The sequence below is a fragment of the Paenibacillus qinlingensis genome, from assembly GCF_013204845.1.
Lineage (GTDB): Bacteria > Bacillota > Bacilli > Paenibacillales > NBRC-103111 > Paenibacillus_E > Paenibacillus_E qinlingensis.
In genome coordinates this window covers 1-56289 of record NZ_JABMKY010000039.1, presented here as the reverse complement: position 1 = coordinate 56289, position 56289 = coordinate 1, and the positions used below count along the sequence as shown (strand labels likewise).

The following is a 56289-nucleotide window of genomic DNA, read 5'->3' as shown; positions in this document are numbered from 1 at the left end:
TGGCAAGAGATCTGACTGCGTATGCCAAAGAAGGGCATTTGGACCCCGTTATTGGCCGTAGTAAAGAGATTGAGCGCGTGATTCAAGTATTGAGTCGTAGAACGAAGAACAATCCTGTACTCATCGGTGAACCTGGGGTTGGTAAAACAGCGATTGCGGAAGGCCTTGCACAGAAGATCATTAACAATGAAATTCCGGAAACGTTGAAAGATAAACGTGTTATGACACTTGATATGGGTTCTGTTGTTGCTGGAACGAAGTATCGCGGTGAATTTGAAGATCGCCTCAAAAAAATAATGGACGAAATTCGTCAAGCTGGTAATATCGTATTGTTCATTGATGAGCTTCACACCTTGATTGGCGCTGGCGGAGCAGAAGGAGCAATTGATGCTTCTAATATCCTCAAACCGGCACTTGCTAGGGGAGAGCTTCAATGTATTGGTGCTACAACGCTTGATGAGTATCGCAAATACATTGAGAAAGATGCTGCACTGGAGCGTCGTTTCCAACCGATTACGGTAGACCAACCATCACCTGAAGAAGCCGTTCAAATTTTGTATGGTTTGCGTGATCGCTATGAAGCACATCACCGTGTGAAAATTACAGATGCTGCGATTCAAGAAGCTGTAAAGCTGTCGGATCGTTACATCACGGATCGTTTCCTACCAGATAAAGCGATCGACTTGATCGATGAAGCGAGCTCCAAAGTAAGATTGCGTTCTTACACGACTCCACCATCTTTGAAGCAGCTTGAAAGCAAGCTTGAAAACATCCGTAAAGAAAAGGACGCTGCGGTTCAAAGCCAAGAGTTCGAGAAAGCAGCAGGCCTTCGTGATACGGAGCAAAAGCTTCGCGAAGAGCTAGACTCCACGAAGAATGAGTGGAAAGAGAAACAAGGTCGTCTGGATACAGAAGTAACACCAGATGATATCGCACAAATCGTAGCGAGCTGGACGGGAATCCCGGTTAGCAAGCTTGCTGAAGAAGAAACAGATCGCTTGCTCAAGATGGAAGATATCCTTCACGAGCGTGTCATCGGTCAAGAAGAAGCAGTCAAAGCTGTGAGTCGTGCGATTCGCCGCGCAAGAGCAGGTCTGAAAGATCCGAAGCGTCCTATGGGCTCCTTCATTTTCTTAGGACCAACGGGTGTTGGTAAAACCGAGCTTGCACGTGCATTAGCGGAATCCCTCTTCGGAGATGACAACGCCGTTGTTCGTATCGATATGTCCGAGTATATGGAGAAGCATTCAACTTCCCGTTTAGTAGGGGCGCCTCCAGGGTATGTGGGCTATGAGGAAGGTGGCCAGCTGACTGAGAAAGTTCGCCGTAAGCCATATTCCGTTGTCCTGCTCGATGAAATCGAGAAAGCACATCCTGAAGTGTTCAACATCCTGTTGCAAGTTTTGGAGGATGGTCGTTTAACGGATTCCAAAGGTCGTACCGTTGATTTCCGTAATACACTAATCATTATGACTTCCAACGTTGGCGCGGACATGATTAAGAAAAACTCCTCGCTTGGCTTCACTGCTGCACTGGATGCTGGAAGAGACTATACGAATATGAAAGATAAAGTTATGGGCGAGTTGAAGAAAAGCTTCCGTCCAGAGTTCCTTAACCGGATTGACGAGATCATCGTATTCCACTCTTTGGATGAAGCACACATTGCACAAATCGTTAGCTTGATGGCTGATGATCTACGCAAACGTCTAAAAGAGCAGGAAGTAGATTTCTTGCTAACAGATAAAGCGAAGATGTTCCTGGCCAAAGAAGGATTCGATCCAACTTATGGTGCGCGTCCATTACGCAGAGCGATTCAGAAGCATATCGAAGATCGCTTGTCGGAAGAATTGCTGAGAGGCAATATTTCCAAAGGCGATTCACTCACAATTGATGAGAATGAAGGCGAACTGGTTGTCCTGAAGGGCGAAGGGGTCTCATTAACGAAATAAGAGAAAGTGAAGAAGCATTTCACTTCATCCGAAGAGGGTGGAGTGAGATGCTTTTTATTTAAGTCGGCAGTAATTCTAGATAACCATTCCCGACCTAAATGGAAGGTGTCGTCGTTTATTTTCCTTCAGCACTTTCATGAGAAACATAAAAATGGTAAACTTTATGGTAAGGATAGCCAAAAAAGATATCCCCATGTTAAGGAGCAACTTCTTCTATGAGTAAACAAAAAACCAAATTTAGCTGTCAAGAATGCGGCTATGATTCACCAAAATGGATGGGTAAATGTCCAGGTTGTCAGTCTTGGAATACGATGGTGGAAGAAATTGAAACAGTCGTTCGTACGCAGGGTATGACATCTTCGATTCCCAAAACGAAAGAAAAAGCGATCCCCATCATACATATAGAAAGCAGCTCTGAACCGAGAGTTGTCACAAGCAACAAAGAATTAAATCGGGTCCTAGGCGGAGGTATAGTCCCTGGATCACTTATCCTCGTTGGTGGAGATCCTGGTATCGGGAAATCAACCCTGCTTCTGCAAACGTCCTTCGAACTCACACAAGCCCAGCAAAAAGTCCTTTATATATCAGGAGAAGAATCCATTAAGCAGACCAAGCTTCGCGCTGATCGCTTAAATGCGTCATCTCCGCTGCTATACGTATTATGTGAGACGAACCTCGAACTTATCGAGGAAGCTATACAAGAAACGAATCCTGACTTTCTCGTCATTGACTCGATTCAAACGGTATTTCACCCAGCGATTACTTCGGCGCCTGGAACCGTATCGCAAGTTCGAGAATGCACAGGCCATTTTATGAGAATAGCTAAGGGTAAGGGAATTGCAACGGTCCTTGTCGGGCATGTGACGAAGGAAGGGGCAATAGCGGGGCCTAGAATGCTAGAGCATATGGTCGATTGTGTTCTCTACTTTGAAGGGGAGCGGCACCATTCCTATCGTGTGTTAAGAGCGGTAAAGAACCGTTTTGGCTCAACAAATGAAATTGGTATCTTTGAAATGCAAGAGGTTGGTCTCGTAGAAGTTAACAACCCATCGGAGTTGTTTCTATCGGAAAGGCCACTTGGTGTGGCTGGCTCTGCCGTTGTTGCTAGTATGGAGGGGACGCGTCCTGTCTTGGTCGAGATTCAAGCACTCGTCTCCTCGACGAATTTCCCCTCTCCAAGAAGGATGGCGACAGGTGTTGATCACAATCGTCTTTCCTTAATCATCGCAGTATTAGAGAAACGCATGGGCATGTTCTTGCAAAATCAAGATGCTTATCTCAACGTGGCAGGTGGGATCAAGCTGGATGAACCAGCGGTGGATCTGGCGATCGCGATTAGTATCGCATCCAGTTTCCGAGATCAACCGACACAGCCATTTGATGTAGTGTTCGGTGAAATCGGTTTAACAGGAGAAGTTCGCGGCGTATCTCGGATTGATCAACGTGTGAAGGAAGCAGAGAAGCTTGGTTTCCGTAGAGTGATTATGCCAGAGAAAAGTTTGAAGGGGTGGACACATCCGAAAGGCATGGAGATTATTGGGGTAAACACGGTGGCTGAGGCATTGAAAGCGGCGCTGGGTTAGCGTGAGTTATGCAAGCTATAAGCCTTCAGGAGGAAAATGATGAGTAAAGAAGAGATGAAACGCGATGTGATGAGCCAATTGCTCCAACTGGTAGCACCTGGTACGCCATTTCGTGATGGTTTGGAGAATGTCTTACGCGCCAAAACAGGTGGACTGATCGTTGTAGGTTTCAGTTCTGAGGTAACTGAAATCGTGGATGGCGGGTTCTCCATCAATTGCGATTTCTCGCCTAACTATTTGTATGAGCTTGCCAAAATGGACGGTGCGATTATCCTCAGTGAGGACATCAAGCGCATCCTTTATGCGAACACTCAATTGATTCCGGATTCCTCCATTTCCTCGTCTGAAACGGGGATTAGACATCGAACAGCAGAGCGTGTGGCGAAACAAACGAATAAATTAGTTGTTTCGATTTCACAGCGGCGGAATGTCATTACATTGTATCAAGGTAATTTAAGGTATGCGCTGAAGGATATCGGCGTTATCCTGACCAAAGCGAATCAAGCGATCCAAACGTTGGAACGTTACAAAGTTGTTTTGGATCAGTCTTTAACGAATCTGAGTGCATCGGAGTTTGAGGAACTAGTTACCTTGCATGATATTACCAATGTCATTGCCAGATTTGAGATGGTTTTACGCATTAAAGCGGAAATAAATCGATATATTAATGAACTTGGCAATGAGGGACGCTTAATTAGCATGCAATTAGAAGAACTTGTTGGGAATGCGGAACTTGAGGCGCGTTTGCTCGTAAAAGATTATGTACGAGAATTATCTGAAGAAAGAGTCAAGGAGATGCAGGCAGGTTTGAAGCGTCTGTCATCGGATGAATTGCTAGAGCCCCAGCAAATTATTCGCTTGCTAGGGTATTCTCATACCAATTCGATTGCTGAAGAGCCAGTTTCCCCACGTGGCTTCCGCATTTTAGGCAAAATTCCGCGGTTACCATCTATCATTATTGGTAATCTTGTGGAGAAATTTGGCTACTTGCCACACATGATGATGGCGACGATCGAGGAATTGGATGAAGTTGACGGAATCGGAGAAGTGAGGGCCCGCGCCATTAAGGAAGGTCTCAAAAGAATTCAGGAACAAGTGTTCATTGACAGACATATTTAAAGTGGATACAATCATAAAGTATCATTGTTAAGGTTTCATGTAGTCAAGTTTAGGGTATAGTAAATCCAGAGGTGGACAAAAACATATGTTAACAAAATCAATTCCCAGTCTTTTTACAGTAGGGAACTTATTCCTAGGCGTACTATCGATTATCCTAGCCTTCAGTGGAGAACATGGCATCGCTGCCGTTCTTGTCATTGTCGCTATGCTATTGGATGGACTCGATGGACGTGTTGCGAGAGCGTTGAACGCTCAAAGTGAGTTTGGTAAAGAATTAGACTCCTTATCCGATGTGATCTCTTTCGGTGTCGCTCCTGCTTTCATCATGTATGTAGTTGCATTTAATGATCCAACCGTCATTAGTCCAGCTTTTGCTTGGATTGTTACAGCGATCTTCCCGATCTGTGGAGCGCTGCGGTTAGCTAGATTCAATGTTGTTGCCGGTACGCCTGGCTATTTCATCGGTTTACCGATTCCAGCAGCAGGCGGTGTTCTTTGTACGTTAGCTCTTTTCGTGAACGATATCAACGTCTATGTGCTTCTCGTAAGTACAGTTCTATTGTCATACTTAATGGTCAGCACAGTGAAATATCCGAATTTCAAAAAAGCGGGTATTCCTAAAGCAGCGATTTGGATTACGCCAATTATCGTTGCAGCAGCGATTCTGATTGCAATTAAATGGCCAGAATCCATTTCTAAAATGATTTTCGTACCGCTTTTGATGTACGCTCTTTACGGCCTAAAAAAAAACGTTGATGGATACTTCATTCGTCTCCGTAATCTTCGCAGAAAGAACAAAAGACGTGGCGTTGACGACACGAATTCAGTGAAATCTGACGTTTAAGCACCTTGTTCGAAAATAAAAAGCATTTATTTTCTCCTGACCTTCAGGAAGAAAATAAATGCTTTTTTTGTTTTCATCATCATGACATGTTGAATAGGCCCAGTGTTGTACATTTCTTTGATTCATTCTCAACGACTTGCTCCAAATTAATATCAAGAATGTTACTTAGCGCAGACATGTAGAATAGATTCCTACCCAGTTCGCTACTAACGACCTCAATGCATTGTTCACATAAGTGTCCAGATACATGGGTGCCTAGAACATCCTTAGCCTCATCCAAGGTCATCTCTGGATGATACTCTTGCTTAGCTGCATGAACTTGGATACATCCACATTCAGTAATGGATTTTACCACGGAACGGTTGGCAGCTGCGCCTGACTGTTGAAATTTGGATAAGACATCAAGCAGACTGCGGTGACGGAGTAACAATTCGGACACTTGATCTTGAAACTGCTTTAAAGTCAAGGAGCTCATTCCATCCACCTCTGGTACGTTGGTAACTTCCATTTCATTATAATGGATGCCCTCTAATATTTCAATTTTCCGACTAAAGAAGTGATTAACGTTGCATAAATTGGAACATAATTGTAATAAGGGTCAAAAAAAGTTGATGCAGGAGGTGAATCTGTGATGAAGAAATGGGTACAAATCATTTTAGCTATCATGGGTGGCAGTTTAGGTTATAGGTGGAGCGATTCGTTCCAACAAACAACGGATGTGACAAGTCAAGCAGGACAAGTATTTTGGATTAATAGTTTATGTGCAGTAGGGATGTTTTTGATTTCAGCGTGGGTAGCTAACATTGGTATGAACTTGCTGATGAGAGGTGAGCGCAATGTCACGGATATTCCCGTATCGGATTTGTTATCAGGTACATTAGGGCTCGTGATTGGGCTATTGGTTTCAGTCATGTTATTTCCCGTGCTTGAGCAAGCCAAATGGGCAGGGCCATTCTTACCTTTCCTTGTATCCGCTGTATTGGGCGTTATGGGCTTCCGTATCGGTTACAGCAAGCGGGAAGAGCTTGTGCAGGTTATTGCGAAGAGCAGATCTGGAGGTCCTGAGAAGCAGACACATCGTCCGTACGAGGAACATAAGATTTTGGATACGAGTGTCATCATCGATGGCCGGATCGCAGATATTTGCAAAACCGGATTTATCGAGGGTACCCTGGTAATTCCGGAGTTCGTCTTGGAAGAGTTGCAGCATATTGCAGACTCATCAGATTTACTGAAGCGAAACCGTGGACGTCGTGGACTGGACATTTTGAACAAAATCCAAAAAGAACTTGAAGTGAAGGTTCTGATTTATGAAGGTGATTTCGAAGAAATCGCTGAGGTGGACAGCAAGCTGGTTCGCTTAGCCAAAGTGCTTCAAGGGAAAGTGATTACGAACGATTTTAACCTTAATAAAGTATGTGAACTTCAGGGTGTATCGGTGCTCAATATCAACGATCTTGCGAATGCGGTGAAGCCAGTTGTCCTACCGGGAGAAGAAATTATTGTTCAAGTCATTAAAGACGGCAAGGAACATGGACAAGGTGTAGCTTATCTCGATGATGGGACGATGATCGTTGTTGAAGGTGGACGTGATTTCATCGGTATGACGCTGGAAGTGATGGTAACGAGTGTGCTTCAGACATCGGCGGGGCGGATGATTTTTGCGAAACCAAAACTATTGGAAAAAGCACAGTAAAACCAGTATGATAAGGAGATGTAACATAGCTCTTTCAAGTTGACTTGGGCCTATGATTACGAAGAAAGCTTTCGTTTGGAAGCGCCAAGTTGGAGGACTTATGGGGAAGCTAGGAGTTATCGTCGTAGCAGCGGGCAAAGGTTCGCGCATGGGTACAGCAGAAAGCAAACAATACCTGCAACTGGGACAGAAGCCAATTCTGGTACATACCTTGCAATTATTTCAAAACATACATGAAGTGGATGAAATTATTCTCGTTGTGGGTGCAGATGATGTGAATCGCTGTAACGGCTATGTCACGAGCTACGCACTTACGAAGGTGACATGTGTGCTGGCGGGTGGCGCGGAGAGGCAAGATTCCGTTAGACAAGGGCTCCAGGCTTTACAAGAGGGTACGCAATGGGTGCTTGTGCATGACGGTGTTCGCCCTTTTGTGAAAAAAGAACATATGTTCGATTGTCTGACCAAGGCACAAGAAATAGGAGCAGCGGTCGTAGCCGTTCCCGTCAAAGATACAATTAAAGTTGTGGATGCAGCAGATAAGCGCATTCAATCGACACCGGATAGACGAAGCTTGTGGGCCATCCAAACGCCGCAGGCTTTTCGTCTTTCTCTCTTACAGGAGGCGCATGAGAAGGCTCAGCTGGATCAGTTCATGGGGACAGATGACGCGAGTTTAGTGGAGCGTTTAGGCGCGGCGGTACACGTGGTAGAAGGGGACTATTATAATATTAAAATTACGACCCCGGAAGATTTACCTTGGGCAGAGTGGATTTTACATAACGTAAGGGGAGAGGAACGCACATGATTCGTGTAGGAAATGGATTTGATGTTCATCAATTGGTAGAAGGACGTAAGTGCATCATTGGAGGCGTAACGATTCCTTATGAAAAAGGGTTGCTGGGGCACTCCGATGCGGACGTCCTGTTGCACGCGATTAGTGACGCGATCTTAGGCGCACTAGGTCTTGGCGATATCGGGAAGCATTTCCCGGATACGGCTGCTGAGTACAAAGATGCGGATAGCTTAGTCTTGTTGAAGCGGGTATGGCAATTAGCGAAGGAGAAGGGCTATAAATTAGGGAATGCAGATTCCACGATTATCGCTCAGAAACCGAAGATGCTGCCGTATATCCCGCAAATGGTTGAAATTATTGCCGCTGCTTTGGAGGCAGAGGTGGATCAAGTCAATGTTAAAGCGACGACGACAGAATGGCTTGGATTTACGGGCCGTGGTGAGGGAATTGCTGCACAATCGGTTGTTTGTTTAATTCGCGATGTGATAAAATAGCAGATATTCATGCATGGAAGAAGAAAAGGGGATACAACGATGAGTCAGCCTTTACGCGTGCGTTATGCACCTAGTCCGACTGGACATTTACATATCGGCGGTGCCCGTACCGCGCTGTTTGATTATCTATTAGCTCGTAAGAACGGTGGCGCATTTGTTGTGCGCTTTGAAGATACAGATCAAACCCGTCACAAGGAGTCTGGTATCGAAGACCAGTTGAATGGTCTGAGATGGCTTGGACTAGAATGGGATGAAAGTGTGGATATCGGCGGCCCTTACGGTCCTTACCGTCAGATGGAGAGACTTGATATCTACAAGACATACCTAGATAAACTGTTGGGGAGCGGTCACGCCTACGGTTGCTATTGCTCGGAAGCTGATTTAGAGCAAGAGCGCGCTGAACAAGAAGCTAGCGGTGAAATGGGCGGCTATTCAGGCAAATGCCGGAACTTGACGCCTGAGCAAATCGCTGCGTACGAAGCGGAAGGCCGTGTGCCTTCAACGCGTTTCCGTGTGCCAGCTGATCGCATCATTGCCATCGAAGACAAAGTTCGCGAACATGTGGAATTCGATTCCAATGGAATTGGCGATTTCATTATCGCGCGTCCAGATGGGATCCCTACCTACAACTTTGCCGTCATTGTGGATGATCATTTGATGAAAATCAACTTGGTTATTCGTGGGGAAGAACATCTATCCAATACGCCAAGACAAGTTCTGATGTACGAAGCCCTGGATATGCCGATTCCCGAGTTCGCGCATTTATCCTTGATTTTAAATACGGATCGTAAAAAGATGAGTAAACGGGATGAGTCGATCATTCAGTTTATCGAACAGTACAAAGAGCTTGGTTACCTGCCAGAAGCGGTGCTGAACTTTATTGCGCTGCTTGGTTGGTCACCTGGTGGAGAAGAAGAGATGTTCACGAAGGAAGAATTGATTGCCCAGTTTGACCTAGATCGCGTATCGAAGAGTCCTGCTGTGTTTGACATGGATAAATTGAATTGGATGAATAACGCTTATATCAAAAAGGAGCCACTCTCCCGTATCGTTGACCTTTGCGTTCCGCATCTACGCAAAGCGGGCTACATTCAAGGCGACTTGGACGCAGCTGCGCAACAATGGGTAGAAGCACTTGTTGGCCTTAATCAAGATCGCATGCGCTTCGCGGCTGAGATTGTAGAATTGTCGAGCCTCTTCTACAAAGAAGAACTGGTCATCGACGAAGAAGCATCGGCTGTATTGAAAGAAGAACATGTCCCTGTCGTGTTGACGAGCTTCTTAGCTCAAGTTCAGCAAGCAGAAGCTTTCACGGTTGAAGGGATGCCGGCGTTGCTTAAAGCGGTACAGAAGGAAACTGGCTTCAAAGGGAAGCAGCTGTTCATGTCTGTTCGCTCCGCATTGACAGGTCAAGTCCATGGGCCGGATCTGAATGTCTCCCTTTTCCTGCTTGGGAAAGAAAAAGTTGTTTCACGCCTTCAGAGCTTATTGTAAAGCGAGGTTCTTTTCGCTATACTTAACGTAAATAGAATACGAAATGCTATGATCAGGAGAGTATGGTTCCGTGAGGATTTGTCAGAGAGGATAATCAAGGCCGTGAGGCTTTGGCTGTGAGTTATCCAATCCTTGTAATCAGAAATGCACCTGGGAGCAGCCGCGCCGAATACTCACCCAGAGTAGGGTAGGCGCAGCCGGAACACCCACGTTAAGGGTTTGAGTTGGGAGACTTCCGAGTCACCAAGCAGAGTGGAACCGCGATAACCACGCCTCTGCAGCCTTAGGGCTGCAGGGGCTTTTTTTATTTTTACCAACATCATTCTAGGCAAGAAGGTGAGTATATGTGGTCAACGATCAAATCTGATATATCCGCCGTATTCGATAACGACCCCGCAGCGCGCAGTTGGTTTGAGGTTGTTTTTACGTATTCGGGACTTCATGCGATTTGGTCGCATCGGATTGGACATTGGTTTTATACAAGAAAGATGTATACGCTAGCACGTATCGTTTCTCAAATAAGCCGATTCATGACAGGCATCGAAATCCATCCAGGAGCAACAATTGGCAGAAGGTTATTTATTGACCATGGGATGGGTGTTGTCATCGGGGAAACCTGCGAGATCGGGGATGATGTGATCTTGTACCAAGGTGTAACTTTAGGTGGAACCGGAAAAGAGAAAGGTAAGAGACACCCAACAATTGGTAATAATGTAGTTATTGGTTCCGGTGCCAAAATTCTCGGGTCGTTCCTCGTTGGTGAGAACTCGCGTATTGGCTCTAATGCAGTCGTGATTCAGGAGGTTCCTAGCAATAGCACAGTCGTTACGATTCCTGCTAAGCTTGTGAAGCGAGACGGTGTCCGTGTGAATAGATTAGATCATGGTAATTTGCCAGATCCGATCGTCGATATTTTCCAAGAATTACAGAATCAAATTAATGACTTGAAATTCCAATTGGAAGAAGAACGGAAACAGAATGGAGAATTGAGGAGAACATGACACTCAAAGTATATAATACCTTAACGCGCAAGAAGGAAGAGTTTGTTCCGATTGAACCAGGCAAAGTGAAGATGTACGTATGTGGTCCAACCGTATACAACTATATTCATATTGGCAACGGACGTCCTGTTATATTTTTCGACGTGGTTCGTCGTTATTTGGAATCGCAGCAGTATGAAGTCAACTATATTACGAACTTTACTGATGTGGATGATAAAATGATTCGCAAAGCCGAGGAGATGGCGGTCTCCGTCCCTGAACTTGCTGAAACCTTTATCGCAGCTTTTTTGGAGGATATCTCCACGCTGGGTGTTCATGAGGCGACATTGAATCCACGGGTAACGGAGAATATTCAAGAAATCATCGATTTCATTGCTGCACTGGTAGAGAAGGATTTCGCATACGAAGCTCGTGGTGATGTGTATTATAGAACGCTGAAATTCACGGATTACGGCAAACTCTCTAAGCAAAATTTGGAAGAGCTACAGCATGGAATTCGTGTTGAGGTGGATGAGCGTAAAGAGAATCCTCAGGACTTTGTTCTATGGAAAGCGGCGAAACCAGGTGAGATTTATTGGGATAGCCCTTGGGGCCAAGGCCGCCCAGGATGGCATATTGAGTGCTCTGCAATGGTGCGCAAATATTTGGGTGAAACGATTGATATTCATGGAGGCGGGCAAGATTTAACGTTCCCTCATCATGAATGTGAGATTGCTCAAACCGAGGCGGTAACCGGTCATCCAATGGCCAATTATTGGTTACACAATGCTTTTTTAAATATTGATAATGAGAAAATGTCGAAATCACTCGGAAATGGTATTTTAATTCGAGATCTCGTTAAACAAATTAAACCGCAAGTATTCCGTTTCTTCATGTTATCCGCTCACTATCGGAATCCGCTTAATTTCAGTGATGAGAGTTTAAAGCAAGCAGCGAATGCGTTGGAGCGGATTCAAAATGCTTATGATAATATGAAGCACCGATTAGCTACGGCATCTGCAACTGGCGAAGTTGATTCGGGAATTGCAGATAAACTGCAGGCGATTTCGAAACAATTTGTGGATAAAATGAATGATGATTTCAATACGCCGGATGCGATTACCGCGGTATTCGATCTCGTTGCGGAAGCGAACTTGTACTTGCAAGAGGAGCGGGTACATGCGGAAGCACTGAAACTCTTCATGGAGCAGCTAGAAGTATTCGATGCAACGCTTGGCATTCTTTCACAACAGGGGGATGAATTGCTGGATGAAGAGATCGAGCAGTTGATTGTTGAACGTACGGAATCACGGAAATCCAAGAACTGGGCGCGCGCGGATGAAATTCGTGATTTGCTAACGGAGAAAGGGATATTCCTTGAAGATACACCGCAAGGCATACGCTGGCGCCGCAAATGACCGAAATAAATCTGGATGCTGCTAACTTGTTTTCCTTCCCACCATCGAAAAGTCCGCATTTATTAAATCCATTAGTGCTGGCATATATTGGGGATGCGGTGTATGAAGTCTACATCCGACAATATGTCATCTCCGGGGCGAATCATCGGCCTAATCATTTGCATAAGGCGTCAACAGGTTTTGTGTCTGCTAAAGCGCAGTCCAAATTATTGACGGCTTTGATGCCCACACTAACGGAAGAAGAAGTGGACATCGTGAAGCGGGGGCGTAATGCCAAGTCAGGAACAACAGCCAAAAACGCGGATGTGCTGGAATACCGGCACAGCACCGCGTTTGAGTGCTTAATCGGATATTTATATTACAAGCAATCCTTTGAACGATTGAAAGAGATTTTAGATTTCGCAATCACGTTTAATGATAAACAGAAATAGACAAGCATGTGCACGTACTTTTAGGAGGAATTAGGATGGATGAAGATATTATCGGTGGGAAGCACTCCGTATTGGAGGCGCTTCGTGCCGGACGGACAATTAATAAAATATGGATTGCCGAGGGTGCTCAGAAGCAATTCGCAGGGCCGATTGTGGCAGAAGCCAAAAATCTAGGGATTATTGTACAATTTACGGACAAGCGTAAGCTGGACCAAATGGCAGAGGGGCTCCAACATCAAGGTGTTGTTGCACAAGTTGCTGCATATGCCTACGTGGAGGTTGAAGATATCTTAGCCAAGGCGAAAGCGCTAGGGCAAGAACCCTTCATTTTAATACTCGATGAAATTGAAGATCCGCATAACCTGGGGTCCATTCTGCGTACAGCCGATTGTACGGGGGTTCATGGTGTGATTATACCGAAACGCCGCTCTGTAGGGCTAACTGCAACAGTTTCCAAAACTTCGGCAGGCGCAGTTGAGTATGTGCCGGTGGCACGTGTGACGAATATTTCGCAAACGATTGAGCAATTAAAAGAACAAGGTGTGTGGGTTGCAGGTACGGATGTTACTGCAGCTCAAGATGTATACAAAGCCAACTTTACGATTCCGATTGCTTTGGTTATTGGAAACGAGGGTAAAGGTGTGGGTCGACTCATTAAAGAAAGATGCGACTTCTTAGTCAAGCTGCCAATGGCCGGGCATGTTAATTCGTTGAATGCCTCTGTTGCCGCGGGTGTATTGATGTATGAAGTGGTAAGACAGCGCAATAAGAGCTAAATGGGATGGAACAGATCCTAATTGTAGATGGCTACAACATTATCGGCGCCTGGCCTGAGTTAAGTAAATTAAAGGATACCGATCTTGAAGGTGCACGTGACGGTCTGATCCATATGCTTGCGGAATTTCAATCTTTTTCAGGTATGAAAGTCTATCTGGTCTTCGATGCCTACATGGTACCTGGGCTAGGCAAGAAATATGTGCAGAATAAACTGGCGGTGCTCTATACCAAGGAGAAAGAAACCGCAGATGAAAGAATCGAGCGATTGGTTACGAATCTGATGGGAAGGCGTAAGGAAATATTCGTGGCGACCTCGGATATGATTGAGCAGCATGTCATATTTGGCAAGGGAGCGCTTCGCATGCCCGCGAAAGAGTTGCTTGTGAAAATTAAACAGAACCGTAAAGATGTTCGTGAACGCATAGTAACAGAGACGACAACCAAACGGAATCCGTTCGGAGGCAAGCTGAGTGACGAGATGAAAGCGAAGTTAGAACGATGGCGAAGAGGGGAGTAAATCCTCCAAATGCTAGAAATGGTGGGGTTCCCCGTTGACGGTGTGAGATTTCATCATGTATACTTAACCTAACTTTTATAGTGAAATCTGGGTAGTCTTGCAGGCCGGAGGGATTGTTGGTGAGTGTCGACCTCAAAGAACTGAGAATGTATGATTATGACCTCAAGCCAGATGAAGACATTGTCGAAGCAGTCCGTGAAGGCAGTAGCGAAGCTTTGGAATATCTTATCAACAAATATAAGAATTTCGTACGTGCTAAAGCGCGTTCTTATTTTTTGATAGGTGCAGACCGAGAAGATATTGTGCAGGAAGGCATGATAGGTTTATATAAATCTATCCGCGACTTCCGAGGAGACAAGCTTGCTTCATTCAAAGCCTTTGCTGAACTGTGTATCACGCGGCAGATCATCACGGCGATTAAGACAGCAACTCGTCAAAAGCATATACCTCTTAATTCCTACGTGTCACTGGATAAGCCCATCTATGATGAAGATTCTGATCGTACACTGCTCGATGTTATTAGCGGCTCCCGGGTAACAGATCCCGAGGAATTGGTTATTAATCAAGAAGAGTTTACGGGACTTGAAGATAAAATGGGAGAAATTTTAAGTGACTTAGAGCGTAGAGTGCTGATGCTCTATCTCGATGGCAGATCCTATCAAGAAATTGCTGTGGATCTCGATCGCCATGTGAAGTCAATTGACAATGCTCTCCAACGTGTTAAGCGCAAGCTTGAGCGGTATTTGGAAGTCAGAGATTTATAGAAATGCCCGTGCCGCATGAGCTGTACGGGTGTTTTTCTTTCTAAGTATGTTTAGTAACCCTCGGGAGAGCCTATACTGGTGATACTCTTGCATTTGTGAGACTTCTACCTTGACACTCGGGGGACAGTTGTGATAAAGTGTTTCAGGTAGCCCTAAAAGTCGCTTTCTTTTTGATGCGCTTAGAAGGGCTTTAATTAGAAAGTGTCTGTAGGAGGTGTACATCATGCGGGTCATCATCACATTAGCGTGCACAAATTGCAAACAAAGAAACTATGCATCCACTAAAAATAAGCGCAACAATCCCGACCGTATTGAGTTGAAGAAATATTGCAAATTTTGCAATGAACATACTGCTCATCGCGAGACTAGGTAGTTCTTTGGAGGTGTAGTTTGTGGCGTTCTTGGCTAGAATGAGACAAAGCTTCGGATCCACTTTTTCCTTCTTCACCGACAGTTGGTCAGAACTCAAAAAGGTCAAGTGGCCAAGTCGCAAAGAGATGACTACTTATACGCTTGTCGTTATAGGTACAGTAACTTTTGTTGCTATTTATTTTTTTGTGCTGGATCTAGGAATTTCTGAGTTGCTGCGCCTTGTTTTTAAATAAACAGGACTATAGGTGAATTTATTCATGGAAAAAAGATGGTACGTCGTACATACCTATTCAGGGTATGAGAACAAAGTGAAAGCCAACTTAGAGAAGCGCGTTGAGTCTATGGAAATGACGGACAAGATCTTCCGTGTGCTTGTGCCTATGGAAGAAGAACTGGTAAACAAAGACGGCAAGAAAAAAGTCGTTATGCGTAAAGTTTATCCAGGGTATGTTCTCGTGGAAATGATTCAAACGGACGACTCTTGGTACGTAGTACGTAATACGCCAGGAGTGACTGGATTTGTAGGTTCTACAGGATCCGGCTCTAAACCAACTGCATTGTTACCTGAGGAAGTTGAATCGATTCTGAAGCATATGGGAATGGAAGAACCGAAGGAAGTAATTGACTTCGAACTGAAAGAAACCGTACGCGTCAAGGTGGGTCCATTTGCAAACTTTGTCGGCTCTGTCGAAGAGATTATTGCCGATAAGGGTAAACTGAAGGTACATGTCAACATGTTCGGAAGAGAAACACCGCTTGAGCTCGATTTCGACCAAGTAGAGAAACTCTAAGAACGTGACAACCAAAAGGCTCTACCAGGTCTATTCCTTGGGATAGACCTACGTTAGTGGGATCGCATTAGTTTCCTGAATAGCGAGGCTTTGATTCGTCGAAGACTCCTATATTACTGCAAGGAGGTGTCTATCATGGCAAAAAAGGTTATTAAAATCGTGAAGCTTCAAGTTCAAGCTGCGAAAGCAAATCCAGCACCACCGATCGGTCCAGCATTGGGTCAAGCAGGTGTGAACATCATGGCTTTCTGTAAAGAGTTTAACGCTCGTACTGCTGATCAAGTTGGTCTAATCATTCCAGTTGAAATCACAGTTTTCGAAGACCGTTCCTTTACATTCATCACTAAAACGCCTCCGGCTGCAGTTCTTCTTCGCGTCGTTGCTGGTATCGAAAAAGGATCAGGTGAACCGAACAAGAAGAAAGTTGCAACTGTGAAACGCGCTAAAGTTCGCGAAATCGCTGAACAAAAAATGCCTGACCTAAATGCTGCATCCGTTGAGGCTGCAATGCGTATGGTTGAAGGTACTGCTCGCAGCATGGGAATCGTCATCGAAGATTAATTCCGCAAGGAATGCGACTGCGTAGGCTCGATGCCTACAGAAGTGTTTTCTACGAAAACATGGAAGTCGCTCGGTGGGAGGATTATCCGCTAATACCACTAAGGAGGATAAATATTATGCCTAAACACGGTAAAAAATACCGCGAAGTAGCTCAGCTTGTTAATGCTGAAACTTTGTATGATCCGTCAGAAGCAATCGAGCTTGTTAAGAAAACAGCTCCTGCTAAATTCGATGAAACTGTAGATGTTGCAGTTCGTCTGGGTGTAGACCCAAGAAAACAAGATCAGGCTGTTCGTGGTGTTGTCGTACTTCCACACGGTACTGGTAAAACAAAACGCGTTCTCGTATTTGCAAAAGGCGAGAAAGCAAAAGAGGCTGAAGCAGCTGGTGCAGATTTTGTTGGTGATGCAGATATGATCAACAAAATTCAACAAGGTTGGTTCGAGTTCGATGTTTGCGTAGCTACTCCGGACATGATGAGCGAAGTTGGTAAACTGGGTCGTATCCTCGGGGGTAAAGGTTTAATGCCAAACCCTAAAGCAGGAACAGTTACTTTCGACGTTACTAAAGCTGTTCAAGAGATCAAAGCTGGTAAAATCGAATACCGTCTTGATAAAGCAGGCCAAATCCATGCTCCACTTGGTAAAGTATCTTTCGATGCAGACAAGTTGAACGAAAACTTCAAAGCATTAGTTGATGCACTTGTTCGTGCGAAACCAGCAGCGGCTAAAGGTGTTTACCTTAAGAACATTGCTGTATCCTCGACAATGGGTCCAAGCGTACGTGTGAACCTGTCATCCTTCAGATAAGTAAAAGCTACCAGTTGACTTCGGTTGCTGGGCGTGATACTCTATCAAAGGTCCTAAAAATGAATATGCAAACCGTAGACAGTAGGTGCTGAACAGCTTAATTTCCTACCGAGGTGTTATGATATATATAACGATTTCTTTGTACATCAGGGAAAAAGTGAACACATCATGCCTTCGTAGCGTCTACGAAGGCATTTCTTATTCATAGATAAGAAATGCTAATGCTCCTACTGTTTGCGATCTTGAAAGATAAATGCATAAGAAGTGAGGTGTACTATGGCAAACGCGAAAATTCTTGCAGAGAAAGAACAAGCAGTGGCCGAAGTGACTGAGAAGTTTAAAGCTAGTGCTTCTACAATCATAGCGGACTACCGCGGTTTGAACGTAGCTCAAGTAACACAGCTACGCAAAAGCTTGCGCGAAGCTGGTATTGAATTCGTAGTTCTCAAGAACTCGTTGGCTAGACGCGCATCGGCTAACGCTGAACTAAGCGCATTGGATGAGTTTCTAACTGGTCCAACTGCTATTGCTTTCAGCAAAGACGATCTAGTTGCTCCAGCGAAAATTTTGACTGAATTTGCGAAAAAGAATGATAAATTGAGCGTAAAAGGTGGCGTGGTTGAAGGCCGCGTAGTTGGATACGATCAAATTAAAGCACTTGCAGAACTTCCATCCAGAGATGGTCTTCTCTCCATGTTGCTTAGCGTTCTTCAAGCTCCAGTTCGTAACTTTGCACTTGCTGTTAAAGCAGTTGCTGAGAAAAAAGAAGCTGAAGGTCAAGCTTAATTTTAACGCACTCCCTGTTTTACAAACAAAAAAACTAATTTATTAATGATAATGGAGGTTTAACCATGAGCACAAATGCAACTATCCTAGAAGCAATCAAAGGCATGACAATCTTGGAATTGAACGACCTGGTTAAAGCAATTGAAGAAGAGTTTGGCGTAACAGCAGCAGCTCCAGTAGCAGCAGGCGGCGGCGCAGCAGTAGCAGTTGAAGAAGCTCAAACTGAGTTTGACGTTATCTTGACAAGCGCTGGCGCATCCAAAATCAACGTAATCAAAGTAGTTCGCGAAATCACAGGTCTTGGCCTGAAAGAAGCGAAAGACCTTGTTGACGGAGCTCCAAAAGCAGTTAAAGAAAAAGTTAGCCAAGAAGAAGCAGACGCTGTTAAAGCTAAGCTTACTGAAGCTGGCGCTTCCGTAGAAGTTAAGTAATTTCTTTTTCTTAGGAAACCTCTTGAAGCTTGACTTCAAGAGGTTTTTTTCAACATTTAAGTATGTATAGTTTCACAGGATATGAACGGCGGTGTTGCCGTTTGTTGTGCCTAAGTTTGTACCCTTAGGAAAGCCTTAGAAACGCACGTGGTTATTTGTTTTTCCTATAGGTAGAAAAGGAGGGAATTCAAACGTGTCAGAGCATTACTACACACAAAAGCCGACCGTTAAAAGTGATGTCCATACAACGCAGGAAATACTTCGAGGTAAGACATTTACTTTTCTAACGGATGCGGGTGTGTTTTCGAAAAAAGGTGTCGATTATGGAAGTAAGCATTTAATAGAAACGTTGGAACTATCGGAAAATGATAGTGTTCTCGATGTGGGTTGTGGCTACGGGCCGATGGGTCTAAGTGCAGCAGTGATGTGTCCGAAAGGACATGTGACAATGGTCGACATCAATGAAAGAGCAGTCGAACTATCGCTGGAGAATGCGCGAAGAAATGGGATTACCAATGTCACCGTTATACAGAGCGATCTGTTGGAACAGGTGAAAGATAAGCAGTTTGATGCGGTTCTGACCAATCCGCCGATTCGTGCGGGGAAAGAAACGGTTCATCGAATTTTTGTGGATGCATACGATTGTTTGAAAGATGGAGGCTCCCTATGGGTTGTCATCCAGAAGAAGCAAGGAGCTCCGTCGGCAGTGAAGAAACTGGAAACCATATATAGTGAAGTGGTGGAGGTTTCGAAAGACAAAGGCTACCGCATTCTTAAGGCGACGAAGTAAGTCTCCGGCGAATATTCGTGGGAATTTGTTTGACTTGACATTTCAAATGTGATATTATTAAAAAATGTCAGTATTAAGATGGGACACATGTCTTTAGTTAGTAAAAATGTCAAGTCTTTTTTTCAGCCTTTATGCATGGAATTTATACCCATAACGTATAATGTTTGAATTTTGGGAAATTCTAACAGGATGGGAAGAAAATCTTGATACAGTTATTGAATACAGAAAAAAACCTTCATCCATACAGTCGCTTAATTCGGACGGGCTCCAATAACGGAGGCGTCCTGAGTGTACGTCGGTCGAAGTTTTTCTTCTTTCTTTTTATTTATTGAGTAGAGTTGAGGGGTGAATGAAAGTTGGCGGGACATCTTGTTCAATTTGGACGACGTAAACGCAGGACTTATGCACGAATTAATGAGGTTCTGGGCATTCCAAACCTGATTGAAATCCAGCAAAAATCGTATGAGTGGTTTTTGGAAGAGGGACTTCGTGAGATGTTTCAGGATATCTCCCCGATTCAGGATTTTACAGGGAACCTAGTACTGGAGTTCATTGACTATAGCTTAGGCGATCCTAAGTATTCCGTTGATGAGTCCAAAGAACGCGACGTAACGTATGCGGCGCCGTTAAGAGTCAAAGTCCGTTTGATTAATAAGGAAACCGGTGAGGTCAAGGAACAAGAAGTGTTCATGGGAGATTTCCCTATTATGACTGATACGGGAACGTTCATTATTAACGGTGCGGAGCGTGTAATCGTCTCCCAGCTCGTTCGTTCTCCCAGTGTTTATTATAGCACGAAAGTGGATAAAAACGGCAAAAAAACTTACACAGCTACAGTGATTCCTAACCGTGGAGCATGGCTGGAACTTGAGACAGATGCGAAAGATATTATCTATGTTCGTATTGATCGCACGCGTAAAATTCCAGTTACCGTATTGCTTCGTTCATTAGGGTTTGGTACAGATGCTGAGATTCTAGATCTGCTAGGCGATAACGAATATATTCGTAACACGCTAGATAAAGATAACACGGATTCTACGGAAAAAGCGTTAATCGAAATCTATGAGCGTCTTCGTCCAGGTGAGCCGCCTACGCTTGATAATGCAAGAAGCTTGATCGTTGCTCGTTTCTTTGATCCGAAGCGTTACGATTTGGCAAACGTAGGTCGCTATAAAATCAACAAAAAATTACACATCAAAAACCGTTTGTTCAATCAACGCTTGGCTGAAACTTTGGTGGATTCCGAAACGGGAGAAATCATTGCTGAAGCTGGACAATTATTGGATCGTCGTGTGCTAGATGAAATCCTTCCTTTTATCGAAAAAGGTGCAGGATATAAAGAGTTTACGATTCCTAAAGGTGTAACTGGCGCGGATACCATCCCTGTTCAGTGCATTAATGTTTACTCACCAACAGAAGAAGGTAAGGTAGTTAAGGTTATTTCTAACGGTGTTATTGATAAAGCTGTTAAAAACATCACGCCTGCCGATATCATCTCATCCATTAACTACTTTATTAACTTACTTCATGGTATTGGGAATACGGATGATATTGACCATCTTGGTAACCGTCGACTTCGTTCTGTAGGTGAATTGCTTCAAAATCAATTCCGTATCGGTCTATCCCGTATGGAACGTGTTGTTCGTGAGCGTATGTCGATTCAAGACGCTAACGTGATCACGCCTCAAGCGTTGATTAATATTCGTCCTGTTATCGCGTCGATCAAAGAGTTCTTCGGTAGCTCACAGCTATCTCAATTTATGGACCAAACGAATCCACTTGCTGAATTGACGCATAAGAGACGTCTGTCTGCACTAGGACCCGGCGGTTTGACGAGAGAGCGCGCAGGGATGGAAGTTCGTGACGTGCATCACTCTCACTATGGCCGTATGTGTCCAATTGAGACGCCTGAGGGACCGAACATTGGTTTGATCAACTCCTTGTCTACGTTTGCTCGTATTAATGAGTATGGCTTTATTGAAGCTCCGTACCGTTGGGTAGATCCGAAGACAGGTTTGGTTACTGATCAAATCGCTTACCTAACAGCAGATGAAGAAGATAACTACGTAATCGCGCAAGCGAATGCGAAATTGACGGAAGAAAATAAATTCGTCGAAGATGCGATTATCGTTCGTTACAAAGATGACAACTTAACACTTCCGGTTGAACGTGTCGATTACATGGACGTTTCCCCGAAACAGGTTGTTTCTGTCGCAACAGCGTTAATTCCGTTCCTTGAAAACGATGACTCCAACCGTGCGTTAATGGGTTCCAACATGCAGCGTCAAGCGGTTCCACTTCTTATCCCTAAAGCTCCGCTTGTAGGTACAGGAATGGAGCACAAGGTTGCTAAGGACTCAGGAGTATGTATTGTCTCCAAATTTGATGGAATTATTGAGAAAGCTGCTGCGAATGAAATTTGGTTGCGTCGCCAAGAAATGGTTGATGGCAAACTAGTTAGTGGCAACATCGTGAAATATAAGCTTCACAAATTTATGCGTTCTAACCAAGGTACGTGCATTAATCAACGTCCGATTGTTAAAAAAGGTCAATTGATTAAAGCCGGAGATATTCTTGCTGATGGACCATCAACTGAACAAGGTGAATTGGCACTTGGACGTAACGTAGTCGTAGCTTTCATGACTTGGGAAGGTTACAACTATGAGGATGCGATTTTGCTTAGCCAAAAGCTTGTTAAAGAAGATGTGTATACCTCCATTCATATTGAGGAATACGAGTCTGAAGCTCGTGATACGAAGCTTGGACCTGAAGAAATTACTCGCGACATCCCGAACGTAGGGGAAGACGCACTTAAGAATCTTGATGAGCGCGGAATCATCCGTGTCGGTGCCGAAATCGGCGCTGGCGATATCCTTGTTGGTAAAGTAACACCGAAGGGTGTAACTGAGTTAACGGCGGAAGAAAGATTGCTACACGCGATCTTCGGTGAGAAGGCTCGTGAGGTTCGTGACACGTCCCTACGCGTACCGCATGGTACAGATGGTATCGTTGTTGATGTGAAAGTATTTACGCGTGAGAATGGCGATGAGCTGCCTCCTGGTGTAAACCAACTCGTTCGTGTCTATATTGCTCAAAAACGGAAAATTTCCGAAGGCGACAAAATGGCAGGACGTCATGGTAACAAAGGGGTAGTAGCACGCATTCTCCCTGAAGAAGATATGCCTTTCCTTCCAGATGGTACGCCGGTTGAAGTCGTTTTGAATCCACTAGGGGTTCCTTCCCGGATGAACATCGGTCAAGTACTTGAAGTTCACTTAGGTATGGCTTCCAAGTACTTAGGTATCCATGCAGCAACGCCGGTATTCGATGGAGCGCGTGAGTATGACGTATTTGATGCCATGGAAGAAGCAGGTATGCAACGTAGCGGTAAAACGATTCTGTATGATGGTCGTACAGGAGAGTCCTTCGAACGCGAAGTAACTGTTGGCGTTATGTACATGATCAAACTTGCACACATGGTTGACGATAAAATCCATGCCCGTTCCACAGGACCTTACTCCCTTGTTACTCAGCAGCCGCTGGGTGGTAAAGCACAGTTCGGTGGACAACGTTTCGGGGAGATGGAGGTATGGGCACTCGAGGCTTACGGAGCTGCTTATACATTGCAAGAGATTCTTACCGTTAAGTCAGATGACGTTGTGGGCCGTGTGAAAACGTACGAATCCATTGTCAAAGGCGAGAATGTTCCAGAACCAGGCGTTCCGGAATCTTTCAAAGTTTTGATCAAAGAGCTTCAGAGTTTAGGTATGGATGTTAAAATCCTATCTGGCGACGAAGAAGAGATCGAAATGCGTGAAGCTGATGACGACGACGAAGTGACAAGCGATAAATTAAACCTAAACATCGAGGGCTCTGAGCTTGGAGTCAACGAATAGTAACATAGCTTTAGAACGAGAACGATTCACTGTAAAGTGGGTTTAAATTTCTTAAAGGAGGGTTGCTCCTTGATGGACGTTAACAACTTCGAGTTTATGAAAATCGGCTTGGCATCACCCGATAAAATTCGCTCTTGGTCCCGTGGGGAAGTAAAGAAGCCGGAAACGATTAACTACAGAACCTTAAAACCTGAGAAAGAAGGTCTTTTCTGTGAAAAGATCTTCGGACCTACGAAAGATTGGGAATGTCATTGCGGTAAGTACAAACGCGTTCGCTATAAAGGCGTTGTTTGTGACCGTTGTGGCGTTGAAGTAACCCGTCAAAAAGTACGTCGTGAACGCATGGGGCACATTGAACTTGCTGCTCCTGTTTCACACATTTGGTACTTCAAAGGGATTCCTAGCCGTATGGGTCTTGCGCTGGATATGTCTCCAAGATCTTTGGAAGAGATTATCTACTTCGCATCCTACGTAGTAACGGATCCAGGTGATACACCACTTGAGAAGAAGCAACTCTTGTCTGAAAAAGAATACCGTAGCTATCGCGAGAAGTACGGCTATGCTTTCCAAGCAGGCATGGGTGCAGAAGCTGTCAAAAAGCTTCTTATCGATATCGATATCGAGCGTGAAGTAGATACACTCAAAGAAGAGCTCAAAACTGCACAAGGTCAACGTCGTAACCGTGCGATTAAGCGTTTGGAAGTTATGGAAGCATTCCGTAACTCCAAAAACTTGCCTGGTTGGATGGTATTGGATGTACTTCCAGTAATCCCTCCAGAGCTTCGTCCGATGGTACAGCTTGACGGCGGTCGTTTTGCGACATCCGATTTGAATGATCTCTATCGCCGTGTTATTAACCGTAACAATCGTTTGAAAAGATTGCTCGACCTAGGGGCACCGGATATCATTGTTCAAAATGAGAAACGGATGCTTCAAGAAGCGGTTGATGCATTGATCGATAACGGTCGTCGCGGCCGTCCGGTAACAGGTCCGGGTAACCGTCCTTTGAAATCCCTCAGCCATATGCTGAAAGGTAAACAAGGTCGTTTCCGTCAAAACTTGCTCGGTAAACGTGTTGACTACTCTGGTCGTTCCGTTATCGTAGTAGGACCTAACCTGAAGATGTACCAATGTGGTCTTCCGAAGGAAATGGCACTTGAATTGTTCAAGCCTTTCGTTATGAAAGAGCTTGTAAATAAAGGTTTGGCTCATAACATCAAGAGTGCGAAACGTAAAGTTGAGCGCGTAAGTCCTGATGTTTGGGATGTTCTTGAAGAAGTCATTAAGGAGCACCCGGTTCTTCTGAACCGTGCACCTACGTTGCATAGATTGGGTATTCAAGCTTTTGAACCGATTCTGGTTGAAGGCCGCGCTATTAAACTTCACCCGCTTGTTTGTACAGCTTACAACGCTGACTTCGACGGTGACCAAATGGCCGTTCACGTTCCATTGTCCTCAGAAGCACAAGCTGAAGCTCGTTTGCTGATGTTAGCATCGGGTAATATTTTGAATCCGAAAGATGGTAAGCCGGTTGTTACACCTTCACAGGATATGGTTCTGGGAAGTTTCTACTTAACAACGGATAACAAATTCGCTAAAGGTGCTGGTTCTATCATTAGAACCGTTCATGAAGCAGTTTCTTCCTACCAATCGGGCAAAATGGCACTACACGCTCGTGTTGCGATCCCTGCTAGAGCATTGAACAAAACAAGTTTCACAGAGAAGCAACAAAACGCTATGTTGATCACTACAATCGGTAAAATCATTATGAACGAAATCTATCCAGCTGATTTCCCGTTCATCAATGAGCCGACCAAAACGAACCTTTTGAATGGTATTCCAGATGCTCACTTCGTATTTGAAAAAGGTGCAGATCTAAGAGCTATCATGTTGGAACGTGATGAGAACAAAGCGGTAGGTAAAGAGTATTTAGGTTCAATTATTGCCGAGTGTTTCCGTAAGTACCACACTACGCAAACATCGATGATTCTTGATAAAATTAAAGAGCTTGGATTCACGTATTCAACGAAAGCTGGTATTACTGTAGCCGTTTCTGACGTTGTCGTTCCTACTGAAAAAGTAGCCATTCTTAAAGAATGTGAAGAGAAAGTACGCGTAGTTACAAACCAATACCGTCGTGGTTTGATTACGGATGAAGAGCGTTACGACCGCGTTATTGCGATCTGGAGTAAAGCGAAGGATGAAATCACTGAGATTTTGATGAAATCCCTAGATAAATACAACTCTATTTCCATGATGGTTGAATCCAAGGCACGGGGTAACAAATCACAGATTACTCAGCTTGGCGGTATGCGTGGTTTGATGGCGAATCCATCCGGTAAAATTATGGAGTTGCCGATTAAATCGAACTTCCGTGAAGGTCTGACAATCTTAGAATACTTTATTTCCACGCACGGAGCGCGTAAAGGTCTTGCCGATACAGCACTTCGTACAGCGGATTCCGGTTACTTGACTCGTCGTCTCGTTGACGTAGCACAAGATGTTATCGTTCGTGAAGATGATTGTGGAACTGATAAAGGCTTTATGGTTAGCAAAATTCAAGACGGTAAAGAGGTTATTGAGGATCTTTACGATCGTATTGAAGGGCGCTACGCATATGAAACGCTTCGTCATCCACAAACAGGTGAAGTGATCGTACAACGTAATGAGCTTATCGAATCTGGTATTGCGGATCGTATTATTGAAGCAGGTATCGAGAAACTTCAAATTCGTTCTGTACTTAGCTGCCGCACCAATCATGGTGTTTGTAAGAAATGTTATGGTCGTAACTTGGCTACTGGTCAATTCGTTGAGGTTGGTGAGGCAGTTGGTATTATTGCCGCGCAATCCATCGGTGAGCCAGGAACACAGTTGACGATGCGTACGTTCCATACCGGTGGTGTTGCCGGAGACGATATTACACAAGGTTTACCGCGTATTCAAGAGCTCTTCGAAGCACGTAACCCGAAAGGTCAAGCGATCATTTCCGAAATCGACGGTGTCGTTAAGGAGATTCGTGAAGCTAAGGATCGTCGTGAAATTGAAGTTCAAGGTGAAGCGGAATCCAAAGTATATGCAGTTCCTTACGGATCTCGTGTACGTGTTTCGTTGAATCAACAAGTTGAAGCTGGTGATGAGCTGACAGACGGATCTATCGATCCGAAAGAAATGCTTCGCATCAAAGGTATTCGCGGCGTTCAGAACTATATTCTTCAAGAAGTACAACGTGTATATCGTAACCAAGGGGTAGAAATTAACGATAAACATATTGAAGTTATGGTTCGTCAAATGTTACGTAAAATCCGCATCGTTGACGCGGGTGATACAACGCTTCTACCTGGTTCATTTGTTGATATTCATGAGTATGAAGCAGCTAATAAAGTTGCTTTGTTCGCTGGCACAGAGCCTGCGGTTGCTCGTCCAATCTTGCTCGGTATCACCAAAGCTTCCCTTGAAACGGATTCCTTCTTATCTGCGGCTTCTTTCCAAGAGACTACACGTGTCTTGACGGATGCAGCAATTAAGGGGAAAGTCGACCAATTGTTAGGTTTGAAAGAGAATGTTATCATCGGTAAACTGATTCCTGCAGGAACAGGTATGCCGAGATACCGTAACATTCGAATCACGAACCCGAATGAGGTTATCGTTCTAGATGAAGATTTGGAAAAAGAAACAGTAGCTGTTGATTAATTAAATATAGAGAAAGAGGTAGCCACTTGATTAGGGGTGTGCTATCTCTTTTTTATTTAATGAAAAGCTCGTCTGCTTAATAGAAATACTTGAACTAACCCTTGACACTACCCATTCAAAATGATAATATATCGAAGTGTGCCTAAGTCGATATTCTTTCCTTTCTTTGAAGGGGGTGCCTAATGTCTTATGAAATAGTCAAACAGGCGAAGAATAGATGTGTAGGCACGAAGAAGGTTACAAAAACAGTCGAGCAAGGTAAGGCGATAGAAGTTTTTGTTTCTAAAGATGCAGATCCGCGATTGACGATAAATCTGGTAGCTCTCTGTTCGCAGATGGGTGTGCCTGTAACCTACGTAGATTCTATGAAGATGCTAGGTAAAGCATGTGGAATTGAAGTTGGAGCTGCGGTAGCAGCTGTTGTAAATGAATAAGTGCTAAAGGTGTTTTTGTTAGTGGGAGAAGCTTACATAAGTTTTTGTGACTTTGACAGCTCTTCATAACAAAGACTTTCTCTTTGCTCATTTATGACTCGCCTGGATCTGTGGGCTTGCAAGAAGCACATCATGTTATGAATGTAGGGAGGAGGTGGCGATATGCCAACAATTAACCAACTAGTACGTAAAGGTCGTCAAGCGAAGGTGGATAAGTCCAAATCACCAGCTTTACAAAAAGGTTTTAACGCTTTGAAAAGAGAAGCAACGGATTTGAGCGCTCCTCAAAAACGTGGTGTCTGCACGCGTGTAGGTACTATGACTCCTAAGAAGCCTAACTCCGCACTTCGTAAATACGCACGTGTTCGTTTAACGAACCGCGTAGAGGTGACAGCTTATATCCCAGGTATCGGTCACAACCTGCAAGAACACAGTGTTGTATTGATCCGTGGTGGTAGAATTAAAGATCTTCCAGGGGTACGTTATCACATCGTTCGTGGAGCTCTAGATACTTCCGGTGTTAACAACCGTAAGCAATCCCGTTCCAAATACGGTACGAAACGTCCGAAAGTTAAAAAATAAGAGATAATAATCAGGGATGATTCTTATAAGAAAGGGGGATAACTATGCCTCGTAAAGGTCCAGTTACTCGCAGAGACGTATTGCCAGATCCTATTTATAATAGCAAACTAGTTACTCGTCTTATCAACCGTATTATGGTTGATGGAAAAAGAGGGGTAGCACAAACGATTCTATACAACGCTTTTAACCTCGTGAAAGATCGTACAGGTAAAGAGCCGATGGAAGTGTTTGAAGCTGCTATCAAAAACATTATGCCAGTACTAGAAGTTAAAGCTCGCCGTGTTGGTGGAGCAAACTATCAAGTGCCTATCGAAGTTAGACCTGACCGTCGTTCGACATTAGGTTTGCGTTGGTTGGTTAACTATTCCCGTCTTCGCGGTGAGAAGACGATGGAAGAAAGATTGGCTTATGAAATTATCGATGCTAGCAATAGCACAGGGTCTTCAGTTAAGAAACGTGAAGATACACACAAAATGGCTGAAGCTAACAAAGCTTTCGCTCACTACCGTTGGTAGAATTCTAATATAATTAACAGAAAGGAGACATAACGACCTATGGCTAGAGAGTTCTCCTTAAAAAACACACGTAATATCGGGATCATGGCTCATATCGATGCTGGTAAAACGACAACAACAGAGCGTATCTTGTACTACACTGGTAAAGTTCACAAAATCGGGGAAGTGCATGAAGGTGCAGCAACGATGGACTGGATGGAGCAGGAGCAAGAGCGCGGAATCACGATTACTTCCGCCGCTACAACTGCGCAATGGGAAGGTCACCGCATCAATATTATTGATACCCCAGGGCACGTTGACTTTACCGTTGAGGTAGAGCGTTCCCTTCGTGTGTTAGATGGAGCAGTTGGTGTATTTAGTGCGAAAGAGGGCGTTGAACCTCAATCGGAAACAGTTTGGAGACAAGCTGATAAATACAACGTTCCACGGATTGCTTATGTAAACAAAATGGATATCATCGGTGCAGACTTCCTGCAAGTTGTTGAATCCATGCGTTTAAAACTAGGTGCAAATGCAGTAGCTATTCAACTTCCTATCGGTGCTGAGAATGATTTTAAAGGCATCATCGACTTGGTAGAAGAAGTTGCTTATATGTACAAAGATGATCTTGGTAAGGATATCGAGAAAGTCGAAATCCCTGCTGAGTTCAAAGATCAAGTTGCTGAGCTTCGTTTGGAATTAATCGAGAAAGTTGCTGAACTTGATGAAGAGCTTACAATGAAATACCTCGAGGGCGAAGAAATCTCTGTTGATGAGATCAAAGCAGCTCTACGTAAAGGTGTCTGTGATGTTAAAATCTTCCCAGTTATCGTAGGGTCTTCTTACAGAAACAAAGGTGTTCAATTGATGTTGGATGCGGTAATTAATTACCTGCCATCACCACTTGATGTACCTGATATCAAAGGTGTGCTTGACGATGGTACTGAAGTGGTTCGTAAGTCTGCTGATGATCAACCTTTCTCAGCGCTTGCATTCAAAATCATGACAGATCCTTTCGTTGGTCGTCTTACGTTCTTCCGTGTTTACTCTGGTACCTTGAACTCCGGTTCTTATGTCTCTAACGCGACAAAAGGAAAACGTGAGCGCGTTGGTCGTATCCTGCAAATGCATGCGAACAGCCGTCAAGAGATCAGCATTGTATACTCTGGTGATATTGCCGCAGCTGTTGGATTGAAAGATACAACGACTGGTGATACACTTTGTGATGAGAAAAACCCAGTTATTCTTGAGAGAATGGTCTTCCCTGAACCGGTTATCCAGCTTGCTGTTGAACCGAAGACGAAAGCCGATCAAGATAAAATGGGTATCGCATTGCAAAAACTTGCTGAAGAAGATCCTACTTTCCGTGCTTCTACAGACGAAGAAACAGGACAAACGATCATCGCGGGTATGGGTGAGCTTCACCTTGAAATACTAGTTGACCGTATGCTTCGTGAGTTCAAAGTTGAAACCAATGTAGGTAAACCACAAGTTGCTTATCGCGAAACATTCCGTGCAGCAGCTAAAGTTGAAGGTAAATTCGTTCGTCAATCCGGTGGTCGTGGTCAATACGGACATTGTTGGGTTGAGTTCGAACCACAAGAAGCTGGTACAGGTTTCATCTTCGAAAACAAAGTTGTGGGCGGATCTATTCCTAGAGAATATATCGCACCTATTCAAGCTGGTATCGAAGAGTCCATGAAGAACGGTGTAATCGCAGGATTCCCACTTGTGGATATCAAAGCTACAGTAGTTGATGGATCTTACCATGATGTTGACTCCAATGAAATGGCGTTCAAAATCGCGGGTTCCATGGCGCTTAAAGCAGCGAAAGAAAAATGTAAACCGGTTCTTCTTGAGCCAATCATGAAGGTTGAAGTTACTGTACCAGAAGAGTACATGGGCGATGTTATGGGTGACCTTAACTCCCGTCGTGGACGTATTGAAGGTATGGATAGCCGTCATGGAGCGCAAGTTATTCGTGCTAAGGTGCCTTTGTCCGAAATGTTTGGATATTCCACAACACTTCGTTCAAGAACTCAAGGCCGTGGCGTATACTCCATGGAACTTTCACATTATGAAGAAGTACCTAAGTCCATTGCAGAAGAAATTATTGCAAAAGGCAAAGGCGCTTAATATAAAAATACTAGTTACTCTAAGGAGGAATCGTTTAAAATGGCAAAGGCTAAATTTGAACGTAACAAACCGCATGTTAACATCGGAACTATTGGTCACGTCGATCATGGTAAAACAACTTTGACAGCTGCTATCACAACAGTATTGTCCAAAAGATACGGTGGAGCTGCAGTAGCATTCGACCAAATCGATAAAGCACCAGAAGAGCGCGAGCGCGGTATCACAATCTCCACAGCTCACGTTGAGTACGAAACTCCTAACCGTCACTACGCACACGTAGACTGCCCAGGACATGCTGACTATGTTAAAAACATGATCACTGGTGCTGCTCAAATGGACGGCGCTATCCTAGTTGTTTCCGCAGCTGATGGCCCTATGCCACAAACGCGTGAGCACATTCTTCTTTCCCGTCAAGTAGGCGTACCATACATCGTGGTATTCCTTAACAAATGTGACATGGTTGAAGACGAAGAGTTGCTTGAATTGGTTGAGATGGAAGTTCGCGACCTTCTTAACGAATATGAGTTCCCAGGCGATGATACTCCAATCATCCGTGGAGCAGCTCGTGAAGCTCTTCAAAACCCAGATGGTCCTTGGGCTGACAAAATCATCGAGTTGTTCGAGCAAGTTGATACTTACATCCCAACTCCTGAACGTCAAACAGACAAACCTTTCCTTATGCCAGTTGAGGATGTATTCTCAATCACTGGTCGTGGAACAGTTGCAACTGGTCGTGTTGAGCGTGGTACTGTTAAAGTACAAGAAGAAGTTGAAATCGTTGGTATCGCTGAAGAAACTCGTAAATGCATCGTAACTGGTGTAGAGATGTTCCGTAAATTGCTTGATTCCGCTCAAGCTGGTGACAACATTGGAGCATTGCTTCGTGGTGTTGATCGTAAAGATATCGAGCGTGGACAAGTTCTTGCGAAACCGGGTTCAGTTAAACCACACACGAACTTCACAGCACAAATCTACGTTCTAACTAAAGAAGAGGGTGGCCGTCATAAGCCTTTCTTCACTGGTTACCGTCCACAGTTCTACTTCCGTACAACTGATGTAACGGGTATCATCTCCCTTCCAGAAGGTACTGAGATGGTTATGCCAGGTGATAACATCACAGTTACTGTAGAACTAATCAACCCAATCGCAATCGAAGAAGGAACACGCTTCGCGATTCGTGAAGGCGGACGTACAGTTGGTGCGGGCGCGGTTGCTACAATTCAAAAGTAATCTCTCTTAGAGAGATCGAAACATCCATCGATTTATCGGTGGGTGTTTTTTTGTTTACTGATAACCGCGGCTGTGATAATGCAGTTTACTGCTAAGAATGACTGGAAACAGAATGCAGTGGTTTTAATAATAATCTTTTATTATAATGTAGAAACGGATTGAGGGAACGACAGCGGAGTGTTACTTATATAGAAGAGAAAAGTACTTATAAATAATTTTGTGCATTAGCCTAAAATTTCACTTGCTTTTCGTTTTATAATTTTATATAATATTAAACGTTGGTCTGTGACGTTGCGATGATGCGAAAGGTTGCCGACACACCAGGCCCCTTTGCCATGGGGATGGCTGTTGGAGAATTTTCGCGGAGTATGTCCGATAATAAATTGGGCGATAGAAGGAGGGACTTTTAAATGGCAAAGCAAAAAATTCGTATCCGTTTGAAGGCTTATGATCACAGAATTATTGATCAATCAGCTGAGAAAATCGTGGAAACTGCCAAGCGTTCCGGTGCAGGTGTATCCGGTCCGATTCCGCTTCCGACAGAGAAGCAAATCATCACGATTCTTCGTGCGGTGCACAAGTACAAGGATTCGCGTGAGCAATTCGAAATGCGTACGCATAAGCGTCTAATCGATATTGTGAATCCAACACCACAAACAGTTGATGCTCTAATGCGTCTAGACTTACCGTCTGGCGTTGACATCGAGATCAAACTGTAAAACAACTATAGAGTTAACAATGGAAGGAAATGAGGTGTCAACGATGAAAGGTATCTTAGGGAAAAAACTTGGGATGACACAGTTGTTTACTCCGGAGGGTAATGTTGTTCCGGTAACTGTCATTCAAGCAGGACCATGTGTGGTACTGCAAAAGAAAGATGTGGATAACGATGGTTATGAGTCGATCCAAATCGGTTTTGATGATGTAAAAGCTAGCCGTATCATTAAACCAGAGCTTGGCCATGCGAAAAAAGCAGGGGCAACGCCTAAGCGCTACGTTAAAGAAATTCGTGGCATTCAGTTGGGTGACTATGAAGTTGGTCAAGAGCTGAAAGCAGATCTGTTCGCAGAGGGCGAATTCGTTGATGTAACGGGTACTTCCAAAGGTAAAGGTTTCCAAGGTAACATCAAAAGACATAACCAATCCACTGGGCCAATGGCACACGGATCACGTTATCACCGCGGACCAGGTTCGATGGGTTCCATTCAAGCAAACCGCGTTCCTAAAGGTAAGAAATTGCCAGGACATATGGGTAACGAAACGGTAACATTGCAAAATCTTCAAATCATTAAAGTAGATGCTGAGCGTAATGTATTGCTAGTTAAAGGTTCCATTCCGGGTCCTAAAAACAGCTACGTTAGCGTGAAGTCTGCTGTTAAAAAGTAAGAAAGGAGGAAGACAGATGCCAAAAGTAGCTTTATATAATGTAACAGGTGCTCAGGTAGGAGAGATTGAACTGTCTGACGTTGTTTTCGGAATTGAGCCTCACGTTCATGCGATTCACGAAGCTGTTCTTTTGCAACAAGCAGCTGTTCGTCAAGGAACTCACAAAACAAAAGGTCGTTCAGAAGTTCGCGGCGGTGGTCGTAAACCTTGGAAACAAAAAGGTACAGGTCGTGCGCGTCAAGGTAGTATTCGTGCTCCACAGTGGAAAGGCGGCGGTACCGTATTCGGACCAACTCCTCGTAGCTATGGTTTCAAATTGCCAAGAAAAGTTCGTCGCTTAGCGATCAAATCTGCTTTGTCCTCGAAACTTATCGATAACAACTTGATCGTTCTGGATCAACTTCAATTGAATGCTCCGAAAACGAAAGAATTCGTTGCTATTTTGAACAACCTGAAAGTAGATACAAAAGTACTAGTTGTAGGCGTTCCTAACGACTCCAATGTAGCATTATCTGCTCGTAATATCCCAGGTGTGAAATTTGTTGCTGCTGATGGAGTTAACGTTCTTGATGTCATGCTTTATGACAAATTGATCTTAACGCAAGAGGCTGTACAGAAAGTTGAGGAGGTGCTTGCACAATGAAAAATCCACGCGACATTATCAAGCGCCCGATCATCACTGAGCGTACAAGCGACCTAATGGCTAACAAAAAGTATGTTTTCGAAGTGGATCTTCGCGCTAACAAAACAGAAATTAAACAAGCTATCGAAGCAATCTTCAAAGTGAAAGTTACAAATGTAAACACACTCAGAATGCCAGCTAAGCCTAAACGTTATGGCAAACACTCTGGTTACACTTCCATCTGGAAGAAAGCTATCGTGTCCCTAAGCGCTGAGAGCAAAGAATTGGAATTCTTCGAAACGGTATAACCCATTTCTTAAAGTAAGGAGGAAACAGAGTGCCAATTAAAAAATACAAACCAACCTCACCAGCTCGTCGTGCGATGTCGGTTTCTACATTTGAAGAAATCACAACATCAACACCCGAGAAATCATTGCTTGCTCCTTTGTTCAAGCATGCTGGCCGTAACAACCAAGGTAAAATTACGGTTCGTCACCACGGTGGTGGACACAAGCGTAAATACCGTATTATCGATTTTAAACGTACTAAAGATGGAATACCAGGACGCGTTGCTACAGTTGAGTACGATCCTAACCGTTCCGCGAACATCGCATTGATTCATTATGCTGATGGCGAGAAAAAATACATCATCGCTCCTAAAGGTCTTAAAGTGGACGATCGTATCGTTTCTGGACCACAAGCAGATATCAAAGTAGGTAACGCTCTTCCATTGGAAAACATTCCAGTTGGTACAGTTATCCACAACATTGAGTTGAAACCTGGTAAAGGTGCACAACTTGTGCGCGCAGCTGGTACTGAAGCTCAATTGCTTGGTAAAGAAGAATCATACGTTACAATTCGCCTTTCATCCGGTGAAGTTCGCAAAGTACTAAAAGTTTGCCGCGCAACAATCGGTTCTGTTGGTAACGAAGATCACGAGCTCGTGAAAATCGGTAAAGCAGGACGTAATCGTTGGAAAGGCAATCGTCCTCAAGTTCGTGGGGTTGTTATGAACCCGAATGATCACCCACACGGTGGTGGTGAAGGACGCGCACCAATCGGACGTAAATCACCTATGTCTCCATGGGGTAAACCGACGCTTGGTTTCAAAACTCGTAAAAAAGGTAAAGCATCCGATAAATACATTGTACGTCGTCGTACGAAGTAATCTAGGATATAGACATTCTCTTGAGGTTCAAGGAAGGGAGGAACACCCATGGGTCGCAGCTTAAAGAAGGGTCCATTTATCGATGGTCACTTACTGAAAAAAGTAGAAGACTTAAACACTTCTGGCAAGAAATTAGTTGTCAAAACGTGGTCCCGTCGTTCTACAATTTACCCGCAATTCGTTGGTCACACTTTCGGAGTATATGACGGAAGAAAACACGTGCCAGTATATGTAACGGAAGATATGGTTGGGCATAAGCTTGGTGAATTTGCTCCAACACGTACGTATAAAGGTCACGATGACGATAAGAAAACCGGAAAACGTTAATTCATTTTTAACCGAGAGGAGGTACTACCATGCAAGCTAAAGCAATATTGAACCACGCTCGGATTGCTCCTCGTAAAGCAAAGCTAGTTGTTGACTTGATTCGGGGAAAAGCGGTAGGTGAAGCGATCGCAATTTTGCGTCATACACCAAAAGCAGCTTCTCCAATTCTGGAGAAACTATTGAATTCCGCAATTGCCAATGCAGAGCATAACTATTCATTAGATCCAAACAAACTTGTTGTTTCCGAGACTTTCGTAAATCAAGGGCCAACAATGAAAAGATTCCAACAACGTGCAATGGGCCGCGCTAGCGCGATCAAAAAACGTACCAGCCACATCACAATCGTGGTATCTGAAAAATAAGGAGGGGTAACGTGTGGGTCAGAAAGTACACCCGATAGGTTTTAGAATTGGTGTCATTCGTGATTGGGAGTCCAAATGGTTCGCAGAAAAAGATTTCGGAACTCTGCTGCTTGAAGACGTCAAAATCCGCGAATACTTAAAGAATAAACTTAAAGATTCTGCAGTTTCCCATATCGATATCGAGCGCGCGGCTAACCGTGTTAACGTTACGATTCATACTGCTAAACCAGGAATGGTTATTGGTAAAGGCGGAGCTGAAGTTGAAGTTATTCGTAACTACATCGCAGCTATGTCGAACAAAAAAGTTCATATCAACATTTCTGAAATTAAACACCCTGATCTTGATGCTATCCTAGTAGCTGAAGCAGTTGCACTTCAATTAGAGCGTCGTGTTTCTTTCCGTCGTGCTATGAAACAAGCAATGCAAAGAACTATGAGATCCGGAGCAAAAGGTATCAAAGTTGCAACTAGCGGACGTCTTGGCGGTGCTGAGATTGCTCGTACGGAAGGATATAGCGAAGGAACTGTTCCACTTCATACACTTCGTGCGGATATCGACTATGGTACGGCTGAAGCAGCCACTACTTATGGACGTATTGGTGTAAAAGTATGGATTTATCGTGGAGAAGTGCTTCCGACAGCTAAGAAAAAGGCTCAGCCGGAAGGAGGAAATTAAATCATGTTAGTACCTAAACGTGTAAAACACCGTAAAGAACACCGCGGTAACATGAAAGGTCGCGCTAAAGGCGGTACGGAAGTTGCTTTTGGCGAATATGGTCTGCAAGCGGTAGAACCGGCTTGGGTTTCCAACCGTCAAATCGAAGCAGCTCGTATTGCCATGACACGTTACATCAAACGTGGCGGTAAAGTATGGATTAAAATTTTCCCAGCTAAACCAGTTACACAAAAGCCGCTTGAAGTTCGTATGGGTAGTGGTAAAGGTAGCGTGGAAAAATGGGTTGCCGTAGTAAAACCGGGCAAAATTTTGTTTGAATTAGCAGGTGTAAGCGAAGAGGTTGCTCGCGAAGCAATGCGTCTTGCAGCTCACAAGCTTCCAATCAAAACGAAGTTCGTGAAAAGAGAAGAAGTAGGCGGTGAAGCAAATGAAGGGTAGTGAATTCCGGAACTTAACCACTGCTGAAATCGAGCAAAAAGTTAATGGTTTTAAAGAAGAACTCTTTAACCTCCGTTTTCAACTAGCTACTGGTCAATTGGACAACCCGACTCAGATTCGTGATTTGCGTAAAGAGATCGCTCGTGCCAAGACTATTTTGCGTGAAAGAGAACTGGGTATTGGGTAACCAAATCTAGAAGGGAGTGTTCCTTAGATGACTGAACGTAACGATCGTAAAGTTCTGATCGGTAAGGTTGTCAGTGATAAAATGGATAAAACCATTGTTGTTGCTGTTGAAACTTACAAAAAGCATGAACTCTACCACAAACGAATTAAATCAACAAAAAAATTCAAAGCACATGACGAAAACAACCAAGCTAAGATTGGTGACACTGTGAAAATCAGTGAAACTAGACCGTTGTCCAAAGATAAAAGTTGGAGACTGGTTGAAATTCTTGAAGTGGCAGTTGTTATCTAATATTCTAGATATGAACCCCGAAAGGAGGGAATACGATGATTCAACCATTTACTCGTTTGGCTGTCGCTGACAACTCAGGTGCGAAACAATTAATGTGTATCCGCGTTTTGGGTGGTACTGGTCGTCGCGTTGGTCACATTGGTGATTTGATCGTATGTTCAGTAAAAGAAGCAACACCAGGTGGCGTTGTCAAAAAAGGTGACGTTGTTAAAGCAGTTATCGTTCGTACGAAGAGCGGTGCTCGCCGTAAAGACGGTTCATATATCTCATTTGATGAGAATGCAGCTGTTATCGTGAAAGAAGATAAGAGCCCACGTGGTACTCGTATCTTCGGACCAGTTGCTCGCGAACTTCGCGATAGAGACTTCATGAAGATCGTATCCTTGGCTCCAGAAGTTATCTAAGACGTGTTACGATGTTGTTTTCCATTGTGGAGAACCCCAGGAGGTGTAGAAGCTAATGCCAAGACTTAAAAAGAGACTAGAATCTCATAACAATAAATTGCACGTGAAAAAAGACGATACTGTTTTCGTTATCACTGGCAAAGACAAAGGTAAGAAAGGCCGCGTTATCGCTGCTTACCCTCGTCAAAATCGTGTTCTTGTTGAAGGTGTAAACATGGTTAAGAAACATGCGAAACCATCCCAACTTAACCCACAAGGCGGTATCTTGAATCAAGAAGCTGCGATCCACGTTTCTAACGTGATGCTAATTGATCCTAAGAGCGGCAAACCTACTCGCGTAGGATACAAAGTATTAGATAACGGAACGAAAGTTCGTATCGCGAAAAAATCCGGCGAAGTTATCGACTAATACACACATGTATGGAAAGGAGGAAACTAAGTTATGGCAGTAAGATTGAAAGATCGTTACTTGAACGAGATTACACCAGCATTAATTCAAAAGTTCAACTACACGACAGTAATGCAAGTACCGAAAATTGAGAAAGTTGTAATCAACATGGGTGTTGGTGAAGCTGTTTCAAACTCCAAAGTACTAGATACTGCAGTAGAAGATCTTCAAAAGATCTCTGGTCAAAAACCAGTTGTAACAAAATCCAAAAAAGCGATCGCGGGTTTCAAACTTCGCGAAAACATGCCGATTGGTGCGAAAGTAACTCTTCGCGGTGAGCGCATGTACCACTTCTTGGACAAATTATTTAACGTATCACTTCCACGTGTACGTGACTTCCGCGGTATTTCCAACAAAGCATTTGATGGTCGTGGTAACTACACGCTTGGTTTGAAAGAACAACTCATTTTCCCTGAAATTGAGTATGATAAAATTGATAAAGTTCGTGGTATGGATATTGTTATCGTAACGACGGCTAAGTCCGACGAGGAAGCTCGCGAGCTTTTAACACAACTCGGAGCGCCTTTCGTAAAATAGGTTACCAGTCGTACCTATCAGGAGGTGTTATATTAAGTGGCAAAAACTTCGATGAAAGTCAAACAGCAACGTACCCCGAAGTTTAAAGTGCAAGCATACACACGTTGCGAGCGCTGCGGACGTCCGCATTCAGTGCTTCGCAAGTTCAAAATTTGTCGGATTTGTTTCCGCGAATTAGCACACTTGGGTCAGATTCCAGGCGTGAAAAAAGCAAGCTGGTAATCACCCTATTTTCGGGAAGGAGGTTTACACAAAATGGTCATGTCAGATCCTATTGCAGATATGCTAACACGCATTCGTAATGCGAACATCGTACGTCATGAGACAGTTGAAATCCCAGCTTCAAAAGTGAAGAGGGAAATCGCTGAAATCCTTAAAAAAGAAGGATTTATCCGTGATGCTGAGTACGTTCAAGATAGCAAACAAGGTATCATTCGTTTGTTCCTGAAATATGGTTCAAACAATGAGCGTGTTATCTCTGGTTTGAAAAGAATTTCGAAACCAGGTCTACGCGTTTATACAAAATCACAAGAAGTCCCTCGTGTTCTGGGCGGATTAGGGATTGCCATCATCTCCACGTCTCAAGGAGTTATGACGGATAAAGATGCTCGTCAATCCAAAGCTGGCGGAGAGGTTATCTGCTACGTTTGGTAATACAATTGTAATTGAATGGAGGTGCAAACATGTCTCGTATTGGTCGTAAGCCAATCACCATTCCAAGTGGTGTAAATGTAACACTAGACAATACTCAAATCACGGTTAGTGGACCTAAAGGTTCCCTGTCCCGTGTACTTCATACTGATATGAAAGTTAACGTTCTAGAAAACGAGATTTCCGTTGAGCGTCCTTCCGATAACAAACTCCACCGTTCCCTGCATGGTACAACACGTAGTGTTGTTGCCAACATGGTAAGTGGTGTTACGGAAGGTTTCACGAAATCTTTGGATCTAGTAGGCGTAGGTTACCGTGCAAACAAAAGCGGTGACAAATTGGTTCTTAACGTTGGGTACTCCCATCCAGTTGAAATCAACCCTGAAAACGGCATTGAGTTCGATGTTCCAACGAACACGAAAATCATCGTTAAAGGTATTGATAAAGAGCTAGTTGGCGCAATGGCAGCGAAAGTTCGTTCCGTACGTGAACCAGAGCCGTATAAAGGTAAAGGTATCAAGTATGAAGGCGAACGCATTCTTCGTAAAGAAGGTAAAGCTGGTAAGAAGAAATAAGATCGAAAGATCGCGGGTAATAGCTAAGAGTTTTCGAATGAAAACTTGCTACGTAAGCATAAGCCTCGCATCATAAGATGATGAAAGGAGTGTAAGTATAGATGATTACTAAAAGCGATAAAAATAAAGCTCGTCTGAAAAGACACCTTCGTGTTCGTAAGAAAATTGAAGGTACAACTCTTCGCCCACGTTTGAACATCTTCCGTTCTTCCAAACATATGTATGCTCAACTTATCGATGATACAACTGGTGCAACTATCGTTGCAGCATCAACACAAGATAAAGAGCTTAAAAGTGAAGTAGGTAACGGTGGAAACGTTGAAGCTGCTCGTAAAGTTGGCGCATTGATTGCGGCACGTGCTAAAGAAAAAGGTGTAGTACAAGTGGTTTTTGACCGCGGTGGATACCTTTATCATGGACGTGTTCAAGCATTGGCTGATGCAGCTCGTGAAGCTGGACTTGAATTCTAGAAATACATTAATAAGGAGGTAAAAGACTTGCGTGTAGATCCTAATACTTTAGAGCTAACAGAAAAAGTCGTAAATATTAATCGCGTAGCTAAAGTAGTAAAAGGCGGACGTCGTTTCAGCTTCAGCGCACTTGTTGTCGTTGGCGATGGCAATGGCTGGGTTGGTGCAGGAATCGGTAAAGCTTCCGAAGTTCCAGATGCAATCCGTAAAGGCATTGAAGATGCGAAAAAGAACTTGATTCATGTTCCTATCGTAGGCACTTCGATTCCTCACCTTGTTACTGGTAAATTTGGCGCGGGACGCGTTCTATTGAAACCAGCATCCCAAGGTACAGGAGTTATCGCAGGCGGACCAGTTCGTGCAGTACTTGAACTTGCTGGTGTAGGCGATATCTTGACAAAATCCCTAGGTTCATCGAACTCCATGAACATGGTTAACGCTACGCTTGAAGGCTTAAGCCGCTTGAAAAAAGCGGAAGAAGTTGCAAAGCTTCGTGGTAAAACTGTTCAAGAGCTATTAGGTTAGGAGGGGTATACATGGCTAAACAATTACAAGTTACCCTAAAACGCAGCTTGATCGGCCGCCCTGAAACGCAACGCATTACAGTGAAAACTCTTGGTCTTCGTAAGATTAACCAAACTGTTCTTCACCAAGATAATGCTGCAATCAGAGGAATGGTTAACCAAGTGAGCCATTTGGTAGAAGTTAAAGAAATCGAAGCATAGTAATACGAATTTAAGATCTAGAGGAGGTGTGCAACGATGAAGTTACATGAGCTAAGTTCTGCTACTGGCGCTCGTAAATCACCTAAGCGTGTTGGACGTGGAACAAGTAGTGGTATGGGTAAAACATCAACTCGCGGACATAAAGGTCAAAACGCACGTTCCGGTGGAGGCGTTCGTCCTGGATTTGAGGGTGGACAAAACCCATTGTACCGTCGTTTACCTAAACGTGGATTTACGAACCGCTTCCGTACGGAGTACGCGATCGTTAATCTTGAAGACTTGAACAATTTCGCAGCTGGTACTGAAGTTACTCCTGAAGTATTAATGGAGACTGGTATTGTTAAAGCTCCTAAAGACGGCATTAAGATTTTAGGAAACGGTGAAATCACAGTAAAATTAACCGTTAAAGCGAATAAGTTCTCTCAATCAGCGATTGAGAAAATCCAAGCTGCCGGCGGTCAAACCGAGGTGATTTAATGTTCAATACCATAGCCAACATCTTCAAAGTAGAAGATTTACGCAGAAGGATTCTCTTCACGCTTATCTTGCTAATCGTCTACCGTTTGGGTGCCTTTATCCCGGTTCCAAACATTAATACAGATGTTCTGAAACTTCAAGATCAAGCGAATCAGAGCGATGTCTTTGGTTTGCTTAACACGTTCTCCGGCGGTGCGCTCTTCCAATTCTCCATCTTCGCGATGGGAATTATGCCTTATATCACGGCTTCGATCATTGTTCAGCTTTTGTCCATGGATGTTATCCCGCGCTTTGCGCAGTGGGCAAAAGAAGGAGATGTCGGAAGAAAGAAAATGACGCAGGTGACTCGTTACGGTACGATTGTTCTAGGGTTGATTCAAGCTTTCGGTCTATCAATTGGCTTTAACCGCCTATACAGTGGTTTGGTCATTGATGCTGGGTTTACAACTTTCGCATTAATCGCTATCGTGTTGACAGCTGGTACAGCTTTCTTGATGTGGCTAGGTGAGCAAATCACGGAATACGGGATTGGTAACGGTATTTCCATTATCATCTTTGCTGGTATCGTTTCTGCGATTCCAACAAGCATTCAACAAATTTACAAAACACTTTTTGCAACCGATGGAGCCCTGTTCCTGAACATTGTGAAACTGATCATTATTGCTTTAGTTGTTATCCTGATTATTGCCGGCGTTATATTTGTACAACAAGGTGTTCGTAAGATACCTGTACAATATGCGAAGCGAGTAGTTGGTCGTAAAATGTATGGTGGGCAAACAACACACATTCCACTTAAAGTGAATGCTGCTGGTGTTATCCCTGTAATCTTCGCATTATCACTTTTGATGTTTCCTCCAACCATTGCAAGTTATTGGAGAGGAAATGTAGTCGCAGAATGGATTATCAACAACTTGAGTATTAACCAAACTGCACCATTAGCGATTGTACTGTATGTACTGCTGATTATCGGATTCACCTACTTCTACACCTTCGTACAAATTAATCCAGTTCAAATGGCTGATCAGATGAAGAAGAACGGCGGATACATACCAGGTATCAGACCAGGTAAAACCACTTCGACTTATCTGACACGCGTAATGACTAGAATTACTCTTTCTGGAGCTTTGTTCCTTTCAGCAATTTCTATTCTTCCAATGCTATTTGGAGGGCTTGCTGGATTACCTAGTTCGGTTCAAATAGGTGGTACATCTTTGCTTATCGTAGTAGGCGTTGGTCTTGAGACAATGAAGCAAATCGAGAGCCAATTGATTAAGCGTCATTACAAAGGGTTCATCAATAAATAGCTAATAGGTACTGATGGGGCAAGTTCTGCGACATCGGCACCTATTGTGCTGTTCGTAATGCCGAGTGCGATGGGGAGGTTTTAATTGTGAACGTAATATTTATGGGGCCTCCTGGTGCAGGCAAAGGTACGCAAGCAGAGAAAATCGTCTCTGAGTTTCAAATTCCGCATATTTCAACTGGCGATGCATTTCGCGCAGCAATGAGCCAAGGTACTCCAATGGGTATCGAAGCGAAAGGATATGTAGATAAGGGGCTTCTTGTTCCTGATGAAATTACGAACGGTATTGTGAGAGAGCGTCTTGCCCAACCGGATTGTGATAAAGGATTTTTGCTAGATGGGTTTCCTAGAACGGTAGCTCAAGCTGATGCATTGTCTGAAATCGTTGATTCACTTGGTAAGAAGATTGAGGTCGTAATCAATCTAGCTGTTGATCGCAGTTATCTGTTAGCACGACTAACTGGCCGAAGAATTTGTAAATCCTGTGGTTCTACGTATCATGTCATCTTCAACCCACCTCAGCAAGAAGGCGTATGCGATAAATGTTCCGGTGAGTTGTACCAACGATCTGATGATACGGAAGAGAAAGTCGGAACACGTTTGGATGAATACATCAACAAAACGGCTCCGCTTCTGGATTACTACCAAAAGAGGGAATTATTGCGTGAGGTTAACGGGGAACAAGACATTCATGCGGTAACCGAACAAATTAGCTCACTGCTACGAGGTCTAGCGTAATGATCATTTGTAAGTCCGAGGTTGAACTAGACCTAATGCGAGAAGCTGGTCGTATCGTAGCCGAAACGCACCGCTTATTGGCAAGGGCGATTCGTCCGAACATTACAACGAAAGAACTTGATCAGATCGCAGAGGGATTCATTCGCAGTCAGGGAGCAATTCCATCTTTCAAAGGTTACAATGGTTTTCCTGGGAGCATTTGTGCTTCAGTCAACGAAGAATTAGTTCATGGTATTCCTGGTCCAAGAAAGCTAGTTGAGGGCGACATAATCAGTATTGATATTGGTGCTCAATATAAAGGTTATCATGGAGATTCTGCTTGGACATATCCTGTCGGTGAAATTTCTGAAACAGCTCAGCGCTTATTGACTGTGACAGAAGAGTCACTCTATCGAGGCATTGCAGAAGCTAAACCGGATGCTAGACTCTACACGTTGTCGCATGCAATCCAAACTTGTATTGAAGACGCAGGCTTCTCCGTGGTTATAGAGTATGTCGGTCATGGTATTGGAACGGATCTTCACGAAGAACCACAAATTCCGAACTATGGTATACCTGACAAAGGTCCTCGACTCAAACCAGGCATGGTCCTAGCCATTGAACCCATGGTGGTTGTTGGCGAAAGATTTGTCCAAACACTCGAAGACGATTGGACTGTAGTCACTTCAGATCGTACCCTATGTGCTCATTTCGAACATACGGTTGCTATTACGGCAGCTGGTTATGAAATACTAACTTTGCCTAGATCGTAGGTGAATTGAGTGGATAGTAAGATTCCGCAAGTGGGTCAAATCGTAAAGGTGCTTCGCGGTAGAGATCCCGGAGAATATGCGGTCGTGATTGGTATTGAAGATCATCGTTTTGTCTGGCTTGCCGACGGCGATCATCGTAAATTCGATCAACCGAAGAAGAAGAACCTGAATCATCTTCATTTACAAGAAACGATTAGCAGTGAAGTAGCGTCAAGCATTAGGGAAACAGGTCGTGTGACTAATGGGAAATTGCGCTTTGCAATCGCCAAATTCGTTGAACTTATGCAAGTTGAAGCACAAGAGAAAGGAGAATGACTGTGGCCAAAGAAGATGTAATTGAAGTAGAAGGTACAGTGATTGAACCTCTTCCGAATGCAATGTTTAAAGTTGAATTGGAAAATGGTCATAAAATCCTAGCCCATGTTTCAGGAAAGATCAGAATGCATTTTATTCGCATTTTGCCTGGAGATAAGGTTACCGTAGAATTATCGCCTTATGATTTGACGAGAGGCCGTATAACCTACCGTTTCAAATAAATGTTCGGCTTAGAAGTAATACTCTCTCAAGGCGTATGCTTACGAAGCAAGTTTTCTAACGAAAACGCAACATGGTTGCTTACGATAAAAAGGAGGGCTTAAAATGAAAGTAAGACCGTCAGTAAAACCGATTTGTGAAAAATGTAAAGTCATTCGCCGTAAAGGCAATGTAATGGTAATTTGCGAAAATCCTAAGCACAAACAAAAACAAGGTTAAAAGGAGGTGCATTCTGTAGATGGCACGTTTAGCTGGAGTTGACTTACCTCGTGACAAACGAGTTGTAATCGCGTTGACTTACATTTTCGGTATCGGCACTACAACTGCTCAGAAAATCATTGCTTCCACAGGTATCGATGCGAGTACTCGCGTTCGTGACTTGACTGAAGATGAAGTGAGCAAAATCCGTGATGTAATTGACAAAACCCTTAAAGTAGAAGGCGATCTTCGCCGTGAAATTTCCCTAAACATCAAACGTCTAATCGAAATCGGATCCTACCGTGGTCTTCGTCACCGCCGTGGTCTTCCTGTTCGTGGTCAACGTACTAAAACGAATGCTCGTACACGTAAAGGTCCTCGTCGTACAGTAGCTAATAAGAAGAAATAATAAAGGGGGTTAGAGCTAATGGCAAAACCTAAAAAAGTCGTCCGTACGAAACGTCGTGACCGGAAAAATATTGAGAGCGGTGTAGCACACATCCGTTCAACATTTAACAACACGATCGTAACAATCACGGATCCGCATGGTAACGCAATTTCTTGGGCAAGTTCAGGAAACCTTGGATTCAAAGGTTCCCGTAAAAGTACTCCTTTCGCAGCACAAATGGCAGCTGAAAAAGCAGCTAAAGCAGCAATGGAGCACGGCTTGAAAACTGTTGAAGTTATGGTTAAAGGTCCAGGCGCTGGCCGCGAAGCAGCAATCCGCTCTTTGCAAGCAGCAGGTCTTGAAGTAAACCTGATTAAAGACGTGACGCCGGTTCCTCATAATGGCTGCCGTCCTCCAAAACGTCGTCGCGTATAATTCAGGATCACTTTGTAGTATAATTATTCCAAAATCGTGAATAATGGTTTGAAGGATAGGCATACTATGAAATTTTCAACGAAGTATCCAGAGGGAACCGACGTATTGAATGGAGGGTACATTTCATGATCGAAATCGAAAAGCCAAAAATAGAAACTGTAGCATTAAGTGAAGATGGCGCTTATGGTAGATTTATCATTGAGCCATTGGAGCGTGGCTACGGTACAACCTTAGGAAACTCACTACGTCGTATCTTACTGTCCTCGTTACCGGGGGCAGCAGTAACCTCTGTCCAAATCGATGGCGTTTTGCACGAATTTTCAACGATTCCAGGTGTGCTTGAGGATGTTACGGAAATTATTCTCAATCTCAAAGGATTATCGTTGAAGATTCACTCCGATGAGGAGAAAGTGCTAGAAATTGATGCAGAAGGAGAAGGTAACATTACAGCGGCTGATATCCGCGGTGATAGTGATGTTGAAATCCTTAACCCGGATTTACACATTGCTACCTTGTCTCCAGATGCACGTCTTCACATGAGGATTCATGCGGGCAGAGGGCGCGGTTACGTCCAATCAGACAAAAATAAGCATGAAGAGCAGCCAATTGGTGTGATTCCAATTGATTCGATCTACACGCCTATTACTCGGGTAAACTACGCTATTGAGAATACTCGCGTCGGCCAAGTGACTAACTATGACAAATTGACCCTCGAAGTGTGGACCGATGGAAGTATTCGTCCAGAAGAAGCAGTAAGCTTGGGCGCGAAAATCCTAACTGAGCACTTGAACTTGTTCGTTGGTTTGACGGATGAAGCTAAAGATGCTGAGATTATGGTTGAGAAAGAAGAAGATAAGAAAGAGAAAGTTCTTGAGATGACGATCGAAGAACTAGACCTTTCCGTTCGTTCTTACAACTGTCTCAAACGTGCAGGGATTAACACCGTACAAGAGCTGATTACCAAAACAGAAGAAGACATGATGAAAGTTCGGAACTTAGGTCGCAAATCACTTGAAGAGGTTCAAGAGAAGCTCGAAGAGTTAGGTTTGGGTTTACGTACCGAGGAATAATCGTGTCAGAAGGAGGTTAACTCAATGAACTACAGAAAATTGAACCGCGATTCCAGTAATCGTAAAGCATTATTTCGTGATCTGGTAACGGATCTGTTCATACATGAGCGCATTCAAACAACAGAAGCAAAAGCTAAAGAAATTCGTTCAATCGCTGAGAAGTTAATTACTCTTGCGAAACGCGGAGATCTTCACGCACGCCGTCAGGTTGCTGCTTTTGTTCGTAGAGAAGTTGCTAACGAAAATCAAGATGCGATTCAAAAACTATTCTCTGAATTGGCACCACGTTATTCCGAGCGTCCAGGCGGATACACGCGTATCCTTAAACTGGGACCACGCCGCGGTGACGCAGCACCAATGGTTTACCTAGAGCTAGTAGATCGCGCATAGAAGACGGATGGGAAAGGGTGGACGGAATCACTAGATTCTGGTGAAGCCCTTTTTTTGCAGTCTTGGATCGCATTCTAGTGTAATGAGCTGCATAAGCAACTCAGGCTAGGTAGAAAGGATGACTCATGGAGGAACAAGCCTTGAGAAATCTACGTTTTACCATAAGCTATGATGGTTCATCTTACTCTGGCTTCCAGATACAGCCTAGATCTGATACGGTACAATATCGTTTAGAGCAGGCAGTATTCTTGCTGACAGGTGAGACAGTGAAAGTCATATCATCAGGACGTACGGATGCCGGTGTTCATGCGAAAGCACAAGTAATTAATTTTACAACGAGTTCTAAGATTCCAGTAGAACGTTGGTGTTTAGCTCTAAATGCTAGACTACCCAGGGACATCGTCGCACATACCGCTGAAGAAGTTCTCCTTACATTTCACTCTCGCAAAGCCGCGAAACGTAAAACTTATTGTTATACAATTCGTTCGGCGCGCTTCCCTGATGTCTTTCACCGCAACTTCGAGTATCATCACCCCACGCATTTAAATGTGGAAGCCATGAGAGAGGCGCTCCCTTGTTTGCTAGGTGAGCATGATTTTACTTCGTTTTGCACAGTGAGAACGGATAAGGAAATCAAAGTGAGAACCTTATATGAGGTACGTATGGAGACGGAATCGGATGAGTTGTTGGCGACAGGTAAAGTAGAACGTATCCGGTTAATCATAACGGGGAATGGTTTTCTTTATAACATGGTGAGGATCATCGTAGGGACGTTGATTCAGATCGGTGAGGGTAAGAGACCATCTAGCGATATGCAACGTGTTCTCGAGGCCAGAGATCGCTCTCAAGCGGGTCCTACAGCTGAAGCCATGGGATTAACCTTGTGGAAAGTCGACTATTAAAAAGTTGTCATCACTACTTGATTATTAAGACGTTATCGTGTAAAATATAACTTGGCGTTTCGTGATCGGCTACCCCACAGCCCCTGATCACAAATGACCGTAACTATCCATCACTTATGAATAATTAACAACTATAACTTATGTATTTCAGATATATTTTTAGGAGGATTAAGCATGCGCACCACATATATGGCTAAGCCAAATGAAGTAGAGCGTAAATGGTACATTGTTGACGCTGCAGGCCAAACACTTGGCCGTCTTGCAAGTGAAGTTGCTAGCATTATCCGCGGTAAGCACAAACCGGAGTTCACTCCACACGTAGATACTGGTGATTTCGTTGTTGTTATCAATGCTTCCCAAATTAAGCTTACTGGTAAGAAAATGCAAAACAAAATGTACTACCGTCACTCTTTGTACCAAGGTGGTTTGAAAGTGACTTCCGCTCAAGACTTGCTTAACAGCAAGCCTGATCGTATGATCGAATTCGCAGTTCATGGCATGCTTCCTAAGAACCGTCTAGGCGACAGCTTGAAAACTAAGCTTAAAGTCTACGGTGGAGCAGAGCATCCGCACCAAGCACAACTACCAGAAGTCTGGAATCTTCGCGGTTAATATAAGGAGGAACGTTTCGTGGCACAAGTTCAATATTATGGAACGGGTCGTCGTAAACATTCGGTAGCGCGTGTTCGCTTAATACCGGGTGAAGGACGCATCATCATCAATAAACGTGATCTAGATGAGTATTTCGGTCTAGAAACATTGAAGCTAATCGTTAAACAACCACTTGCTCTAACTGAAACAATCGGTCAATACGATGTTCTAGTTCTTGCAAATGGCGGCGGAATCAGCGGACAAGCTGGAGCAATTCGTCACGGGATCTCCCGTGCATTGTTGAAAGCTGATCCGGAATACCGTGGATCCTTGAAAAAAGCTGGATTCCTAACACGTGATTCCCGTATGAAAGAACGTAAAAAATACGGATTGAAAGCAGCACGTCGTGCTCCTCAATTCTCCAAACGTTAAGATATTGTGCCTTTGGCACGCAAGAAAAACCTTTTCGGCTTATGGCTGGAGAGGTTTTTCTTTTTTTTAAGCTCATAGTGATCCAACTGTAGCCATTTAGAATAAGTTAATACCAAAATGATAAAAAGTAATTGACACCTTGTAGAAGTCAGATATAATTAAATTATAAATCATACAATATCAGTCGGGATTGTGGACTATTGGAGGAATCGGAAGATGAATCTATTTGAGAAAGAAGCATTTGTAACGAAAGCAGCGGAAGAATTCGAAAATCAATCGCCTGAAGCCATATTGAAACTTGCTGTAGATACGTTTGGAAGTTTAACTCTTGCTTGTAGTTTTGGTGCTGAAGATGTGGTGTTGGTCGACATGCTTCAAAAGATCAACCCGAATGTTGATATTTTTTATTTGGACACGAATGTACATTTTGACGAAACGTATGAGACGAAAGAACGACTCGAGAAACACTATGGAACAAAGTTCATTCAAGTATTACCTAAACTTACGCTTAATGAGCAGGCTGAGAAATTCGGGGATGAGCTATGGAAAAGTGACGCGAATCAATGCTGCAACATTCGTAAAGTTGATCCACTAACAGAGATCCTTGGTAAATATGATGCCTGGATTACTGGTATTCGCCGCGATCAAGCGCCTACTCGTGCTAATGCGAAAAAGGTTGAATATGATGTGAAATTTGGTCTTATCAAGTTCAATCCATTAGCTAGCTGGACATCAGAAGATGTATGGCAATACATCCGCGACAATGATGTTATTTATAACCCTCTGCACGATCGTAACTATCCTAGTATAGGTTGCACACACTGCACACGCCAAGTCGCTGAGGGTGAAGATCCACGCGCAGGGCGTTGGGCTAGTATTGAGAAAACGGAATGCGGTCTCCATAAGTAAGTGGTAAGCGGCCGTCATGCGTTATGCAGGGCATCGTGAAGCGATTCTGCGAGCGATTGCACCTAGAAATTAGGATGGCATGCATGTCATCCTTGGACGCGTTCACGGGGGCGTAGGTGTCTCTGAAGAAATGGGGATATACCACTATTCTTGGAACACAGTTCTTTGAAAGATGGCCAAATCCCATCTCCTGAGTTATGCACCCTAAGGGTTCGGAAATATTTATTAAGGTGTAAGAGTTCCTGAATATCAACAGTATGTCTGGTATATTTGTCCACCCTGTCCCATATAGATGTTACAGAGTCTATAGGGGAACAGAGGTGGATTTTTATGCGTAAAAGGAAGAAAAGGTTGGTGGTATGGCTGACCTTTCACAGTAGCCTGAAGCTATTACTTTCAGCGATGCTGGTTGCCTTGGTTGTCTTTATTTATGCGTACGAGCTCCCTACAACGAAGACCTGGTCGGATTGGACGCTTCCCTTATCGGGTAAGACAATTGCGCTAGACGCCGGTCATGGAGGGCCAGATGGTGGGGCGGAGAGTAAGGATGGTATCATCGAGAAGGATATTAATCTAGCTATAACCTTGCGGCTGCGCGACTATTTGCAACAAGCTGGTGCGATCGTGGTTTTAACTAGAGAAACGGATACGGATCTAGCGGAATCTGGCACCAAAGGCTATAGCAAACGTAAAACGCAGGATCTGCACAACAGGGCGGACTTAATTCAGAACAATAATGCGGATATGTTTTTGAGTATCCATTTGAACAGTATTCCTTCTAATAAGTGGAGGGGCGCACAAACGTTCTATTATTTGAATAATCCCGATAATCCTAACCTAGCGGCGCTCATTCAGTCCGAGCTTAGGCGTAATCTAGAAAATACCGATCGCGTCGCTAAGTTGGCTGATAAAACTGTGTATCTGTTAAAAACATTAAAGATTCCAAGCGCACTTGTTGAGGTAGGCTTTCTTTCAAACCCGGAAGAGGCCAAGTTGCTAGCGGATGAGAAATATCAGAAGATGCTGGCTGCTTCGGTATATCAAGGGATTTTGAGATATTATGCAGGTGAAAAAGTGGGTTCTGCCTCATAATGTGTTATAATAAAAGCCGCGAATACAATGTCCCAATAAAGGTGTGATGTGGCTATGGTACATAAAGATCAAATTCTAGAAGCATTGAATAAGCTAATAGATCCTCAGTTAAACAAAAGTGTAGTGGAATTAAATTTGATTCGTGATGTAATGGTGAAGGAAGATGCGGTATCCTTAAGCTTGCTCGTAGTAACCGAGGATGAAGGATATAAGGAGCAAGCCAAAGCATTCATTCAACAATCTTTAGCAAATATAGGAGTGCCTCAAGTTCATATCCGGTTTAGGTTGTTAACTGACCATGAACGGAGTCGTTTGGAAGGAACTTCACATCAGACGGATCCTACTCCGCAGAAGCCTGTTCAACCTCCAATTCAGCAGCCGATTCTTGGACAATCCTCTACGGTTGAGTTTATCGCTGTTGCTAGTGGAAAGGGTGGCGTTGGTAAATCAACAGTCACAGTTAATCTAGCGGTCGCGTTGGCACGTAAAGGGAAAAAAGTAGGGATCATCGATGCGGATATCTATGGATTTAGTATTCCGGATATGATGGGGATTGAAGAACAACCTCAGCTGGTAGAAAACGTGATTATTCCTGTTGAGAAATTCGGGGTAAAAGTAATATCTATGGGGTTCTTTGTTCAAGACAATGCACCTGTTGTATGGCGTGGGCCGATGTTAGGCAAAATGCTACGCAATTTCTTCAACGAAGTTAATTGGGGAGATGTGGAATACATCCTCCTAGACCTTCCTCCGGGTACCGGCGATGTCGCACTAGACGTGCATCAGCTCATTCCGCAAAGTAAAGAGATCATTGTAACGACGCCACATGCTACAGCGGCATTTGTAGCTGCTAGAGCAGGTGCGATGGCCATTCAAACGAACCACGAAATTTTGGGTATCGTTGAGAACATGTCTTACTATGAAAGTAAGGATGGCAGCATTGATCATATTTTTGGCAAAGGTGGAGGTGCTAAACTTGCTGAAGATCTTCACAGTGAGCTATTAGCGCAAATCCCATTGGGAGCTCCAGATAATCATATATCTGAAAAAGATTACTCGCCATCTGTGTATAAGGCAGAATCCAAAGCGGGGCAAATTTATTTGGAAATAGCGGATCGAATGATTGCGAAGTTAGATAAATAGTGAAAAAAGGAAGAGGGAGCAGAGGGAATCTGCCAACTCTTCCTTTTTTTTTTTTTTTTAAGAATCAGAACCTCCATCTTTCTTCTCTTCACCTTGTTTATCGGAGTCTCCTGAAGATTCATCCTTCTGTTTTTCATCTCCGCCTTCTTCTTTTTTATCTCCTTCTTTCCCTTTATCCTCACTTTTTTCAGTGGTTTTGGCGGAAGGCATTTGATCAGGCTTGCTTTGTTGAGCGATAGCAGACTTAAGTAATTCAACCATTTGTGCTCTGAAAAGAGGGCTTTGGATGGATTCTTCCATTACAGTCATCATTTGTTGGCGGTATGGCGCAGTTTTCATAACATCAAGAACCATCTTCTCGTAATCTGGATTTTTCATAACATCAATCAGTGATTTTTGGTAAGTAGGGTCCTTGAGAAGTTCCTTGAACATCTGTTTGGTTTCTTTTTGGATCGCGGTGGCAAAATCACCTGCGAATTTAGGATCCTTCATCATATCGGTCAAAAACATATTATTTTCCTTAGCAGTCAGTACATCTTTGACGGCCATTTGAAGCTGTAGGGACTCATTAGCGGATAGTAATTTAATTTGTGATTGGCCAGCAACGCTGTTGGCACCTACATCTCCATTCATGATACTTCGATTTGCAGCGCTTATCGCCTTTTTACCATCATCAGATTTCAGAATATCGAGGATCATTGTCTTTTGTTCTTTGTAAGTGTTGGCTTGTGATTGGCCTTGAGATGAGTTATCTGTACCACATGAGGCGAGTAGAAAAGCCAATGAAATAACCGGTAGGACCTGAAGCTTTCTAAGTCTTGTCTTTAACATAACTACATGCTCCCTTCCCTGAACTTTAATGGTCTTAGTATGTGTGGTTAAGGTCAGAATATAAGGGGACATTATTGGCTTTTTATCGCAAAGGTTGGTACAATTAACAATTAGAGTTGATGTGTGGAGGTAATTAAACGTGACTTTACGTAAATGGTTTCACTTATTTTGGACAACATTAGTATTAGGGATTGTAGTTTCCACTGGGGTTGGACTTATCCTTCAATTTTCAGACAAAGAATTTTCTGTAATGGGCTTATCGGCTGTCGGATTTAATTTGATTAATATGATTCTAGGTGGAGCTACGATAAGTGTATTGAGTCAAATGGGCTTCTTCGCATATTTAATCGTTAGGTTTATTGCTGTTGGTATTATACGTTCCAAAACAGTGTGGGACTTGTTACAGCTTGCCGTTGTTATTGTTGTTTTATTCGACCTTGTCTACTTGAGAAAAACGAATTTCAATACCTCAGAGTCGCTGCTTGGATATTTCGTCTTACCTGTTTGTGTACTAGCCATTTCTTTAGCGGTAAGCTATTGGAAGGTGAAAATGACGAATCGGAATGCCTTTATTCCTACTTTATTTTTCATGACGGCAGTTACTGTACTTGAGGCTGTACCAGCATTGAAATTGGATAACTCAGCATCAAGTCTATTTATGTTGGCACCATTATTCGTTTGTAATGCATGGCAAATTCTTACCTTACATAAAATATTGGATAACAAAAAGAGCTAATGTGATTAGCTCTTTTTTTCAAATCTATTTATACCATATTAATGAATTTGCTTCATGGCTTGATCTTCGACAGGGGTTGTTTCCACCTGGGTTTGCTTAATGAGTTCGCTCACGCTTACGAACTGGTAGCCTTTTGCTCGAAGTTGTTGGATGATGTCGGGCAAAGCCTCATGTGTTTGTTGAGAGGAATCGCTCGCATGGAGAAGAACGATATCGCCGGGGTGCGCTTTGCTTACTACGCGGTTTACAAGGGTGTCGACGCCTTTATTTAGCCAGTCCTGAGAGTCTGTATCCCATTGGATGACTGAATAACCGAGATCATCAGCAATACGTAACACGCGCTTGTCAAAGTCGCCATTAGGAAGACGAATCAGATTAGGCTCCTTACCGATTAATTCTGTTAAAATGCCATGTGCAGTAGATATTTCGTTTCGAATTTCCTCATCACTAAGGTCACTGTAGTTGTCAAATTTGTTTCCGTGGCTGCCAATCTCGAATCCGTAGCTTTTGATATGTGAGACAATGTCGGGGTGACTCTTACTCCATGGGGAAGATAAGAAGAAAGTCGCATCCTTAACATCATTGTCCTTTAGGATTTTCAAGATCGGTTCAGCACGAGTGTCTCCCCAAGAAATATCAAAGGTAAGGGCGATGACTTTCTTTTCGGTCTGCACGCTGTAAATAGCCGAAGGCTCAGAGTTCATGAAGACAGATACATTACTTTGTTCGGAATATACAATGGCCGCGGAGAAGATGATGGCAAGAGCAATGAATAAATATTGCTTAAATTTACGTGCGTTGATTACAAAAAAGTAGTTCATAAACAGCTTGTACCTCCTTTATGTCAAGCCATGGATAAGCTTGTATAACCTTTAGTAAATAATGTATGCTCGTACACAAGGTACTTATGCTTCCGAAATTGGAGGAACTACAAATGAATTTCCCAGCATTGCTTAGGCATTTTAAAGAAATGAAGCATTATTTTATCGTGGTTGTTCTCGTATTTGGGTTTAGTTTGTATATGGGGTGGGCGAACTCTGAGCAATTCTCGCATTTCTTGGAGGAGCAATTAAAGGGGCTCCAACCCATGATTAAATCGATAAGTACTAAAGAAAACCCACAGGTTTGGCTGTTCATTTTTATCTTTTTAAATAACGCCATTAAGTCCGTGCTTATCGTTTTCTGTGGGATTTTCCTAGGTGTATTGCCGCTCTTCATGTTAATTGCTAATGGAATGATACTAGGTTATGTCCTTTCTTTACAGACGCATGAGAGTACATTATCCATCGTTCTTAAAGGGATATTGCCACATGGTATCATTGAGATCCCAGTTATATTGCTGGCATGCGCGTATGGCTTGAAGATAGGAATGCTAGTTTGGAAAATGGCTTTACAACTACTCGTACCAGCCAAGAAAAGAACTGCTCGCGTTGAATTGCTTAGAATATTTCAATTAACTAAACCGTTGAGTATTGGAATTGTAGTCCTTCTATTGATTGCAGCAGTAATTGAAAGCACACTTACCTACTGGTTGGTGCATTTGTAAAATATTTTCAATATCTCGTCATAAAATTGGCAAAATCTGAGCATAACAATAAAGCGGAAATGAAGAGGGGTGCAATTGGCTCAACTCTCCATCTCTGCCTAACTAACTGTTAGTGCCATGAATCTCTACAGTCGAGAGGGGTTTGGATGGATGTATGCTCGGATTTTTGTTCAATGAGAGAGAATGCAGAGAATTAGATTATGTACTGCGTAAAGAATTAGACGAAATGCTATTTGATCTCAATGATAAGCGAATTGATCAAGAGATAAAGGGAGCTATTGAATCCAGATATAAGATCATCTTCAGGATGTATGCTCGCTTAGCGACACCGAAGGAAATATCGAAGTATGCTAGAAACCGTAATTACCAAGCTCAAAAAAAATAGGGGGTAAGTGCTTGACTTACCCTCTCCACCTGTGATATTTTATAACTCGTCACTTCGAAACAAAAGCGAGTAAGTCTAATTGTAAAAGATGTTCACATAAATCTTTCGAAAAAAAGACTTGCAATCTCCTGTGTGACTGTGATATATTTAAAAAGTCGCCGCTAAACGGGTGACGATGTTATGAAAAAGAAATTGATCTTTGAAAACTGAACAACGAGTGAGTAAGCACAGTCGAGTAATCGACTATAAAAGAGATTGCAAAATCTCGCTAGCTTCAAATGAGCAATTAAGCTTTTTCAAATAGGA

Annotated in this window: 72 protein-coding genes and 1 other annotated feature (1 of these 73 only partly in view); of the genes, 69 read left to right on the top strand and 3 right to left on the bottom strand. The window is 43.5% G+C overall.

The features are described 5' to 3' along the window. The 4 genes from clpC to pssA all read left to right on the top strand — a co-directional run. Positions 1–1949: the 3' portion of an ATP-dependent protease ATP-binding subunit ClpC gene (clpC, locus tag HQN88_RS36170; protein ID WP_056618369.1), read on the top strand. It extends 496 nt beyond the left edge of the window; only the last 1949 of its 2445 coding nucleotides appear in the window; its start codon lies beyond the left edge, outside the window; the stop codon is at positions 1947–1949. Between the two features lie 215 nt (positions 1950–2164). Next, positions 2165–3532, top strand: coding sequence for a DNA repair protein RadA (gene radA / locus HQN88_RS36165; protein WP_056618365.1), 1368 nt, complete (start codon positions 2165–2167; stop codon positions 3530–3532). Positions 3533–3571: 39 nt separating this feature from the next. Then, a complete protein-coding gene (disA, locus tag HQN88_RS36160) occupies positions 3572–4651 on the top strand; it encodes a DNA integrity scanning diadenylate cyclase DisA (RefSeq protein WP_082595602.1) in 1080 nt (359 codons plus the stop codon). Between the two features lie 85 nt (positions 4652–4736). Then, positions 4737–5495, top strand: a complete 759-nt coding sequence (gene pssA / locus HQN88_RS36155; protein ID WP_056618353.1) for a CDP-diacylglycerol--serine O-phosphatidyltransferase — start codon at positions 4737–4739, stop codon at positions 5493–5495. Between the two features lie 79 nt (positions 5496–5574). On the opposite strand, the gene HQN88_RS36150 is transcribed toward pssA, so the two are convergent. Next, the gene (locus HQN88_RS36150) at positions 5575–5970 is read right to left on the bottom strand and encodes a hypothetical protein (protein ID WP_056618352.1); all 396 of its coding nucleotides are present in this window, start codon (positions 5968–5970) and stop codon (positions 5575–5577) included. Positions 5971–6123: 153 nt separating this feature from the next. Here HQN88_RS36150 and HQN88_RS36145 point away from each other — a divergent pair, with 153 nt between their 5' ends. The 62 genes from HQN88_RS36145 to HQN88_RS35840 all read left to right on the top strand — a co-directional run bounded on the left by HQN88_RS36145 (position 6124) and on the right by HQN88_RS35840 (position 52485). Next, complete coding sequence (locus HQN88_RS36145) at positions 6124–7191, top strand: PIN/TRAM domain-containing protein (protein WP_420794151.1); 1068 nt, start codon at positions 6124–6126, stop codon at positions 7189–7191. Between the two features lie 52 nt (positions 7192–7243). Beyond that, positions 7244–7999: a 2-C-methyl-D-erythritol 4-phosphate cytidylyltransferase gene (ispD, locus tag HQN88_RS36140; protein ID WP_246320642.1), complete on the top strand. Its 756-nt coding sequence runs from the start codon at positions 7244–7246 to the stop codon at positions 7997–7999. Further along, a complete protein-coding gene (ispF, locus tag HQN88_RS36135; RefSeq protein WP_173121299.1) occupies positions 7996–8481 on the top strand; it encodes a 2-C-methyl-D-erythritol 2,4-cyclodiphosphate synthase in 486 nt (161 codons plus the stop codon). Before ispD ends, ispF begins: the two co-directional genes overlap by 4 nt. 39 nt (positions 8482–8520) lie before the next feature. After that, entirely contained in the window at positions 8521–9975 is a 1455-nt protein-coding gene (gene gltX / locus HQN88_RS36130; protein WP_173121297.1) for a glutamate--tRNA ligase, read from the top strand. Positions 9976–10319: 344 nt separating this feature from the next. Then, positions 10320–10976 carry a serine O-acetyltransferase gene (gene cysE, locus HQN88_RS36125; protein ID WP_173121295.1) on the top strand — a complete coding sequence of 219 codons (657 nt, stop codon included), beginning with the start codon at positions 10320–10322 and terminating at the stop codon, positions 10974–10976. Beyond that, a complete protein-coding gene (cysS, locus tag HQN88_RS36120; RefSeq protein WP_173121293.1) occupies positions 10973–12373 on the top strand; it encodes a cysteine--tRNA ligase in 1401 nt (466 codons plus the stop codon). Before cysE ends, cysS begins: the two co-directional genes overlap by 4 nt. Beyond that, positions 12370–12804, top strand: a complete 435-nt coding sequence (locus HQN88_RS36115) for a Mini-ribonuclease 3 (protein WP_173121291.1) — start codon at positions 12370–12372, stop codon at positions 12802–12804. Before cysS ends, HQN88_RS36115 begins: the two co-directional genes overlap by 4 nt. Before the next feature lie 35 nt (positions 12805–12839). After that, the gene (rlmB, locus tag HQN88_RS36110) at positions 12840–13580 is read left to right on the top strand and encodes a 23S rRNA (guanosine(2251)-2'-O)-methyltransferase RlmB (RefSeq protein WP_056618335.1); all 741 of its coding nucleotides are present in this window, start codon (positions 12840–12842) and stop codon (positions 13578–13580) included. Between the two features lie 5 nt (positions 13581–13585). Then, positions 13586–14098: an NYN domain-containing protein gene (locus HQN88_RS36105; protein ID WP_173121289.1), complete on the top strand. Its 513-nt coding sequence runs from the start codon at positions 13586–13588 to the stop codon at positions 14096–14098. A gap of 119 nt (positions 14099–14217) precedes the next feature. Beyond that, on the top strand, positions 14218–14862 hold the full coding sequence (gene sigH, locus HQN88_RS36100) for an RNA polymerase sporulation sigma factor SigH (RefSeq protein WP_028557511.1): 645 nt from the start codon (positions 14218–14220) through the stop codon (positions 14860–14862). Positions 14863–15085: 223 nt separating this feature from the next. Next, positions 15086–15235: a 50S ribosomal protein L33 gene (rpmG, locus tag HQN88_RS36095; protein ID WP_079418041.1), complete on the top strand. Its 150-nt coding sequence runs from the start codon at positions 15086–15088 to the stop codon at positions 15233–15235. 19 nt (positions 15236–15254) lie between these two features. Continuing rightward, positions 15255–15467: a preprotein translocase subunit SecE gene (gene secE / locus HQN88_RS36090; protein ID WP_047683213.1), complete on the top strand. Its 213-nt coding sequence runs from the start codon at positions 15255–15257 to the stop codon at positions 15465–15467. Between the two features lie 24 nt (positions 15468–15491). Beyond that, on the top strand, positions 15492–16025 hold the full coding sequence (nusG, locus tag HQN88_RS36085) for a transcription termination/antitermination protein NusG (RefSeq protein ID WP_028557509.1): 534 nt from the start codon (positions 15492–15494) through the stop codon (positions 16023–16025). Between the two features lie 135 nt (positions 16026–16160). Then, positions 16161–16586 (top strand): 50S ribosomal protein L11, encoded by a 426-nt coding sequence (gene rplK / locus HQN88_RS36080; protein WP_028557508.1) that lies wholly within the window; start codon positions 16161–16163, stop codon positions 16584–16586. Between the two features lie 116 nt (positions 16587–16702). Beyond that, positions 16703–17395, top strand: a complete 693-nt coding sequence (gene rplA, locus HQN88_RS36075; protein WP_028557507.1) for a 50S ribosomal protein L1 — start codon at positions 16703–16705, stop codon at positions 17393–17395. Between the two features lie 54 nt (positions 17396–17449). Further along, positions 17450–17603: a sequence feature (ribosomal protein L10 leader region), on the top strand. Between the two features lie 68 nt (positions 17604–17671). After that, positions 17672–18181 (top strand): 50S ribosomal protein L10, encoded by a 510-nt coding sequence (gene rplJ, locus HQN88_RS36070; protein ID WP_173121287.1) that lies wholly within the window; start codon positions 17672–17674, stop codon positions 18179–18181. Between the two features lie 65 nt (positions 18182–18246). After that, positions 18247–18612, top strand: coding sequence for a 50S ribosomal protein L7/L12 (rplL, locus tag HQN88_RS36065; protein WP_057313458.1), 366 nt, complete (start codon positions 18247–18249; stop codon positions 18610–18612). Between the two features lie 193 nt (positions 18613–18805). Next, the gene (locus HQN88_RS36060) at positions 18806–19402 is read left to right on the top strand and encodes a class I SAM-dependent methyltransferase (protein ID WP_173121286.1); all 597 of its coding nucleotides are present in this window, start codon (positions 18806–18808) and stop codon (positions 19400–19402) included. 356 nt (positions 19403–19758) lie between these two features. Next, positions 19759–23298, top strand: coding sequence for a DNA-directed RNA polymerase subunit beta (rpoB, locus tag HQN88_RS36055; protein ID WP_056618311.1), 3540 nt, complete (start codon positions 19759–19761; stop codon positions 23296–23298). Positions 23299–23367: 69 nt separating this feature from the next. Continuing rightward, positions 23368–26988, top strand: a complete 3621-nt coding sequence (gene rpoC, locus HQN88_RS36050) for a DNA-directed RNA polymerase subunit beta' (RefSeq protein WP_173121285.1) — start codon at positions 23368–23370, stop codon at positions 26986–26988. Between the two features lie 182 nt (positions 26989–27170). Then, positions 27171–27422, top strand: coding sequence for a ribosomal L7Ae/L30e/S12e/Gadd45 family protein (locus HQN88_RS36045; protein ID WP_173121283.1), 252 nt, complete (start codon positions 27171–27173; stop codon positions 27420–27422). A gap of 162 nt (positions 27423–27584) precedes the next feature. Continuing rightward, entirely contained in the window at positions 27585–28004 is a 420-nt protein-coding gene (rpsL, locus tag HQN88_RS36040) for a 30S ribosomal protein S12 (protein WP_028557500.1), read from the top strand. Positions 28005–28048: 44 nt separating this feature from the next. Next, entirely contained in the window at positions 28049–28519 is a 471-nt protein-coding gene (gene rpsG / locus HQN88_RS36035; protein WP_028557499.1) for a 30S ribosomal protein S7, read from the top strand. A 39-nt stretch (positions 28520–28558) separates the two neighbouring features. Continuing rightward, positions 28559–30634 carry an elongation factor G gene (gene fusA, locus HQN88_RS36030; protein ID WP_173121281.1) on the top strand — a complete coding sequence of 692 codons (2076 nt, stop codon included), beginning with the start codon at positions 28559–28561 and terminating at the stop codon, positions 30632–30634. Positions 30635–30673: 39 nt separating this feature from the next. Beyond that, positions 30674–31864, top strand: a complete 1191-nt coding sequence (tuf, locus tag HQN88_RS36025; protein WP_028557497.1) for an elongation factor Tu — start codon at positions 30674–30676, stop codon at positions 31862–31864. A 410-nt stretch (positions 31865–32274) separates the two neighbouring features. Beyond that, on the top strand, positions 32275–32583 hold the full coding sequence (gene rpsJ / locus HQN88_RS36020; RefSeq protein WP_028557496.1) for a 30S ribosomal protein S10: 309 nt from the start codon (positions 32275–32277) through the stop codon (positions 32581–32583). A 43-nt stretch (positions 32584–32626) separates the two neighbouring features. Further along, entirely contained in the window at positions 32627–33250 is a 624-nt protein-coding gene (gene rplC / locus HQN88_RS36015) for a 50S ribosomal protein L3 (protein WP_056618299.1), read from the top strand. A 16-nt stretch (positions 33251–33266) separates the two neighbouring features. Next, positions 33267–33893, top strand: coding sequence for a 50S ribosomal protein L4 (gene rplD, locus HQN88_RS36010; RefSeq protein WP_056618294.1), 627 nt, complete (start codon positions 33267–33269; stop codon positions 33891–33893). Then, positions 33890–34180: a 50S ribosomal protein L23 gene (rplW, locus tag HQN88_RS36005; RefSeq protein ID WP_056618288.1), complete on the top strand. Its 291-nt coding sequence runs from the start codon at positions 33890–33892 to the stop codon at positions 34178–34180. The genes rplD and rplW overlap by 4 nt, the downstream gene beginning before the upstream one ends. A 29-nt stretch (positions 34181–34209) precedes the next feature. Beyond that, positions 34210–35040 carry a 50S ribosomal protein L2 gene (rplB, locus tag HQN88_RS36000; protein WP_056618285.1) on the top strand — a complete coding sequence of 277 codons (831 nt, stop codon included), beginning with the start codon at positions 34210–34212 and terminating at the stop codon, positions 35038–35040. A 48-nt stretch (positions 35041–35088) separates the two neighbouring features. Next, a complete protein-coding gene (gene rpsS / locus HQN88_RS35995) occupies positions 35089–35367 on the top strand; it encodes a 30S ribosomal protein S19 (protein ID WP_028557491.1) in 279 nt (92 codons plus the stop codon). A 29-nt stretch (positions 35368–35396) separates the two neighbouring features. Continuing rightward, complete coding sequence (gene rplV, locus HQN88_RS35990) at positions 35397–35729, top strand: 50S ribosomal protein L22 (RefSeq protein WP_028557490.1); 333 nt, start codon at positions 35397–35399, stop codon at positions 35727–35729. A 13-nt stretch (positions 35730–35742) separates the two neighbouring features. Next, complete coding sequence (gene rpsC / locus HQN88_RS35985) at positions 35743–36405, top strand: 30S ribosomal protein S3 (RefSeq protein WP_028557489.1); 663 nt, start codon at positions 35743–35745, stop codon at positions 36403–36405. A 3-nt stretch (positions 36406–36408) separates the two neighbouring features. Next, positions 36409–36843: a 50S ribosomal protein L16 gene (gene rplP, locus HQN88_RS35980; RefSeq protein ID WP_028557488.1), complete on the top strand. Its 435-nt coding sequence runs from the start codon at positions 36409–36411 to the stop codon at positions 36841–36843. Continuing rightward, entirely contained in the window at positions 36833–37030 is a 198-nt protein-coding gene (gene rpmC, locus HQN88_RS35975; RefSeq protein WP_028557487.1) for a 50S ribosomal protein L29, read from the top strand. The genes rplP and rpmC overlap by 11 nt, the downstream gene beginning before the upstream one ends. Positions 37031–37057: 27 nt before the next feature. Continuing rightward, positions 37058–37321, top strand: coding sequence for a 30S ribosomal protein S17 (gene rpsQ / locus HQN88_RS35970; protein WP_028557486.1), 264 nt, complete (start codon positions 37058–37060; stop codon positions 37319–37321). Positions 37322–37356: 35 nt separating this feature from the next. Beyond that, positions 37357–37725 carry a 50S ribosomal protein L14 gene (rplN, locus tag HQN88_RS35965; RefSeq protein ID WP_028557485.1) on the top strand — a complete coding sequence of 123 codons (369 nt, stop codon included), beginning with the start codon at positions 37357–37359 and terminating at the stop codon, positions 37723–37725. Between the two features lie 55 nt (positions 37726–37780). Next, positions 37781–38134: a 50S ribosomal protein L24 gene (gene rplX / locus HQN88_RS35960; RefSeq protein ID WP_081787661.1), complete on the top strand. Its 354-nt coding sequence runs from the start codon at positions 37781–37783 to the stop codon at positions 38132–38134. Between the two features lie 33 nt (positions 38135–38167). Next, positions 38168–38710, top strand: coding sequence for a 50S ribosomal protein L5 (gene rplE, locus HQN88_RS35955; protein WP_056618284.1), 543 nt, complete (start codon positions 38168–38170; stop codon positions 38708–38710). Between the two features lie 36 nt (positions 38711–38746). Then, the gene (locus HQN88_RS35950; RefSeq protein WP_028557482.1) at positions 38747–38932 is read left to right on the top strand and encodes a type Z 30S ribosomal protein S14; all 186 of its coding nucleotides are present in this window, start codon (positions 38747–38749) and stop codon (positions 38930–38932) included. 33 nt (positions 38933–38965) lie between these two features. Continuing rightward, on the top strand, positions 38966–39364 hold the full coding sequence (rpsH, locus tag HQN88_RS35945) for a 30S ribosomal protein S8 (protein WP_028557481.1): 399 nt from the start codon (positions 38966–38968) through the stop codon (positions 39362–39364). A gap of 29 nt (positions 39365–39393) precedes the next feature. Further along, complete coding sequence (rplF, locus tag HQN88_RS35940) at positions 39394–39936, top strand: 50S ribosomal protein L6 (protein WP_028557480.1); 543 nt, start codon at positions 39394–39396, stop codon at positions 39934–39936. 101 nt (positions 39937–40037) lie between these two features. Continuing rightward, positions 40038–40406, top strand: coding sequence for a 50S ribosomal protein L18 (rplR, locus tag HQN88_RS35935; RefSeq protein WP_057313450.1), 369 nt, complete (start codon positions 40038–40040; stop codon positions 40404–40406). Positions 40407–40433: 27 nt separating this feature from the next. Further along, positions 40434–40931: a 30S ribosomal protein S5 gene (rpsE, locus tag HQN88_RS35930; RefSeq protein WP_056618277.1), complete on the top strand. Its 498-nt coding sequence runs from the start codon at positions 40434–40436 to the stop codon at positions 40929–40931. A gap of 11 nt (positions 40932–40942) precedes the next feature. Further along, the gene (rpmD, locus tag HQN88_RS35925; RefSeq protein WP_056618272.1) at positions 40943–41131 is read left to right on the top strand and encodes a 50S ribosomal protein L30; all 189 of its coding nucleotides are present in this window, start codon (positions 40943–40945) and stop codon (positions 41129–41131) included. A gap of 36 nt (positions 41132–41167) precedes the next feature. Then, complete coding sequence (gene rplO / locus HQN88_RS35920; RefSeq protein ID WP_056618269.1) at positions 41168–41608, top strand: 50S ribosomal protein L15; 441 nt, start codon at positions 41168–41170, stop codon at positions 41606–41608. Next, complete coding sequence (gene secY / locus HQN88_RS35915) at positions 41608–42912, top strand: preprotein translocase subunit SecY (RefSeq protein ID WP_057313448.1); 1305 nt, start codon at positions 41608–41610, stop codon at positions 42910–42912. Before rplO ends, secY begins: the two co-directional genes overlap by 1 nt. An 86-nt stretch (positions 42913–42998) precedes the next feature. Next, positions 42999–43649, top strand: a complete 651-nt coding sequence (locus tag HQN88_RS35910; RefSeq protein WP_056618263.1) for an adenylate kinase — start codon at positions 42999–43001, stop codon at positions 43647–43649. After that, complete coding sequence (map, locus tag HQN88_RS35905; protein ID WP_056618260.1) at positions 43649–44401, top strand: type I methionyl aminopeptidase; 753 nt, start codon at positions 43649–43651, stop codon at positions 44399–44401. The genes HQN88_RS35910 and map overlap by 1 nt, the downstream gene beginning before the upstream one ends. A 9-nt stretch (positions 44402–44410) precedes the next feature. Next, complete coding sequence (locus HQN88_RS35900; protein ID WP_274318823.1) at positions 44411–44716, top strand: KOW domain-containing RNA-binding protein; 306 nt, start codon at positions 44411–44413, stop codon at positions 44714–44716. Between the two features lie 2 nt (positions 44717–44718). Further along, entirely contained in the window at positions 44719–44937 is a 219-nt protein-coding gene (gene infA / locus HQN88_RS35895; RefSeq protein ID WP_009676800.1) for a translation initiation factor IF-1, read from the top strand. 103 nt (positions 44938–45040) lie between these two features. Next, positions 45041–45154: a 50S ribosomal protein L36 gene (gene rpmJ, locus HQN88_RS35890; RefSeq protein WP_003333770.1), complete on the top strand. Its 114-nt coding sequence runs from the start codon at positions 45041–45043 to the stop codon at positions 45152–45154. Positions 45155–45173: 19 nt separating this feature from the next. Then, positions 45174–45542: a 30S ribosomal protein S13 gene (rpsM, locus tag HQN88_RS35885; protein ID WP_028557471.1), complete on the top strand. Its 369-nt coding sequence runs from the start codon at positions 45174–45176 to the stop codon at positions 45540–45542. An 18-nt stretch (positions 45543–45560) separates the two neighbouring features. Beyond that, entirely contained in the window at positions 45561–45956 is a 396-nt protein-coding gene (rpsK, locus tag HQN88_RS35880; protein WP_028557470.1) for a 30S ribosomal protein S11, read from the top strand. Positions 45957–46081: 125 nt separating this feature from the next. After that, positions 46082–47026, top strand: a complete 945-nt coding sequence (locus HQN88_RS35875) for a DNA-directed RNA polymerase subunit alpha (RefSeq protein ID WP_028557469.1) — start codon at positions 46082–46084, stop codon at positions 47024–47026. Between the two features lie 24 nt (positions 47027–47050). Continuing rightward, the gene (gene rplQ / locus HQN88_RS35870) at positions 47051–47416 is read left to right on the top strand and encodes a 50S ribosomal protein L17 (RefSeq protein WP_028557468.1); all 366 of its coding nucleotides are present in this window, start codon (positions 47051–47053) and stop codon (positions 47414–47416) included. A gap of 140 nt (positions 47417–47556) precedes the next feature. Then, positions 47557–48318 (top strand): tRNA pseudouridine(38-40) synthase TruA, encoded by a 762-nt coding sequence (truA, locus tag HQN88_RS35865; RefSeq protein WP_173121279.1) that lies wholly within the window; start codon positions 47557–47559, stop codon positions 48316–48318. A gap of 174 nt (positions 48319–48492) precedes the next feature. Next, positions 48493–48930 carry a 50S ribosomal protein L13 gene (rplM, locus tag HQN88_RS35860; protein ID WP_029196440.1) on the top strand — a complete coding sequence of 146 codons (438 nt, stop codon included), beginning with the start codon at positions 48493–48495 and terminating at the stop codon, positions 48928–48930. A gap of 18 nt (positions 48931–48948) precedes the next feature. Further along, positions 48949–49341 (top strand): 30S ribosomal protein S9, encoded by a 393-nt coding sequence (rpsI, locus tag HQN88_RS35855; protein ID WP_028557465.1) that lies wholly within the window; start codon positions 48949–48951, stop codon positions 49339–49341. A gap of 216 nt (positions 49342–49557) precedes the next feature. Continuing rightward, positions 49558–50250, top strand: coding sequence for a phosphoadenylyl-sulfate reductase (locus HQN88_RS35850; protein WP_173121277.1), 693 nt, complete (start codon positions 49558–49560; stop codon positions 50248–50250). Between the two features lie 330 nt (positions 50251–50580). Further along, positions 50581–51342 carry an N-acetylmuramoyl-L-alanine amidase CwlD gene (gene cwlD, locus HQN88_RS35845; protein ID WP_173121275.1) on the top strand — a complete coding sequence of 254 codons (762 nt, stop codon included), beginning with the start codon at positions 50581–50583 and terminating at the stop codon, positions 51340–51342. A 54-nt stretch (positions 51343–51396) separates the two neighbouring features. Further along, positions 51397–52485 (top strand): Mrp/NBP35 family ATP-binding protein, encoded by a 1089-nt coding sequence (locus tag HQN88_RS35840; protein ID WP_173121273.1) that lies wholly within the window; start codon positions 51397–51399, stop codon positions 52483–52485. 57 nt (positions 52486–52542) lie between these two features. Here the strand turns inward: HQN88_RS35840 and gerD are convergent, their stop codons facing one another. Continuing rightward, a complete protein-coding gene (gene gerD, locus HQN88_RS35835) occupies positions 52543–53316 on the bottom strand; it encodes a spore germination lipoprotein GerD (protein WP_173121271.1) in 774 nt (257 codons plus the stop codon). Positions 53317–53455: 139 nt separating this feature from the next. Between gerD and HQN88_RS35830 the strand changes: the two genes are divergently transcribed. Beyond that, positions 53456–54052, top strand: a complete 597-nt coding sequence (locus HQN88_RS35830) for a KinB-signaling pathway activation protein (RefSeq protein ID WP_173121269.1) — start codon at positions 53456–53458, stop codon at positions 54050–54052. Positions 54053–54090: 38 nt separating this feature from the next. Here HQN88_RS35830 and pdaB read toward each other — a convergent pair whose 3' ends face one another. Beyond that, complete coding sequence (pdaB, locus tag HQN88_RS35825; RefSeq protein ID WP_173121267.1) at positions 54091–54873, bottom strand: polysaccharide deacetylase family sporulation protein PdaB; 783 nt, start codon at positions 54871–54873, stop codon at positions 54091–54093. Positions 54874–54986: 113 nt separating this feature from the next. On the opposite strand from pdaB, the gene HQN88_RS35820 reads away from it, so the two are divergent. Both HQN88_RS35820 and HQN88_RS37965 read left to right on the top strand, forming a co-directional pair. Next, the gene (locus tag HQN88_RS35820; protein ID WP_173121265.1) at positions 54987–55598 is read left to right on the top strand and encodes a stage II sporulation protein M; all 612 of its coding nucleotides are present in this window, start codon (positions 54987–54989) and stop codon (positions 55596–55598) included. A 154-nt stretch (positions 55599–55752) separates the two neighbouring features. Continuing rightward, positions 55753–55983: a hypothetical protein gene (locus HQN88_RS37965; protein WP_028557458.1), complete on the top strand. Its 231-nt coding sequence runs from the start codon at positions 55753–55755 to the stop codon at positions 55981–55983. Positions 55984–56289: the final 306 nt, after the last annotated feature.

Coding starts and splice junctions, on each gene's coding strand:
- radA (WP_056618365.1), top strand. CDS start 2,165: ATGAGTAAACAAAAAACCAAATTTAGCTGTCAAGAATGCGGCTATGAT.
- disA (WP_082595602.1), top strand. CDS start 3,572: ATGAGTAAAGAAGAGATGAAACGCGATGTGATGAGCCAATTGCTCCAA.
- pssA (WP_056618353.1), top strand. CDS start 4,737: ATGTTAACAAAATCAATTCCCAGTCTTTTTACAGTAGGGAACTTATTC.
- HQN88_RS36150 (WP_056618352.1), bottom strand. CDS start 5,970: ATGAGCTCCTTGACTTTAAAGCAGTTTCAAGATCAAGTGTCCGAATTG.
- ispD (WP_246320642.1), top strand. CDS start 7,244: ATGATTACGAAGAAAGCTTTCGTTTGGAAGCGCCAAGTTGGAGGACTT.
- ispF (WP_173121299.1), top strand. CDS start 7,996: ATGATTCGTGTAGGAAATGGATTTGATGTTCATCAATTGGTAGAAGGA.
- gltX (WP_173121297.1), top strand. CDS start 8,521: ATGAGTCAGCCTTTACGCGTGCGTTATGCACCTAGTCCGACTGGACAT.
- cysE (WP_173121295.1), top strand. CDS start 10,320: ATGTGGTCAACGATCAAATCTGATATATCCGCCGTATTCGATAACGAC.
- cysS (WP_173121293.1), top strand. CDS start 10,973: ATGACACTCAAAGTATATAATACCTTAACGCGCAAGAAGGAAGAGTTT.
- HQN88_RS36115 (WP_173121291.1), top strand. CDS start 12,370: ATGACCGAAATAAATCTGGATGCTGCTAACTTGTTTTCCTTCCCACCA.
- rlmB (WP_056618335.1), top strand. CDS start 12,840: ATGGATGAAGATATTATCGGTGGGAAGCACTCCGTATTGGAGGCGCTT.
- HQN88_RS36105 (WP_173121289.1), top strand. CDS start 13,586: ATGGAACAGATCCTAATTGTAGATGGCTACAACATTATCGGCGCCTGG.
- rpmG (WP_079418041.1), top strand. CDS start 15,086: ATGCGGGTCATCATCACATTAGCGTGCACAAATTGCAAACAAAGAAAC.
- nusG (WP_028557509.1), top strand. CDS start 15,492: ATGGAAAAAAGATGGTACGTCGTACATACCTATTCAGGGTATGAGAAC.
- rplK (WP_028557508.1), top strand. CDS start 16,161: ATGGCAAAAAAGGTTATTAAAATCGTGAAGCTTCAAGTTCAAGCTGCG.
- rplA (WP_028557507.1), top strand. CDS start 16,703: ATGCCTAAACACGGTAAAAAATACCGCGAAGTAGCTCAGCTTGTTAAT.
- rplJ (WP_173121287.1), top strand. CDS start 17,672: ATGGCAAACGCGAAAATTCTTGCAGAGAAAGAACAAGCAGTGGCCGAA.
- rplL (WP_057313458.1), top strand. CDS start 18,247: ATGAGCACAAATGCAACTATCCTAGAAGCAATCAAAGGCATGACAATC.
- HQN88_RS36045 (WP_173121283.1), top strand. CDS start 27,171: ATGTCTTATGAAATAGTCAAACAGGCGAAGAATAGATGTGTAGGCACG.
- rpsL (WP_028557500.1), top strand. CDS start 27,585: ATGCCAACAATTAACCAACTAGTACGTAAAGGTCGTCAAGCGAAGGTG.
- rpsG (WP_028557499.1), top strand. CDS start 28,049: ATGCCTCGTAAAGGTCCAGTTACTCGCAGAGACGTATTGCCAGATCCT.
- fusA (WP_173121281.1), top strand. CDS start 28,559: ATGGCTAGAGAGTTCTCCTTAAAAAACACACGTAATATCGGGATCATG.
- tuf (WP_028557497.1), top strand. CDS start 30,674: ATGGCAAAGGCTAAATTTGAACGTAACAAACCGCATGTTAACATCGGA.
- rpsJ (WP_028557496.1), top strand. CDS start 32,275: ATGGCAAAGCAAAAAATTCGTATCCGTTTGAAGGCTTATGATCACAGA.
- rplC (WP_056618299.1), top strand. CDS start 32,627: ATGAAAGGTATCTTAGGGAAAAAACTTGGGATGACACAGTTGTTTACT.
- rplD (WP_056618294.1), top strand. CDS start 33,267: ATGCCAAAAGTAGCTTTATATAATGTAACAGGTGCTCAGGTAGGAGAG.
- rplW (WP_056618288.1), top strand. CDS start 33,890: ATGAAAAATCCACGCGACATTATCAAGCGCCCGATCATCACTGAGCGT.
- rpsS (WP_028557491.1), top strand. CDS start 35,089: ATGGGTCGCAGCTTAAAGAAGGGTCCATTTATCGATGGTCACTTACTG.
- rplV (WP_028557490.1), top strand. CDS start 35,397: ATGCAAGCTAAAGCAATATTGAACCACGCTCGGATTGCTCCTCGTAAA.
- rplP (WP_028557488.1), top strand. CDS start 36,409: ATGTTAGTACCTAAACGTGTAAAACACCGTAAAGAACACCGCGGTAAC.
- rpmC (WP_028557487.1), top strand. CDS start 36,833: ATGAAGGGTAGTGAATTCCGGAACTTAACCACTGCTGAAATCGAGCAA.
- rpsQ (WP_028557486.1), top strand. CDS start 37,058: ATGACTGAACGTAACGATCGTAAAGTTCTGATCGGTAAGGTTGTCAGT.
- rplN (WP_028557485.1), top strand. CDS start 37,357: ATGATTCAACCATTTACTCGTTTGGCTGTCGCTGACAACTCAGGTGCG.
- rplX (WP_081787661.1), top strand. CDS start 37,781: ATGCCAAGACTTAAAAAGAGACTAGAATCTCATAACAATAAATTGCAC.
- rplE (WP_056618284.1), top strand. CDS start 38,168: ATGGCAGTAAGATTGAAAGATCGTTACTTGAACGAGATTACACCAGCA.
- rpsH (WP_028557481.1), top strand. CDS start 38,966: ATGGTCATGTCAGATCCTATTGCAGATATGCTAACACGCATTCGTAAT.
- rplF (WP_028557480.1), top strand. CDS start 39,394: ATGTCTCGTATTGGTCGTAAGCCAATCACCATTCCAAGTGGTGTAAAT.
- rplR (WP_057313450.1), top strand. CDS start 40,038: ATGATTACTAAAAGCGATAAAAATAAAGCTCGTCTGAAAAGACACCTT.
- rpmD (WP_056618272.1), top strand. CDS start 40,943: ATGGCTAAACAATTACAAGTTACCCTAAAACGCAGCTTGATCGGCCGC.
- rplO (WP_056618269.1), top strand. CDS start 41,168: ATGAAGTTACATGAGCTAAGTTCTGCTACTGGCGCTCGTAAATCACCT.
- secY (WP_057313448.1), top strand. CDS start 41,608: ATGTTCAATACCATAGCCAACATCTTCAAAGTAGAAGATTTACGCAGA.
- map (WP_056618260.1), top strand. CDS start 43,649: ATGATCATTTGTAAGTCCGAGGTTGAACTAGACCTAATGCGAGAAGCT.
- rpmJ (WP_003333770.1), top strand. CDS start 45,041: ATGAAAGTAAGACCGTCAGTAAAACCGATTTGTGAAAAATGTAAAGTC.
- rpsM (WP_028557471.1), top strand. CDS start 45,174: ATGGCACGTTTAGCTGGAGTTGACTTACCTCGTGACAAACGAGTTGTA.
- rpsK (WP_028557470.1), top strand. CDS start 45,561: ATGGCAAAACCTAAAAAAGTCGTCCGTACGAAACGTCGTGACCGGAAA.
- HQN88_RS35875 (WP_028557469.1), top strand. CDS start 46,082: ATGATCGAAATCGAAAAGCCAAAAATAGAAACTGTAGCATTAAGTGAA.
- rplQ (WP_028557468.1), top strand. CDS start 47,051: ATGAACTACAGAAAATTGAACCGCGATTCCAGTAATCGTAAAGCATTA.
- rplM (WP_029196440.1), top strand. CDS start 48,493: ATGCGCACCACATATATGGCTAAGCCAAATGAAGTAGAGCGTAAATGG.
- HQN88_RS35850 (WP_173121277.1), top strand. CDS start 49,558: ATGAATCTATTTGAGAAAGAAGCATTTGTAACGAAAGCAGCGGAAGAA.
- cwlD (WP_173121275.1), top strand. CDS start 50,581: ATGCGTAAAAGGAAGAAAAGGTTGGTGGTATGGCTGACCTTTCACAGT.
- HQN88_RS35840 (WP_173121273.1), top strand. CDS start 51,397: ATGGTACATAAAGATCAAATTCTAGAAGCATTGAATAAGCTAATAGAT.
- gerD (WP_173121271.1), bottom strand. CDS start 53,316: ATGTTAAAGACAAGACTTAGAAAGCTTCAGGTCCTACCGGTTATTTCA.
- pdaB (WP_173121267.1), bottom strand. CDS start 54,873: ATGAACTACTTTTTTGTAATCAACGCACGTAAATTTAAGCAATATTTA.
- HQN88_RS35820 (WP_173121265.1), top strand. CDS start 54,987: ATGAATTTCCCAGCATTGCTTAGGCATTTTAAAGAAATGAAGCATTAT.
- HQN88_RS37965 (WP_028557458.1), top strand. CDS start 55,753: ATGCTCGGATTTTTGTTCAATGAGAGAGAATGCAGAGAATTAGATTAT.